Origin of the sequence: Zoogloea sp., assembly GCF_041904905.1 — a bacterium.
Classification (GTDB): Bacteria; Pseudomonadota; Gammaproteobacteria; order Burkholderiales; family Rhodocyclaceae; genus Zoogloea.
In genome coordinates this window covers 1-53595 of record NZ_JAYRMI010000024.1, presented here as the reverse complement: position 1 = coordinate 53595, position 53595 = coordinate 1, and the positions used below count along the sequence as shown (strand labels likewise).

47 protein-coding genes, 1 tRNA gene and 1 riboswitch are annotated in these 53595 nt (G+C 69.2%); of the genes, 32 read left to right on the top strand and 16 right to left on the bottom strand.

Annotated features, from left to right (window positions below; all coding sequences use genetic code 11):
• Window positions 1–168 precede the first annotated feature (168 nt).
• Complete coding sequence (locus ACE3N6_RS09080; RefSeq protein ID WP_374244958.1) at window positions 169–1077, top strand: transglycosylase SLT domain-containing protein; 909 nt, start codon at window positions 169–171, stop codon at window positions 1075–1077.
• Between the two features lie 13 nt (window positions 1078–1090).
• On the top strand, window positions 1091–1855 hold the full coding sequence (locus ACE3N6_RS09075) for a S1C family serine protease (RefSeq protein WP_374244956.1): 765 nt from the start codon (window positions 1091–1093) through the stop codon (window positions 1853–1855).
• A gap of 79 nt (window positions 1856–1934) precedes the next feature.
• Here ACE3N6_RS09075 and gcvP read toward each other — a convergent pair whose 3' ends face one another.
• The 3 genes from gcvP to gcvT all read right to left on the bottom strand — a co-directional run bounded on the left by gcvP (window position 1935) and on the right by gcvT (window position 6430).
• Entirely contained in the window at window positions 1935–4826 is a 2892-nt protein-coding gene (gcvP, locus tag ACE3N6_RS09070) for an aminomethyl-transferring glycine dehydrogenase (protein ID WP_374244954.1), read from the bottom strand.
• Between the two features lie 93 nt (window positions 4827–4919).
• Window positions 4920–5300, bottom strand: coding sequence for a glycine cleavage system protein GcvH (gene gcvH / locus ACE3N6_RS09065; protein ID WP_374244952.1), 381 nt, complete (start codon window positions 5298–5300; stop codon window positions 4920–4922).
• Between the two features lie 47 nt (window positions 5301–5347).
• Window positions 5348–6430 carry a glycine cleavage system aminomethyltransferase GcvT gene (gene gcvT / locus ACE3N6_RS09060; protein ID WP_374244950.1) on the bottom strand — a complete coding sequence of 361 codons (1083 nt, stop codon included), beginning with the start codon at window positions 6428–6430 and terminating at the stop codon, window positions 5348–5350.
• Between the two features lie 195 nt (window positions 6431–6625).
• Window positions 6626–6717, bottom strand: a riboswitch (glycine riboswitch).
• A gap of 53 nt (window positions 6718–6770) precedes the next feature.
• Between gcvT and ACE3N6_RS09055 the strand changes: the two genes are divergently transcribed.
• The 15 genes from ACE3N6_RS09055 to pnp all read left to right on the top strand — a co-directional run bounded on the left by ACE3N6_RS09055 (window position 6771) and on the right by pnp (window position 22665).
• Window positions 6771–7661, top strand: a complete 891-nt coding sequence (locus ACE3N6_RS09055; RefSeq protein WP_374244948.1) for an alpha/beta fold hydrolase — start codon at window positions 6771–6773, stop codon at window positions 7659–7661.
• Window positions 7658–8497: a 3',5'-nucleoside bisphosphate phosphatase gene (locus ACE3N6_RS09050; RefSeq protein ID WP_374244946.1), complete on the top strand. Its 840-nt coding sequence runs from the start codon at window positions 7658–7660 to the stop codon at window positions 8495–8497. Before ACE3N6_RS09055 ends, ACE3N6_RS09050 begins: the two co-directional genes overlap by 4 nt.
• A gap of 18 nt (window positions 8498–8515) precedes the next feature.
• Window positions 8516–9139 (top strand): L-threonylcarbamoyladenylate synthase, encoded by a 624-nt coding sequence (locus tag ACE3N6_RS09045; protein WP_374244944.1) that lies wholly within the window; start codon window positions 8516–8518, stop codon window positions 9137–9139.
• Between the two features lie 89 nt (window positions 9140–9228).
• The gene (locus ACE3N6_RS09040) at window positions 9229–9888 is read left to right on the top strand and encodes a site-2 protease family protein (RefSeq protein WP_374244942.1); all 660 of its coding nucleotides are present in this window, start codon (window positions 9229–9231) and stop codon (window positions 9886–9888) included.
• A 6-nt stretch (window positions 9889–9894) separates the two neighbouring features.
• Window positions 9895–11097 carry a tryptophan--tRNA ligase gene (locus tag ACE3N6_RS09035; RefSeq protein ID WP_374244940.1) on the top strand — a complete coding sequence of 401 codons (1203 nt, stop codon included), beginning with the start codon at window positions 9895–9897 and terminating at the stop codon, window positions 11095–11097.
• An 82-nt stretch (window positions 11098–11179) separates the two neighbouring features.
• Window positions 11180–12010, top strand: coding sequence for a ScpA family protein (locus ACE3N6_RS09030; RefSeq protein ID WP_374244938.1), 831 nt, complete (start codon window positions 11180–11182; stop codon window positions 12008–12010).
• A complete protein-coding gene (gene scpB, locus ACE3N6_RS09025; protein WP_374244936.1) occupies window positions 11988–12569 on the top strand; it encodes an SMC-Scp complex subunit ScpB in 582 nt (193 codons plus the stop codon). The genes ACE3N6_RS09030 and scpB overlap by 23 nt, the downstream gene beginning before the upstream one ends.
• Window positions 12526–13701 carry a 23S rRNA pseudouridine(2605) synthase RluB gene (gene rluB, locus ACE3N6_RS09020; protein ID WP_374244934.1) on the top strand — a complete coding sequence of 392 codons (1176 nt, stop codon included), beginning with the start codon at window positions 12526–12528 and terminating at the stop codon, window positions 13699–13701. The genes scpB and rluB overlap by 44 nt, the downstream gene beginning before the upstream one ends.
• 172 nt (window positions 13702–13873) lie before the next feature.
• Window positions 13874–14302, top strand: a complete 429-nt coding sequence (rimP, locus tag ACE3N6_RS09015) for a ribosome maturation factor RimP (RefSeq protein ID WP_374244932.1) — start codon at window positions 13874–13876, stop codon at window positions 14300–14302.
• Window positions 14303–14323: 21 nt separating this feature from the next.
• On the top strand, window positions 14324–15796 hold the full coding sequence (gene nusA, locus ACE3N6_RS09010; RefSeq protein ID WP_374244930.1) for a transcription termination factor NusA: 1473 nt from the start codon (window positions 14324–14326) through the stop codon (window positions 15794–15796).
• A 16-nt stretch (window positions 15797–15812) separates the two neighbouring features.
• Window positions 15813–18635, top strand: a complete 2823-nt coding sequence (infB, locus tag ACE3N6_RS09005) for a translation initiation factor IF-2 (protein ID WP_374244928.1) — start codon at window positions 15813–15815, stop codon at window positions 18633–18635.
• A 3-nt stretch (window positions 18636–18638) separates the two neighbouring features.
• The gene (gene rbfA, locus ACE3N6_RS09000) at window positions 18639–19064 is read left to right on the top strand and encodes a 30S ribosome-binding factor RbfA (RefSeq protein ID WP_374244926.1); all 426 of its coding nucleotides are present in this window, start codon (window positions 18639–18641) and stop codon (window positions 19062–19064) included.
• A 46-nt stretch (window positions 19065–19110) separates the two neighbouring features.
• Window positions 19111–20028 (top strand): tRNA pseudouridine(55) synthase TruB, encoded by a 918-nt coding sequence (gene truB, locus ACE3N6_RS08995; protein WP_374244924.1) that lies wholly within the window; start codon window positions 19111–19113, stop codon window positions 20026–20028.
• A 74-nt stretch (window positions 20029–20102) separates the two neighbouring features.
• Window positions 20103–20372, top strand: coding sequence for a 30S ribosomal protein S15 (rpsO, locus tag ACE3N6_RS08990; protein ID WP_374244922.1), 270 nt, complete (start codon window positions 20103–20105; stop codon window positions 20370–20372).
• 196 nt (window positions 20373–20568) lie between these two features.
• Window positions 20569–22665, top strand: a complete 2097-nt coding sequence (gene pnp / locus ACE3N6_RS08985; protein WP_374244919.1) for a polyribonucleotide nucleotidyltransferase — start codon at window positions 20569–20571, stop codon at window positions 22663–22665.
• Between the two features lie 72 nt (window positions 22666–22737).
• Here pnp and ACE3N6_RS08980 read toward each other — a convergent pair whose 3' ends face one another.
• From ACE3N6_RS08980 to ACE3N6_RS08970, 3 genes are all read right to left on the bottom strand, one after another.
• A complete protein-coding gene (locus tag ACE3N6_RS08980; RefSeq protein WP_374244917.1) occupies window positions 22738–23304 on the bottom strand; it encodes a hypothetical protein in 567 nt (188 codons plus the stop codon).
• Between the two features lie 74 nt (window positions 23305–23378).
• Window positions 23379–23453 (bottom strand) — tRNA-Val (locus ACE3N6_RS08975).
• A 140-nt stretch (window positions 23454–23593) separates the two neighbouring features.
• Window positions 23594–25105, bottom strand: a complete 1512-nt coding sequence (locus ACE3N6_RS08970; protein ID WP_374244915.1) for an NAD(P)H-hydrate dehydratase — start codon at window positions 25103–25105, stop codon at window positions 23594–23596.
• 153 nt (window positions 25106–25258) lie between these two features.
• Between ACE3N6_RS08970 and urtA the strand changes: the two genes are divergently transcribed.
• The 13 genes from urtA (at window position 25259) to ACE3N6_RS08905 (ending at window position 37240) form a co-directional block, all read left to right on the top strand.
• The gene (gene urtA / locus ACE3N6_RS08965) at window positions 25259–26518 is read left to right on the top strand and encodes an urea ABC transporter substrate-binding protein (RefSeq protein WP_374244913.1); all 1260 of its coding nucleotides are present in this window, start codon (window positions 25259–25261) and stop codon (window positions 26516–26518) included.
• Window positions 26519–26674: 156 nt separating this feature from the next.
• Window positions 26675–28282, top strand: a complete 1608-nt coding sequence (gene urtB, locus ACE3N6_RS08960; protein WP_374244911.1) for an urea ABC transporter permease subunit UrtB — start codon at window positions 26675–26677, stop codon at window positions 28280–28282.
• A gap of 10 nt (window positions 28283–28292) precedes the next feature.
• On the top strand, window positions 28293–29504 hold the full coding sequence (urtC, locus tag ACE3N6_RS08955) for an urea ABC transporter permease subunit UrtC (RefSeq protein ID WP_374244909.1): 1212 nt from the start codon (window positions 28293–28295) through the stop codon (window positions 29502–29504).
• On the top strand, window positions 29501–30352 hold the full coding sequence (urtD, locus tag ACE3N6_RS08950) for an urea ABC transporter ATP-binding protein UrtD (protein WP_374244907.1): 852 nt from the start codon (window positions 29501–29503) through the stop codon (window positions 30350–30352). Before urtC ends, urtD begins: the two co-directional genes overlap by 4 nt.
• 137 nt (window positions 30353–30489) lie before the next feature.
• Window positions 30490–31182 carry an urea ABC transporter ATP-binding subunit UrtE gene (urtE, locus tag ACE3N6_RS08945; RefSeq protein ID WP_374244905.1) on the top strand — a complete coding sequence of 231 codons (693 nt, stop codon included), beginning with the start codon at window positions 30490–30492 and terminating at the stop codon, window positions 31180–31182.
• A 327-nt stretch (window positions 31183–31509) separates the two neighbouring features.
• Entirely contained in the window at window positions 31510–32394 is an 885-nt protein-coding gene (locus tag ACE3N6_RS08940; RefSeq protein WP_374244903.1) for an urease accessory protein UreD, read from the top strand.
• Window positions 32395–32514: 120 nt separating this feature from the next.
• Window positions 32515–32817, top strand: a complete 303-nt coding sequence (ureA, locus tag ACE3N6_RS08935) for an urease subunit gamma (RefSeq protein WP_374244901.1) — start codon at window positions 32515–32517, stop codon at window positions 32815–32817.
• 9 nt (window positions 32818–32826) lie between these two features.
• Entirely contained in the window at window positions 32827–33132 is a 306-nt protein-coding gene (locus ACE3N6_RS08930) for an urease subunit beta (protein WP_374244899.1), read from the top strand.
• A complete protein-coding gene (gene ureC, locus ACE3N6_RS08925) occupies window positions 33132–34844 on the top strand; it encodes an urease subunit alpha (protein ID WP_374244897.1) in 1713 nt (570 codons plus the stop codon). The genes ACE3N6_RS08930 and ureC overlap by 1 nt, the downstream gene beginning before the upstream one ends.
• Before the next feature lie 2 nt (window positions 34845–34846).
• A complete protein-coding gene (ureE, locus tag ACE3N6_RS08920) occupies window positions 34847–35323 on the top strand; it encodes an urease accessory protein UreE (protein WP_374244895.1) in 477 nt (158 codons plus the stop codon).
• Between the two features lie 10 nt (window positions 35324–35333).
• The gene (locus ACE3N6_RS08915) at window positions 35334–36017 is read left to right on the top strand and encodes an urease accessory protein UreF (protein WP_374244893.1); all 684 of its coding nucleotides are present in this window, start codon (window positions 35334–35336) and stop codon (window positions 36015–36017) included.
• Window positions 36018–36057: 40 nt separating this feature from the next.
• Window positions 36058–36672 (top strand): urease accessory protein UreG, encoded by a 615-nt coding sequence (ureG, locus tag ACE3N6_RS08910; RefSeq protein ID WP_374244891.1) that lies wholly within the window; start codon window positions 36058–36060, stop codon window positions 36670–36672.
• Between the two features lie 121 nt (window positions 36673–36793).
• Window positions 36794–37240 carry a MaoC family dehydratase gene (locus tag ACE3N6_RS08905; RefSeq protein ID WP_374244889.1) on the top strand — a complete coding sequence of 149 codons (447 nt, stop codon included), beginning with the start codon at window positions 36794–36796 and terminating at the stop codon, window positions 37238–37240.
• A 3-nt stretch (window positions 37241–37243) separates the two neighbouring features.
• Here ACE3N6_RS08905 and ACE3N6_RS08900 read toward each other — a convergent pair whose 3' ends face one another.
• The 8 genes from ACE3N6_RS08900 to ACE3N6_RS08865 all read right to left on the bottom strand — a co-directional run bounded on the left by ACE3N6_RS08900 (window position 37244) and on the right by ACE3N6_RS08865 (window position 45506).
• A complete protein-coding gene (locus ACE3N6_RS08900) occupies window positions 37244–38194 on the bottom strand; it encodes an alpha/beta hydrolase (protein ID WP_374244887.1) in 951 nt (316 codons plus the stop codon).
• 81 nt (window positions 38195–38275) lie between these two features.
• Window positions 38276–40372: a 4Fe-4S binding protein gene (locus ACE3N6_RS08895; protein ID WP_374244885.1), complete on the bottom strand. Its 2097-nt coding sequence runs from the start codon at window positions 40370–40372 to the stop codon at window positions 38276–38278.
• Between the two features lie 15 nt (window positions 40373–40387).
• Window positions 40388–40885, bottom strand: a complete 498-nt coding sequence (locus ACE3N6_RS08890; protein WP_374244883.1) for an SRPBCC family protein — start codon at window positions 40883–40885, stop codon at window positions 40388–40390.
• A gap of 29 nt (window positions 40886–40914) precedes the next feature.
• On the bottom strand, window positions 40915–41550 hold the full coding sequence (locus ACE3N6_RS08885) for a response regulator (RefSeq protein ID WP_374244881.1): 636 nt from the start codon (window positions 41548–41550) through the stop codon (window positions 40915–40917).
• Window positions 41547–42989: an ATP-binding protein gene (locus ACE3N6_RS08880; RefSeq protein ID WP_374244879.1), complete on the bottom strand. Its 1443-nt coding sequence runs from the start codon at window positions 42987–42989 to the stop codon at window positions 41547–41549. The genes ACE3N6_RS08885 and ACE3N6_RS08880 overlap by 4 nt, the downstream gene beginning before the upstream one ends.
• Window positions 42986–43810, bottom strand: a complete 825-nt coding sequence (locus ACE3N6_RS08875; RefSeq protein ID WP_374244877.1) for an energy transducer TonB — start codon at window positions 43808–43810, stop codon at window positions 42986–42988. The genes ACE3N6_RS08880 and ACE3N6_RS08875 overlap by 4 nt, the downstream gene beginning before the upstream one ends.
• Window positions 43807–44757, bottom strand: coding sequence for a quinoprotein relay system zinc metallohydrolase 1 (locus tag ACE3N6_RS08870; protein ID WP_374244875.1), 951 nt, complete (start codon window positions 44755–44757; stop codon window positions 43807–43809). Before ACE3N6_RS08870 ends, ACE3N6_RS08875 begins: the two co-directional genes overlap by 4 nt.
• Window positions 44754–45506, bottom strand: coding sequence for a quinoprotein dehydrogenase-associated SoxYZ-like carrier (locus ACE3N6_RS08865; protein ID WP_374244960.1), 753 nt, complete (start codon window positions 45504–45506; stop codon window positions 44754–44756). The genes ACE3N6_RS08870 and ACE3N6_RS08865 overlap by 4 nt, the downstream gene beginning before the upstream one ends.
• 508 nt (window positions 45507–46014) lie before the next feature.
• On the opposite strand from ACE3N6_RS08865, the gene ACE3N6_RS08860 reads away from it, so the two are divergent.
• Window positions 46015–47781, top strand: a complete 1767-nt coding sequence (locus tag ACE3N6_RS08860) for a PQQ-dependent methanol/ethanol family dehydrogenase (RefSeq protein WP_374244873.1) — start codon at window positions 46015–46017, stop codon at window positions 47779–47781.
• A 94-nt stretch (window positions 47782–47875) separates the two neighbouring features.
• Here the strand turns inward: ACE3N6_RS08860 and putA are convergent, their stop codons facing one another.
• On the bottom strand, window positions 47876–51502 hold the full coding sequence (gene putA / locus ACE3N6_RS08855; RefSeq protein ID WP_374244871.1) for a bifunctional proline dehydrogenase/L-glutamate gamma-semialdehyde dehydrogenase PutA: 3627 nt from the start codon (window positions 51500–51502) through the stop codon (window positions 47876–47878).
• A gap of 133 nt (window positions 51503–51635) precedes the next feature.
• Here putA and ACE3N6_RS08850 point away from each other — a divergent pair, with 133 nt between their 5' ends.
• A complete protein-coding gene (locus ACE3N6_RS08850; protein WP_374244869.1) occupies window positions 51636–52448 on the top strand; it encodes an SDR family oxidoreductase in 813 nt (270 codons plus the stop codon).
• A gap of 522 nt (window positions 52449–52970) precedes the next feature.
• On the opposite strand, the gene ACE3N6_RS08845 is transcribed toward ACE3N6_RS08850, so the two are convergent.
• On the bottom strand, window positions 52971–53595 hold a 625-nt coding region (locus ACE3N6_RS08845; RefSeq protein ID WP_374244867.1), incomplete at its 5' end, for a WD40 repeat domain-containing protein.

The following is a 53595-nucleotide window of genomic DNA, read 5'->3' as shown; positions in this document are numbered from 1 at the left end:
GGCGGTCGCCCACAAGGAATACGCCGACATGGGCGCCGCCCAGCTGTGCGAGAAGCTGCTCCCGGGCGGTGTGTTCACCGACGTGAAGAGCTTCTACGACCCCGCCGTGCTGGAAGCCGCAGGCGCCAAGGTTTGGCGGCTGTAAGCGGGGCTGGCGGCGTGGCGCGCGTGACGCGGTGGTTTTCCGTTCTTCTGCTGGGCGCGGGCCTGGCAGGGGGCGCGTGCCTGGCGCAGGCCGCCGAGCAGAAGTTCGAGGCGGCGGCGGTGGATGCCCGGCAGGTCGTCGAGCAGGCGCTCGCCTTCGAGCACGGCGAGGGCGTGCCCCGCGATCCGGAGCGGGCGGCCGAGCTGTACTGCGAGGCGGCCCGTTCGGGCAGCGCCGAGGCGATGTACAGCCTGGGCTGGATGTACGCCAACGGTCGTGGCGTGCCCCGGGACGACGGCATCGCCGCCACCCTCTTCGAGATGGCGCTCTTCAAGGGGCACGAGGGCGCGGGCAAGGCCCGACGGGTGGCCGGCGAATACACCGGCGCGGTGCCCGAGTGCCTGAAGCTGCACAGCGTCGAGTGGGCCTTCTCGATCCGCGACAACTGGGATACCCGCAAGTACCTGGCCTCCTTGCCCGAGCGCAAGAAGAAGGTGGTCGAACTCATCACCACCCTGGCGCCGCGTTTCTCCATCGAGCCCCGGCTGGCGCTGGCGATCGCGACGACCGAATCCAACTTCGATTCCAACGCCCTGTCGCCCAAGAACGCGATGGGCGTGATGCAGCTGATCCCCGAGACGGCGAGCCGCTTCAACGTGAAGGACAGCTTCGACCCGGTGGAGAACATCAAGGGCGGGCTGGCCTATCTGCGCTGGCTGCTGGCCTACTACCGCGGCAATGTGGCGCTGGCGGTGGCGGGCTACAACGCCGGCGAAGGGGCGGTGGACCGTTATCGGGGCGTGCCCCCCTACAAGGAAACCCAGGCCTACGTGCGGCGCATCCTGGAGTTCTTCCCGCGCACCGAACATCCCTTCGACGCGCGGCTGGTCAACGCTTCGCCTGCGCTCTCGCCGGTCAAGGCGGTCAATTAAGAGGGGTCGGCCGATGGCTTTCCGGATATCCCCGGCTGCAACCGCCGGGGCCTTGGCGCTGGCTTGCGTCGCCGCTCCGTCGGCTCGCGCCGACTTCCCCGACGCGGTGGCCTCGATCAAGCGTTCGGTGGTGGCCATCGGCACCGTGTCGCCCACGCGCAACCCGCGCTTCCGCTTTCTGGGCACCGGCTTCGTGGCAGGCAACGGCAATCAGGTGGTGACCAACGCCCACGTGATCGGGATGACCGATCTCGCCGAGGACGAGCGGCTGGTGATGGCGCTGCCCGGGGTGGGGCGGGTGACGGCCAGACCGGTCGTCAAGGAGGCCGTCGATCTCGATCACGACCTGGCGGTGCTGCGCTTCGAGGGGCCGCCGATGCCGGCGCTGCGGCTGGGCGATTCCAGCACGGTGCGGGATGGGCAGGATGTGGCGGTGACCGGCTTTCCGCTGGGCAGCAGCGTCGGGCTGACGCCGGTGACCCACAAGGGCATCGTGTCGGCCATCGCCCCGGTCGGTCAGCCGGTGGCGTCGGCCCGGCAGCTCGATGGCGCGATCCTGCGGCGGCTGGCCACCGGCGGCTATTCGGTGCTCCAGCTGGACATCGTCACCTATCCGGGTAACAGCGGCAGTCCGCTGTTCGACGCTGCCTCCGGCGAGGTGGTGGGGGTGCCCAACCTGGGCTTCGACACGGGGGGGAGGGAGTCGGCGGTGAGTGCCCCGTCGGGCATCTCGTACGCCATCCCCGCGGCTTTCGTGAAGGCGCTCATCGCGCCTTAGCGCATCCTGACGCGCCGCCGCCGGCCAGACGCAAAAAGCCCGGGGTCGCGAGACCCCGGGCTTTTTCGTGGGCGCTGGATCAGGCCAGCTCGTCCATCGGCACGCAGGAGCAGAACAGGTTGCGGTCGCCGTACACGTCGTCGATGCGGTTCACGCTGGGCCAGAACTTGTTGTCGGCCACCCACGCCAGCGGGAAGGCGGCTTCGCTGCGGGAGTAGGGGCGGTCCCAGTCGCCCAGGAAGTCGGCCTGGGTGTGGGGCGCGTGCTTGAGCGGGTTGTTGTCGGCGGGCAGGCGGCCTTCCTCGATGGCGCGGATCTCGCCGCGGATCGAGATCATCGCGGCGATGAAGCGGTCCAGCTCGCCCTTGTCCTCGGATTCGGTGGGCTCGACCATGATCGTGCCGGCGACCGGGAAGGACATGGTGGGGGCGTGGAAGCCGTAGTCCATCAGGCGCTTGGCGATGTCCACCTCGGAGATGCCGGTGGTGGCCTTGATCGGGCGGATGTCGAGGATGCACTCGTGGGCGACGCGGCCCTGGCTGCCGGTGTAGAGCACCGGGTAGTGGGCCGCGAGCTGGCTGGCCACGTAGTTGGCGTTGAGGATGGCCACTTCGGTGGCGCGCTTGAGGCCGCGGCCGCCCATCATGGTGATGTACATCCACGAGATCGGGAGGATGCTGGCCGAGCCGAACTGGGCGGCCGACACCGCGCCCTGGCCGGCGTTGGGGCGATCCTCGCTGCCGGTGGCGGCGACCACGTGATCCGCCATGAACGGGGCGAGGTGGGCCTTCAGGCCGATCGGGCCCATGCCCGGGCCGCCGCCGCCGTGGGGGATGCAGAAGGTCTTGTGGAGGTTCATGTGGCTCACGTCGGCGCCGATGGTGGCGGGGGAGGTGAGGCCGACCTGGGCGTTCATGTTGGCGCCGTCCATGTAAACCTGGCCGCCGTACTGGTGCACGGTGGCGCAGATCTCGCGGATGGCTTCCTCGAACACGCCGTGGGTGGACGGGTAGGTAATCATCAGTGCGGCGAGCGCGCCTGCGTGCTGTTCGGCCTTGGCCTTGAGGTCGGCGAGATCGACGTTGCCGTTGTCGTCGCAGGCCACCACGACCACGTCCATGCCGCACATCTGGGCGGTGGCGGGGTTGGTGCCGTGGGCCGACTTGGGGATCAGGCACACGGTGCGGTGGTGGTCGCCGCGGGCGGCGTGGTAGCGGCGGATCGCCACGAGGCCGGCGTATTCGCCCTGGGCGCCGGAGTTGGGCTGCATGCAGATGGCGTCGAAGCCGGTGATCTCGCGCAGCTGGGCGGCGAGGCCTTCGATCATCTCGAGGTAGCCGGCGGTCTGGTCGGCCGGGGCAAACGGATGGATGTCGGCGAACTCGGGCCAGGTGACGGGGATCATCTCGCTGGTGGCGTTGAGCTTCATGGTGCACGAGCCCAGGGAGATCATCGAGTGGTCCAGCGCCAGATCGCGGTTCTGCAGGCGCTTGAGGTAGCGCAGCATCTCGTGCTCGGTGTGGTGGGTGTTGAACACCGGGTGGGCGAGGATGGCGTCGTCGCGCAGCAGCTCGGCCGGCAGGTTGCCGCCGCGGGCGGCGACGGTGGCGTCGAGGGTGGCCACGTCGGCCTTGGCGCCGAAGGCGGCGAGCAGGGCAGCGATGTCGTCGCGGGTGGTCTTCTCGTCGACGGCGATGCCGAGGGCGCGGCCGTCGATGTGGCGCAGGTTGTAGCCGGCAGCCTGGGCGGCGGCGTAGAGGGCGGCGGAGCGCTCGCCGGTTTCCACCTGCAGGGTGTCGAAGAAGCTGTCGGACGCGAGCGCAAAGCCGGCCTGACGCAGGCCTTCGGCCAGGGTGGCGGCGAGGCGATGGACGCGCGCGGCGATGGTGCGCAGGCCTTCTGGGCCGTGATACACGGCGTACATGCCGGCCATGTTGGCCAGCAGCACTTGCGACGTGCAGATGTTGGAGTTGGCCTTCTCGCGGCGGATGTGCTGCTCGCGGGTCTGCAGGGTCATGCGCAGGGCGGTCTTGCCGCGGGCGTCCTTCGAGACGCCGATGATGCGGCCCGGCATCGAGCGGACGTGGCTCTCGCGGGTGGCGAAGAAGGCCGCGTGGGGGCCGCCGAAGCCCAGGGGCACGCCAAAGCGCTGGGCCGAGCCCAGGGCGATGTCGGCACCCAGGGCGCCGGGCGACTTGAGGAGCACCAGGGCGAGCAGGTCGGAGGCGACGGCCACCACGGCGCCCTTGGCCTTGAGGCCGGCGATGGGGGCGGCGAGGTCGGCGACGACGCCGCGCTCGTCCGGGTATTGCAGCAGGGCGCCGAAGACGTCGTGGTGGGCGGCATCAAAAGCGGGGCCGACGATCAGCTCGAAGCCGAAGTACTCGGCGCGGGTGCGCACCACGTCGAGGGTCTGCGGGAAGACGCCTTCATCCACGAAGAAGGCCTGGCTCTTGACCTTGGAGATGCGGCGGGCCATGGCCATGGCTTCGGCGGCGGCGGTGGCTTCGTCGAGCAGCGAGGCGTTGGCGAGTTCGAGCCCGGTGAGGTCGATGACCATCTGCTGGAAGTTCAGCAGGGCTTCGAGGCGGCCCTGGGCGATCTCGGCCTGGTAGGGCGTGTAGGCGGTGTACCAGCCCGGGTTTTCCATCACGTTGCGCAGGATGACCTTGGGCGTGATGGTGTCGTAGTAGCCCATGCCGATGAGCGATTTCTTCAGCACGTTCTTGCCGGCGATGGCCTTCAGGCGGGCCAGGGCCACATGCTCGGGCGTCGGTTCGCCGATGGCCAGCGGTGCGGGCAGACGGATGCCGGCGGGCACGGTCTGGTCGATCAGGGTGTCGAGGGAATCGACACCGACGGCGGCGAGCAGCGCCGGCAGCTCGGCGGCGCAGGGGCCCAGGTGGCGGCGGATGAAGTCGTCGCCCTGTTCGAGCGTGGCGAGCGGGGCGGAGAGGAGCGTCTTCGACATGGGAAAAACTCGGGTTGGGTTACGGCAAGGGCGAGCGGCGGGGGCTCACTGGGGGCGCGCCGCGGTGGCACGCCCCGGTCGGGCGACGGCAGATCAGCCGATGGCGGCTTCGTAGCCGGCGGCGTCGAGGAGCGCGTCCACGTCGGCGGCGTTGGCCGGCTTGATCTTGAACAGCCAGGCGGCGTAGGCGTCGGCGTTGACGGACTCGGGCGCGTCGGCGGCGTCCTGGTTGTTGGCGACGATCTCGCCGGCCACCGGGGCGTAGATGTCGGAGGCGGCCTTGACCGATTCGATCACCGCGATGCTCTCACCGGCTTCCACGACGCGGCCGGCGTCGGGCAGCTCGAGGAAGACCACGTCGCCGAGGGCTTCCTGGGCGTGGTCGGTGATGCCGACGGTGAGGGTGCCGTCCGCTTCGGTGCGGACCCATTCGTGGGAGGCGGTGTAGCGCAGATCGGTCGGGAGCGTGCTCATGGGATGTCCTTTTGGGGAGGTTTCGAGAAGATGGGATGCGGCGGAAATCAGATTAGGGGTTTGCCGTTACGGACGAAAGAGGCTTTGACCACCCGGGCCTTGAGGCGCTTGCCGCGGATGTCCACCTCGACGGCGTCGCCCGGCGCCACGCCCAGGGGCAGGCGGGCCATGGCGATGGCCTTTTCGAGGGTCGGCGAGAAGGTGCCGCTGGTGGTCTCGCCTTCGCCCTGGGCGGTGAATACGGTCTGGTGGGCGCGCAGCACGCCCTTGTCTTCGAGCACGAGGCCCAGCACCTGCTGGCTGGCCGGGTTGGCCTGGAGGGCTGCCTTGCCGATGAAGTCGCGGCTGGCGTCCTTGAAATCGACCGTCCAGGCGAGGCCGGCGTTGAGCGGCGAGACGGTTTCGTCCATGTCGTTGCCGTAGAGGGCCATGCCGGCTTCGAGGCGCAGGGTGTCGCGGGCGCCGAGACCGCAGGGCTTGACGCCGGCAGCGACGAGGGCGTCCCAGGTGGCGGCGGCGCGGTCGGCCGGCAGGGTGAGTTCGAAGCCGTCTTCGCCGGTGTAGCCGGTGCGGGCGATGAAGAGGTCGCCGAAGGCGGCGGCCTGGAAGATCTTGAGGCTGGCCGAGGCGGCTTCGGCGCCGGGGATGGCGGCCCACGTTTTTGCGCGGGCGTCGGGGCCCTGGACGGCGATCATCGCCAGATCGCGGCGCGGGGTGAGGGTGGCGGCAAGGCCGGTGGCGGCGAGCTGCTGCTGCATCCAGGCCATGTCCTTGTCGGCTGTGCCGGCATTGACGACCACCCGGTAGTCGGTGTCGGAGAGGAAATAGACGATCAGGTCGTCGATCACGCCGCCTTCGGGGTTGAGCATGCAGCTGTAGAGCGCCTTGCCCGGCTCGGTGAGCTTGGCCACGTCGTTGGCGATCAGGCCGCGGAGGAAGGCCTTGGCGCCGCTGCCGGCGAGATCCAGCGCGAGCATGTGGGAGACGTCGAACATGCCGGCGTCGCGGCGGACGGCGTGGTGCTCCTCGATCTGGGAGCCGTAGTTCACCGGCATGTCCCAGCCGGCGAAATCCACCATGCGGGCGCCGGCGGCGACGTGGGTGGCGTGAAGAGGGGTGCGCTGGGTCATCGTGATCTCCGGCGGGCAATCGTAACAGTGTAGAAAAGCAATGGGGCCGACGCGATTCGTAAATCGCGTCGGCCCCATCTGTCCTTTGTACCTGAGAGATTGCAGCGGTGCTTCGAGACGGCTGCGTGCCCCTTCGGTGGATACGGCCGGCCGTGGCTGGCACGGGCACAGGCGGCATCGCTCTCCAGATTGTTGATTCGTCGGCGGTCCTTTTGCCTGAGCGGTTCCGGGGGTTGCGCCTTCGGCGGTTCGCAGCGGCTGCGCGAACACTCTCCCGCACGACGGCGCGCACCTTACCACCGGGCATGGCCTAGGGCAAGGGTCTGCTAAACTTCGAGGGATGACCCTGATCCGACGCCCTTCCCGCAGCCGCCACCTCGACGTTCGCGGCCTGCGCTATCACCTCCGCGAGTGGGGGGAGGAGGGCGCGCCGAAGGTGTTCCTGCTGCATGGCTGGATGGACGTCTCGGCGTCGTTCCAGTTCGTGGTGGATGCCCTCGAGGCCGACTGGCACGTGATCGCCCCCGACTGGCGCGGCTTCGGGCGTAGCCAGTGGAACGGCGGCGACGCCTACTGGTTTCCCGATTACGTGGCCGATCTCGACGCGATCCTGCGGGCCTGCTCGCCGGCCGATCCGGTGCGGCTGGTCGGGCACAGCATGGGCGGCAATGTGGCCTGCCTGTACGCCGGCGTGCGGCCGGCGCGGGTTGCCCGGCTGGTGGCGCTGGACGCCTTCGGGCTGGCCGACAACCCGCCCGAGAATGCCCCCGGCCGGCTCGAGAAGTGGCTCAACGATCTCGAACGCCCGGCGGCATTCCGGCGCTATCCCGACCGCGCCGCGCTGGCTGCCCGCCTGCAGGCCGACAACCCGCGTCTTTCGGCCGACAGGGCTGAGTTCCTCGCCGAGCAACTGGGCGAGCCGGACGGGGAGGGCGGCATCCGCCTCGCCGGCGATCCGGCCCACCGCCGCGTGAATGCCGTGCTCTACCGGCGCGCCGAGGCCCTGGCCGCGTGGCGTCGGGTGACGGCCCCCACCTTGTGGGTGGAGCCTGCCGAGCGCGACCTGCGCCGCCGGCTGGGCGTGAGCGACGAGGCCCATGCCGAGGCGCGGGCGGCGTTCCGGAACTTTCGCGAGGTGGAGGTGGCCGACAGCGGCCACAACCTGCACCACGACCAGCCGGGCGCCACCGCCCGGATCATCGAGGATTTTCTGCTGTCCAAGGAACCATGAACGCCGTCAACGCCGATCTCCACAGCCACTCCACCGCCTCTGACGGCACCCTGGCGCCCGACGCCCTGGTGCGCCGGGCCCACGCCAACGGGGTGGATCTGCTCGCCCTCACCGATCACGACGAACTCCTCGGGCTGCCCGAAGCCGCCGCCACCGCGGCCGAGCTGGGGCTGCGATTCGTGCCGGGGGTGGAGGTGTCGGTGTCGTGGCTCGACCAGACGGTGCATATCGTCGGCCTGGGCATCGACCCCACCGACGCGGCGCTCATCGCCGGGCTCGATCGGGTGCGCAGCGGTCGCGACGGTCGGGCGGCAAAAATTGCCGCCGAGCTTGACCGCATCGGCATCCACGGCGCCCTCGAAGGCGCGCTGCGCTACGTGGGCAACCCGGCGCTCATCAGCCGGGCGCACTTTGCGCGCTTTCTGGTGGAGGCGGGGATCGCGAAGAACGTCCACGACGTGTTCCTGCACTACCTCGCCCGCGGCAAGCCGGGCTACGTGGAGCACGTGTGGGCCACCCTGGAGGACGCGGTTGGCTGGATCAAGGGTGCCGGCGGGCTGGCGGTGATCGCCCACCCGGGCCGCTACCGGCTCTCTCACGTGGAGATGGACATCCTCTTCGACAAGTTTCGCGAGCTGGGCGGCGATGCCGTCGAGGTTGCCTGCGGCGCCCACGACGGCGGGCAGGTGCTCGCTTTTGCGCGGATGGCGCGGCGGTTTGGCCTGATGGCCTCCCGTGCCTCCGATTTCCATGGTCCGGAAGACAGCCCGATCGACATCGGCCGTGCTCCGCCCCTGCCCCCCGACCTCACCCCGGTGTGGTCGCGTCTGCTCTGAAAGCCCCGTTTCTTCATCATGGCCCAGTTTTTTACGCTTCACCCCGAGCAACCCCAGGCCCGCCTCATCAAGCAGGCGGCCGAGATCATGCGCAGCGGCGGTCTCGTCGCCTTTCCCACCGATTCGGCCTACGCCCTGGGTGGCCACACCGGTGACAACCCGCTCCTGGCCCGCATCCGCCGCATCCGTGGCGTGGATGAGCGGCACCACTTCACGTTGATCTGCCGCGACCTGTCGGAGATTGCCACCTACGCCCGGGTGGACAACAGCCAGTACCGCCTGCTCAAGGCCGCCACCCCGGGCCCCTACACCTTCATCCTCGAAGGCACCAAGGAGCTTCCGCGGCGGCTGCTTCACCCCAAGCGCAAGACCATCGGCCTGCGGGTGCCCGATCACCCCGTGGTGTCGGCGCTGCTGGCCGAGCTGGGCGAGCCGCTGCTCAGTTCAACCCTGCTCCTGCCCGGCGAGGAACACCCGCTCACCGATCCCGAGGACATCCGCGACCGCCTCGAGAAGGAGGTGGACCTCATCATCGAGGCCGGCCCCTGTCGCGGCGAGGCCACCACGGTCATCGACCTCACCGGCGGCAGCCCGGCGCTGGTGCGCGAAGGGCGGGGCAGCCTTGCCCCGTTCGGGCTGTAAGTGTCTGCCGGCTTTGGGGAAACAAGCGCTTCCGGCGGGGCAGTCGGGCCGGCTCTGGTAGAATCCACGCCCCCGCTCGGACCGACTCCATGCAAGAACTCATCGTCACGCTGACCATCTGGGCGCTGCCCGTGCTGTTCGCCATCACCCTGCACGAGGCGGCCCACGGCTACGCCGCCCGGCACTTCGGCGACCGCACCGCCGAACTCGCCGGCCGGATCAGCCTCAATCCCGCGCGCCACATCGACCCGGTGGGCACGATCCTGGTGCCCGGCCTGATCCTCATCGCCAGCAGCCTGGTGGGCGCCGGGGCGATGCTGTTCGGCTGGGCCAAGCCGGTGCCGGTCAATTTTGGCCGTCTCCGCAACCCCAAGGCCGACATGCTGTGGGTGGCCGCCGCCGGCCCCTTCGCCAATCTGGCGATGGCGGTGGGCTGGGCGCTGCTGTTCCGCCTCGCGATGGGTATGCCCGACAACGCCTACGCGCTGCCGATGGCCAAGATGGCCGACGCCGGCATGCAGATCAACGCCGTGCTGATGTTCCTCAACCTTGTGCCGCTGCCGCCCCTGGATGGCGGGCGCATCGCGGTGAGCCTGCTCCCGCCGGGCCCGGCCTACAAGTTTGCCCAGATCGAGCCCTACGGCTTTCCGATCCTGCTGTTCCTGCTGCTAACCGGTATCCTTGGCGACATCCTCGGGCCGCTGGTGGCCATTTTCCGTTTTGCTCTCGCAACCGTTATTGGACTTTGACATCCCATGTTCGCTGAACGCGTCCTCTCCGGCATGCGCCCCACCGGGCGTCTCCACCTCGGCCACTACCACGGCGTCCTGAAAAACTGGGTCCGGCTCCAGTCCGAGTACCCCTGCCTGTTCTTCGCCGCCGACTGGCACGCCCTGACGACCGACTACGACAATCCGAAGGGCATCGAGGGCAGCGTGTGGGAGATGATCGTCGACTGGCTGGCCGCCGGCGTCGACCCGTCCCAGGCCACCATCTTCATCCAGTCCCGCGTGCCCGAGCATGCCGAGCTGCACCTGCTCATGTCGATGATGACGCCCCAGGGCTGGCTCGAGCGCGTGCCCACCTACAAGGACCAGCAGGAGAAGCTCTCCCACAAGGATTTGACCACCTACGGCTTCCTGGGCTATCCGCTGCTGATGAGCGCCGACATCCTGATTTACCGGGCCGACAAGGTGCCAGTGGGCGAGGACCAGCTGCCCCACGTCGAATTCACCCGCGAACTCGCCCGCCGCTTCAACCACATGTACGGCCGCGAGCCCGGCTTCGAAGACAAGGCCAAGGAAGCCATCAAGAAGCTCGGCAGCAAGCGCGCCAAGCTCTACGAAGAGTTCCGCACCCGCTTCCAGCAGAACGGCGACGAAGACGGGCTGGCCCTCGGCAAGGCGCTGCTCGAAGAAGCCCAGAGCCTGTCGCTGGGCGACCGGGAACGCCTGTACGGCTACCTTGAAGGCAGCGGCAAGATGATCCTCGTCGAGCCGGGCGCGCTCCTCACCGAAGCCTCCCGCATGCCGGGTCTTGACGGCCAGAAAATGTCCAAGTCCTACGGCAACACCATCTTCCTGCGCGAAGAGGCCGAGACCCTGAACAAGAAGATCCGCACCATGCAGACCGACCCGGCCCGCGTGCGGCGCACCGATCCGGGCAATCCGGACAAGTGCCCGGTGTGGCAGTTCCACGTCATCTACTCCGACGACAAGACCCGCGACTGGGTGAAGCAGGGCTGCACCAGCGCCGGCATCGGCTGCATCGAGTGCAAGCAGCCGGTCATCGACGCGGTGCAGAAGGAGCAGGATCTGATGCGCGAGCGCGCCCAGCCCTACCTCGACGACCCGAGCCTGGTGCGCAGCATCGTGGCCGACGGCTGCGACAAGGCCCGCAAGCTCGCCCAGGAAACCATGCGCGAAGTCCGCGACGCGATGGGCCTGAGCTACACCTGATGGTGCGGGCCGTCACCGGACGCGGATTTATGCCTTGGAGCCCGGCGCGCGGCGTGTTAACCTGCGCGGCGGTTGACCGGCCGTGACGGCGCCGCTCGATCTGGCGCCGCCCGCCGAATCCGTCGATGCCGTGCTGGGCCGGATGTACGGCCAGCCGATCTTCGATCTGCCGAAGGATCTGTACATCCCGCCCGACGCGCTGGAGGTCTTCCTCGACGCTTTCGAAGGTCCGCTCGACCTGCTGCTCTACCTGATCCGCAAGGCCAACATCAACGTCCTCGACATTCCGATGGCGCCGCTGACGGCGCAGTACCTGGAATACGTGGAGGCGATGCGCCAGCACAATCTCGAGCTGGCCGCCGACTATCTGCTGATGGCTGCGACGCTGCTCGAGATCAAGTCGCGCATGCTGCTGCCCCGGCCGCCGCGGGCCGAAGAGGCCGAGGAACTCGACCCCCGTGCCGAGCTGGTGCGCCGCCTGCTCGAATACGAACAGGTCAAGCTCGCCGCCGCGCGCCTCGACGAGTTGCCCCGCGTGGAGCGGGATTTCGAGTGGGTCGGGGTGTTCGTGGCCGAGAAGGTCGTCGAGCGGCTGCCGGCCGTGAGCCTGCACGACCTGCAGCTGGCGTGGCTGAAGATCGCCCGCCAGAGCCGCCTCAAGCGGCACCATACGATCCAGCGGGAAGAGCTGTCGGTGCGCGAGCACATGACGCTCATCCTGCGAAAACTGCGGGACGACACCTTCGTGGTGTTCGAATCCCTGTTCGACCCCGATCTGGGCGTGCCCAGCCTGGTGGTGAGCTTTCTCGCCACCCTCGAGCTGGTCAAGGAGCGCCTGGTGGTCGTCACCCAGAACGAGGCCTTTGCGCCGATTTACGTGAAACGTGCCGATGGAGCAGCCGGAGTCGACTGAAGCCTTCAAGCGGGTGCTGGAGACAGCCCTGCTCGCGGCACCTGCGCCCCTGTCGGTGAGCGAGCTGCGCCGGCTCTTTGACGAAGAGCCCGGCCCCGACTTGATCCGGCGCCTGCTGGGCGAGCTGGCCGAAGACTGGCAGGGCAGGGGCGTCGAGCTGGTGCAGACAGCCGGCGGCTGGCGTTTCCAGACGCGGCCCGAATATCAGGTTTATCTCGATCGCCTGAAGGAAGAGCGCCCGCCGAAGTATTCCCGCGCGGTGCTCGAGACCCTGGCGATCATCGCCTACCGCCAGCCGGTGACCCGCGGAGACATCGAGGACATCCGCGGCGTGGTGGTCTCGACCAACGTCTTGAAGACCCTCGAGTCGCGAGGGTGGGTGGATGTGGTCGGTCATCGGGACACCCCCGGTCGGCCGGGCCTGTATGCCACAACCCGAAAATTCCTGGAGGATCTCGGCCTGCGAAGCCTGACCGAGTTGCCTCCGTTGACTGAAATCGAAAGGATCATGGATCTTGTCGACCTCCCAAAAACCGAAGAACAAGCCGTTCAGGGCTAAGGCCGGCAAGCCCGGCGGCCCGGGTCGCTCCGGCGGCAGCGGCCCGCGTCCCCAGGGCGCAGCTGCAGGTCAGCCCCAGGGTGGGCGCCGCGGCCGCGGGCGGCCCGAGGGCGACGGCAACCGCGCCCCCCGCGCCGAACGCGACGATGGCTTCCGGCAGCCAAAGAGCAACGCTTCGGCGATCGGCCTGTCAGATCTGGGTGGCGGTCGTGGCAACTGGCGCGCCAAGCGTCAGGGCAACGTGGGCTTCGGCGGTGGCGACGACAGCTATCCGCTGGTCAGCAACGAACTGCCGCCGTCCGCCGAAGGCGAGCGCCGTAAGAAGCCTCAGGACACGACCTACACCGAGCCCCAGCGCCTGCACAAGGTGCTCGCCGCCGCCGGCATCGGGTCGCGCCGGGAGATCGAGGAGTGGATCGTCGCCGGTCGCATCTCGGTCAATGGCGAACCCGCCGACGTGGGCCAGAAGGTCGGCCCGGGCGACCGGGTGCGGGTCAATGGCAAGCTGATGCCGCTGCGCTTCGCGCCGCGCATCCCGCGGGTGGTGCTGTACCACAAGCCGGAAGGGGAGATCGTCTCCCGGGATGACCCCGAAGGCCGGCCGACGGTGTTCGACCGCCTGCCTAATCTGCGCAAGGGGCGCTGGATCGCGGTGGGGCGGCTCGACTTCAACACCTCGGGCCTGCTGCTGTTCGTCAACGATGGCGACCTCGCCAACAAGCTGATGCACCCCCGCTACGAGCTTGACCGGGAGTACGCCGTGCGCCTGCTGGGCGAACTCGACGATGTCCAGAAGCAGGCGCTGCTGGCCGGCATCGAACTGGAAGACGGCCCCGCCAGGTTCAACACCCTGCTCGACGCGGGCGGCGAGGGCGTCAATCACTGGTATCGCGTCACCCTGTCGGAAGGGCGCAACCGGGAGGTGCGGCGGATGTTCGAGGCGCTCGGGCTCACCGTCAGCCGCCTGATGCGCGTGCGCTACGGGCCGGTGGTGCTGCCTTCGCGCCTCAAGCGCGGGATGTGGGAGGACATGCCGGTGGAGGATGTGTGTGCCCTCGCGGGCTTGCCCAAGCCCGTCGGGCAGCCCGGGCGAGGTCGCAAGCCGGCTCGGCCAGCGCGTCGTCCCGGCTAGAGTCCGACGTGTTTTGAGGGTTGAAATTGCGCCCGCTTCGGCGGGCTGTTATACTTAGCATGTTTTATCGGTTCGAAAGAACCGAATCGGCTCGAAAGGGCCGACATCCGGTCGAATTAACAGGGATGGGCGTTTCGCCCATTTTTTATTTGTGGTTTAGGAATGTGTGGGCATGGAGCTGCTGAAACTGATCGAGCAGACCGCTGAAGGTCTTGGCTATGAGCTGGTCGACTTCGAGACCTCGCCGCGTGGCCGACTGATGCGGGTGTTCATCGACTCGCCGAACGGCATCACCGTGGACGACTGCGCCGCCGTGAGCAATCAGCTGACCCGGATCTTCGAAGTCGAAAACGTCGATTACGACCGCCTTGAGGTGTCGTCGCCCGGTCTTGACCGGGCCCTCAAGAAGCCGGCTGATTTTGAACGCTTTGCCGGTCAGGATGTGCAGGTCCGGCTGGTCATGCCCATTTCCAATCAGCGTAATTTTGCCGGGGTGCTGCAGGGCCTGAAAGATGGCGTGGTCACCCTGGAAACGGAAAAGGGGTCGATGGCGATCCCGTTTGAAGACATTGAAAAGGCCCGCCTGGTGCCCAGGTTTTAAGGAATTTGGAGGTTTGCAGGTATGAGCCGCGAAATTTTGTTGTTGGTCGATGCACTTGCCCGTGAGAAGAACGTCTCCAAGGAGATCGTCTTCTCGGCGCTCGAGTCCGCGCTTGCCCAGGCAACCAAGAAACGCATCAACGACGACGCCGACGTGCGCGTCTCCATCGACCGGGAAACCGGCGACTACGAATCCTTCCGCCGCTGGCAGGTGCTGCCCGACGAAGACGTCGAGAACGACGAAGCCCAGATGGGGCTGATCGACGCCCGCGAGGAATACCCCGAGATCCAGGTCGGCGATTATGTCGAGGAGGGCCTCGAGCCCATCGACTTCGGCCGGATCGGCGCCCAGGCGGCCAAGCAGGTCATCCTCCAGAAGGTCCGCGACGCCGAGCGCGAGCAGATCCTCAACGATTTCCTGGATCGCAAGGAATACATCATCTCCGGCAGCATCAAGCGCATGGAGCGTGGCAACGCGATCATCGAAGTGGGCCGCCTCGAAGCCGTGCTGCCCCGCGACCAGATGATCCCGAAGGAAAATCTGCGCGTGGGCGACCGCGTCAAGGCCTACCTGCTGCGCATCGACCGTGGCGCCCGTGGCCCGCAGCTGATCCTCTCGCGCACCGCGCCGGAGTTCGTCATCAAGCTGTTCGAGCTGGAGGTGCCCGAGATCGACGACGGCCTCCTCGAGATCAAGGCCTGCGCCCGGGATCCCGGTCTGCGCGCCAAGATCGGCGTGAAGTCCAACGACCCGCGCATCGACCCGATCGGTACCTGCGTCGGCCTGCGTGGCTCCCGCGTTACTGCGGTGCGCAACGAGATCGGTGGCGAGAACATCGACATCGTGCTGTGGTCGCCGGAGCCCGCCCAGTTCGTCATCGGCGCCCTGCAGCCGGCGGAGGTGTCTTCCATCGTCGTGGACGAGGAGGCCCACGCCATGGATGTGGTGGTGGACGAGAACAATCTGGCCATCGCGATCGGCCGTAACGGCCAGAACGTGAAGCTTGCCTCCGAACTCACCGGCTGGACCATCAACCTGATGACCGAAGCCGAATCGGAGCGCAAGTCGCAGGCCGAACACAACACGGTGCGTCAACTGTTCATCTCCAAGCTGGATGTGGACGAGGAAGTGGCAGATATCCTGATCGACGAGGGTTTCTCGTCCCTCGAGGAGATCGCCTACGTGCCGCTGGCAGAAATGCTGGAAATCGAATCCTTCGACGAAGAAACGGTGAACGAGCTGCGCAATCGCGCCCGCAACGTGCTCCTCACCGAAGCCATCGTCACCGAAGAACAGCTGGAAACCGTCTCCGAGGACCTCCTGGCCCTCGAGGGCATGGACAAGCCCCTGGCCGCCAAGCTGGCTCAGGGTGGCGTTCATTCCCGCGACGAGCTGGCCGATCTGGCGGTGGATGAACTGATGGAAATGTCGGGGCTGGACGAAGAGCGGGCCAAGAATCTGATCACCAAGGCGCGCGCGCACTGGTTCGAGTAATACCCGGAGGTTCAAGATGGGACAGACAACCGTTACACAATTTGCCGGCGAACTCAAAATGCCGGCCTCCGTGTTGCTCGAGCAGTTGCAGAAGGCCGGCGTCGACAAGGTGCGTGAATCCGACCTGCTCTCCGAGCAGGACAAGACGCGCCTCCTTGATTTTCTGCGCCGTGCCCACGGCGATACGGCAGCCAAGTCGAAGATCACGCTGACGCGCAAGCAGACCAGCGAGATCCGCGCCACCGACTCTACCGGGCGTGCCCGCACGGTGCAGGTCGAGGTCCGCAAGAAGCGCACCTTCATCAAGCGCGACGACGCGCCGCTGACCGAAACGCCGGCTGGCGCACCTGCCGCCGAAGTCCTCGAGCCGGTAGTCGAACCCGTCGTCGAGCAGGTGGTTGAGCCGGCACCCCAGCCGGAACCGGTGGTGGTGGCTCCGCCGCCGGCGCCCGAGCCGGAACCCGTGGTCGAGGTTGCGCCGGAGCCCGAACCGGAGCCCGCTCCGGTGGTGGAGCCCACGCCGCCCGCGCCCGCTCCCGAGCCCGTGGTCGCCGAAGTCAAGCCGGCGCCCGCCGCGCCGGTCGAAGCCGCCAAGCCGAAGGACGAGACCCGTCCGGCAACCCCCGTCCGCCGCGTGGTGGCCGGGTCGATCCTGAGCGCCGAGGAAAAGGCTGCCCGCGAGCGCGAAGCCCAGCGACACGCCGAATTGCTCGCCCGCCAGGCGGCCGATCTGAAGGAAAAGCAGGAACGCGAGGCCCGCGCCCGCGCCGCCATGCTCCAGCGCGCCGAAGACGAGAAGGCCCGTCTGGCGGCGGCCGAGAAGGCCAAGGCCGAGGGTGAAGCCGCTCCCAAGACCGGAACGCTCCACAAGCCTGCCAAGACCGAAGAGAAGGGCGCCCGCAAGGACGCCAAGAAGGTGGTCAGCAAGGAAGTGCCCGCGGACGCCAAGCGTCGCGGCGGCATCAAGACCCGCGGCGACACCACCGGCGGCGCCGGTGGCTGGCGTGGCGGCGGCCGCAGTGGCGGTCGCGGCGCCGGTCGCCATCAGGAGACCACCGCGTTCGTCGCGCCGACCGAGCCGATCGTCCGTGAAGTCCATGTGCCCGAGACCATCTCGGTGGCCGATCTGGCTCACAAGATGTCGGTGAAGGCCATCGAAGTCATCAAGACCCTGATGAAGATGGGCTCGATGGTCACCATCAACCAGGTGCTCGACCAGGATACCGCGATGATCGTCGTCGAGGAGATGGGCCACAAGGCGGTTGCCGCCAAGCTGGACGACCCGGATGCCTTCCTCGAGGATAACGTCGAACACAAGGATGTGCCGCTGGAGCCTCGCGCCCCGGTGGTCACCGTGATGGGCCACGTCGACCACGGCAAGACCTCGCTGCTCGACTACATCCGTCGTGCCAAGGTTGCCGCCGGTGAGGCCGGCGGCATCACTCAGCACATCGGCGCCTACCACGTGGAAACCGAGCGTGGCATGGTCACCTTCCTCGATACGCCGGGTCACGAGGCGTTCACCGCCATGCGTGCCCGTGGTGCCAAGGCCACCGACCTTGTCGTGCTGGTGGTTGCAGCCGACGACGGCGTGATGCCCCAGACCAAGGAAGCCATCCACCACGCCAAGGCGGCCGAAGTGCCCCTGATCGTGGCGGTCAACAAGATCGACAAGCCGGGTGCCAACCCCGAGCGCGTGCGCCAGGAACTGATCGCCGAAGGCGTGGTGCCGGAAGCCTACGGCGGCGAAACCATGTTCGTGGAAGTGTCCGCCAAGACCGGTACCGGCGTCGACGACCTGCTCGAAGCCATCCTGCTGCAGGCCGAAGTGCTCGAACTCACTGCCCCGCGCGAAAGCATGGCCAAGGGCCTCATCATCGAAGCCCGTCTCGACAAGGGCCGCGGCCCGGTGGCCACCCTGCTGGTCCAGTCCGGCACGCTCAAGCGTGGCGACGTGGTGCTGGCCGGTGCAACCTTCGGCCGTGTCCGCGCCATGCTCGACGAGAACGGCAAGCCCATCGATGAGGCGGGCCCGTCGATCCCGGTCGAGATCCTCGGTCTTTCCGAAGTGCCGGGTGCCGGTGACGAAGTCGTGGCCCTGGCCGACGAGCGCAAGGCGCGTGAAATCGCCCTGTTCCGTCAAGGCAAGTTCCGCGACGTCAAGCTGGCCAAGCAGCAGGCCGCCAAGCTCGAAAGCATGTTCGAACAGATGGGCGAAGGCGAGGTCAAGACGCTGCCGCTCATCATCAAGGCCGACGTGCAGGGCTCCCAGGAGGCGCTGGCCCAGTCGCTGGTCAAGCTGTCCAACGAGGAAGTGCGGGTGCAGGTCATCCACGGTGGTGTCGGCGCGATCAGCGAGTCCGACGTCAACCTGGCGCAGGCTTCCGGTGCGGTCATCATCGGCTTCAACATCCGTGCCGATGCCAATGCCCGCAAGCTGGCCGAGACCTTCGGTGTCGATATCCGCTACTACAACATCATCTACGACGCCGTGGATGAGGTGAAGAGCGCACTGTCCGGCATGCTGGCGCCCGAAAAACGGGAACAGGTGCTGGGCCTGGTGGAAGTCCGTCAGGTCTTCACGATCTCCAAGGTGGGCACCATCGCCGGCTGTTATGTGCTGGAAGGTCTGGTCAAGCGCAACGCCCAGGTTCGCGTGCTGCGTAACCACGTGGTCATTCACACCGGCGAACTCGAATCGCTCAAGCGTTTCAAGGACGACGTCAAGGAAGTCAAGTTTGGCTACGAGTGCGGTCTGCAGGTTCGCAACTTCAACGATCTGGTGGAAGGTGACCAACTCGAGGTCTTCGAAATCCAGGAAGTCGCCCGGACGCTCTAAGCCATGCCCAAGGAGTTCTCCCGTGGCCAGCGCGTGGCGGAGCAAGTCCGCCGCGAACTGGCCGAACTGATCCGCCTCGAAGTGAAGGACCCCCGCGTCGGCTTCATCACCCTGACCGACGTGGAACTCACGCCGGACTACGCCCACGCGAAGGTGTTCTTCACCTCGATGACCGGCCAGGAGGGCCTCGACGAGATCCTGCGCGGTCTGCGTCGGGCCAGCAGCTTCCTGCGTCGGGAGCTTGGCCGCCGCGTGCGCATCCACACGCTGCCCGAGCTGCATTTCGTCTACGACCCGTCGGTGGAAACCGGCAACCGGATCTCTGCCTTGATCGACAAGGCTGTCGAGTCCGATCGTCATTACGCCGATGACGCGGGTGAAGGGGAGGGCGCCAGGCCCGACACCGACACTCCGGATTCGTCCCGTTGAGTGTCCAGGTGCCGCTCCCTGCGGTGCCTTTTCAGGAATTCCCCGCTTGGCCCAGTCTCCCCAGCGCCGCACGCCGCGTCGTCCCGTGCATGGCGTGCTGTTTCTCGACAAGCCGACCGGCATCAGCTCCAACAACGCGCTGCAGAAGGCCCGCTGGCTGCTCAGTGCTGCCAAGGGTGGCCACACCGGTACGCTCGACCCGATGGCGACCGGCCTGCTGCCGCTCACCTTCGGCGAGGCGACCAAGTTCTCCCAGACCCTCCTCGACGCCGACAAGGCCTACGAGGCGACGGTGTTGCTGGGGGTGACCACCGCCACCGCCGATGCCGAAGGCGAGGTGCTGGCACGCAGTCCGGTCGATGTCTCCGACGCCGCGCTGGAGGCAGCGATGGCGCGGCTGCGGGGCGACATCGAGCAGGTGCCGCCCATGTATTCGGCGCTCAAGCATCACGGCAAGGCGCTGTACGAGTACGCCCGCGAGGGGGTGGAGATTCCCCGTGAGCCACGGCAGGTTTCCATTCGTCGCTTCGAGTGCCTGTCCCGCGACGGTGACAGTCTGGTGGTGCGTGTCGAGTGCAGCAAGGGTACCTATGTGCGCACGCTGGCCTCCGATCTTGGCGCCTTTCTGGGCTGCGGGGCGCATCTCACCGCGCTGCGCCGGACGCGGATCGGGCCGTTCGATCTGAACGGCAGCGTCACACTGGCCGCCTTCGAGGCGCTCCCGGCCGAGGCGCGTGAGTCGTGGCTGGCGCCGGTCGATGCGCTGCTGGCCCACCTGCCGCAGGTTGCCCTCGACGAAAGCCAGACCCGCAGCTTCACCCACGGCCAGTCGGCGGCGGGGATCGACGGGGTGGTCGGCGCGATGTTCCGCGCCTACGACGGCACGCGTTTCCTGGGCGTGGGGACCCTCGCCGAAGGCGGGCTGCTGGAGCCCACGCGTCTGATGGCCACCGGAAATCAATGAAATGTCTTGAGTAATCGCGCGCGTGCTTGGTATAATCGCGCGCTTCGCAAGGCTACAACTAACCGAGTTAAACAATGGCAATCTCCACTGAACAAAAAGCGCAAATCGTTGGCGACTACCAGCGCGCCAAGGGCGATACCGGTTCTCCGGAAGTGCAAGTCGCTCTGCTTACCGCCCGCATCAACGATCTGACCGGCCACTTCAAGGTTAACGTCAAGGACCACCACTCCCGTCGCGGCCTGCTGATGATGGTGAGCCAGCGTCGCAAGCTCCTCGACTACCTGAAGCGCAAGAACGTCGACAGCTATCGCGAGCTGATCTCCCGTCTCGGCCTGCGCAAGTAAGCGGATAGAAGTAGCTTCGTTACCGAACATGACAATCCTGCCAATCGCGCAGGGCTGGTCATGGGCACAGCCGGTGTAAGTCCGTGTGGCTTCGCCGGCTTTGTCATATCTGTGCGCCAGAGAAAAACGGCGCTTTTACCTCGGCTACGCGTGCGGTTGTGGTTTGCCGCCAGCCGATTGAATGAAAGGACATCCCTTGCCTACCGCAATCAAGAAGAGTTTTACCTACGGCTCCCACACCGTCACCCTGGAAACCGGCGAGATCGCTCGTCAGGCCCACGGTGCCGTGCTCGTCAATGTTGACGACACCGTGGTGCTGGCGACCGTGGTGGCCGCCAAGAATGCCAAGCCGGGCCAGGATTTCTTCCCGCTCACCGTCGACTACGTCGAAAAGTTCTATGCCGCCGGCCGCATCCCCGGTGGGTTCTTCAAGCGCGAAGGCCGTCCGACCGAGAAGGAGACGCTGACCTCCCGCCTGATCGACCGCCCGATCCGCCCGCTCTTCCCGGATGGCTTCTACAACGAAGTCCAGGTCATCGTCCAGGTCGTGTCCCTGAACCCGGAAGTCGATGCCGACATCCCGGCGATGATCGGTGCCTCCGCTGCCCTGGCGATCGCCGGGATCCCGTTTGCCGGCCCGATCGGCGCCTGTCGTGTGGGCTACGCTAACGGTGAGTACATCCTCAACCCGACCGCCACTCAGCTGCAGACCAGCCAGATGAACCTGGTGGTCGCCGGCACCGAAACCGCCGTGCTGATGGTGGAATCCGAAGCCCTCGAACTGCCCGAAGACGTGATGCTGGGCGGTGTGGTGTTCGGCCACACCCAGATGCAGGCTGCCATCAACGCCATCAACGAACTCGTCGAAGTTGCCGGCAAGCCCGAGTGGGACTGGCAGCCGCCGGCCAAGGACGAGGCCCTGATCGCCCGCGTCACCGAGATCGCCGGTGCCAAGATCGAGGCTGCCTTCCGCATCACCGCCAAGCAGGAGCGCTCGCAGCAGCTCAAGGCCATCGGCGACGAAGTGCATGCCGCGCTGACCGCCGAAGGTCGCGAGTACGACAACAACACCGTCAACAACATCATCTTCGATCTGGAATCGCAGGTGGTGCGTGGCCGCATCCTGTCCGGCGAGCCGCGTATCGACGGCCGCGATACCCGCACCGTGCGCCCGATCGACATCCGGGTCGGCGTGCTGCCGCGCACCCATGGTTCCGCCCTGTTCACCCGTGGCGAAACCCAGGCGCTGGTGGTCACCACCCTCGGCACCGGCCGCGACGAGCAGATCATCGACGCGGTCGCCGGCGAGTACCGTGAGCGCTTCATGCTGCACTACAACTTTCCCCCGTTCTCCACTGGCGAGTGCGGCCGCTTCGGCTCGCCCAAGCGTCGCGAGATCGGCCACGGTCGTCTGGCCAAGCGCGCCCTGGCTGGCGTGCTGCCGGGCAAGGAAGCGTTCTCCTACACCGTTCGCGTGGTCTCCGAGATCACCGAATCCAACGGCTCCAGCTCGATGGCGTCCGTCTGCGGCGGCTCGCTGGCGATGATGGACGCGGGTGTGCCGCTGTCGGCGCCGGTGGCCGGTATCGCCATGGGCCTCATCAAGGACGGTGGCCGTTTTGCCGTGCTGACCGACATCCTGGGCGATGAAGATCACCTGGGCGACATGGACTTCAAGGTGGCCGGCACCGACAAGGGCGTCACCGCCCTGCAGATGGACATTAAGATCCTCGGCATCACCAAGGAGATCATGCAGGTTGCCCTGGCTCAGGCCAAGGAAGGCCGCATGCACATTCTGGGCCTGATGAAGTCGGCGCTCGGCGAAGCCCGTGGCGAAGTGTCCACCTTCGCGCCGCGCATGATTACCCTGAAGATCAACCCGGAGAAGATCCGCGACGTGATCGGCAAGGGTGGCGCGGTGATCCGTGGTCTGCAGGAAGAGACCGGCACCGTCATCGAGATCACCGACGACGGCAACGTGACGATCTCCTCCGTGAGCGCCGAAGGTGCCCAGGAGGCCAAGCGTCGCATCGAAGAGATCACCGCCGAGGTGGAAGTGGGCAAGGTCTACGAAGGCCCGGTCGTCCGCATCCTCGACTTCGGCGCGATCATCAACATCATGCCGGGTCGCGATGGCCTGCTGCACGTCTCCCAGATCGCCAACGAGCGCGTGAACGCCGTGTCCGACTACCTCAAGGAAGGTCAGGTCGTGCGCGTGAAGGTGCTCGAGACCGACGAGAAGGGTCGCGTGCGCCTGTCCATGAAGGCGCTGCTGAACGAGAAGGCCGAGTAAGTCTTTCGGCTCAACCGTTTGAAGATCGGGCGCTGCGGCGCCCGATTTTTTTGCGCGTCGGTTGGTGGTGGTTCAGTCGGTCGATGTGCTGGCGGTGTCGGCCCGGGCGACGTGGCGCCCGAGCCATTCCTCGATCTGGAACAGGCGCATCACCGGGCACTTGATGTCGGCGGTGGCTTTCCGGGCGTAGCGCCGCATCTCGTCGATGCAGGCGAGGAAGCGCTCGTTGATGACGAAATCGACGTCGACGCCGTGGCGCGCCCGGATGCGCTCGCCGATTTCGGCCACGTGCTGCAGTTGGTGGTATTCGGGCGCACGGTTGCCGCCCTTGACGACGGGGCTCCAGAGCATGAAGTGGCGGTCGTAGTCGCCGAAGTAGCGGTTGGCGTACTCGATGTCCCGGGAGAACTTGTCGGTCAGCTTCTGGACATTGTTGGGCCGCCGGTCCTTGACGTACTGCAGTCCGGTGGTCAGGTGGATCGCCACCTCGGCCACGTAGACCTTTCGCTCCTCCAGGTTGATGCCGATCACGTCGATCTCGCCGTGGGACTCGACGGTGTAGAGGTTGGTCTGGATGAAATTGCACCCCCGGATGTACTGCAGATAGGATGCGACGAGCTGCTCGCCAACGTTGATCATCGCTTTGTCTCCCGAGTGAAGGGGGCGTGCAAAGCAAGAAGGCCACGCGATTGCGTGGCCTTCTTGCTGGAATCTGGTGGGCGGTACTGGGATCGAACCAGTGGCTTCCACCGTGTGAAGGTGGCACTCTACCGCTGAGTTAACCGCCCGGTGAGTGAGAGCGCGCATTATAGGAACGCAGAGGGAGGTAGTCAAGGCCTTTTTCGCATTTTGTTCGGTGCGGAGTTGGGTTGAATCGTCTTTGTTGTGGTTGAAACAATCAGTGTTGCGAGTAAACCGTTTTCGGCGTTCAGGCCGTCTCGCCAGAACCCGCGCGGACCCATGCGTTGAAACAGGCGCGGGCGGACGGGGCGATGTCGTCGGCGAGCAGGCCGCTGTCGATGGATTGGGCGGCACAGAGGCGGTCGGCGGCGCGGCCGTGGAGGTGCACGGCGGCCAGCATGGCGTCGCCAGCGGGCCAGCCGCGGGCGAGGAGGGCGGTGAGAAGGCCGGTGAGCACGTCGCCCATACCGGCGGTGGCCATGGCCGGGGAGCCGCTGGTGTTGATCCACCAGGCGCCGTCGGGGTTGGCGACGACGCTGCCGCAGCCCTTGAGCACGAGCCAGGCGCCCGTACGCCGGGCGATGGCGGTTGCGGCGGCCACGCGGTCGCGCTGGATGTCCGGCGTGCTGCAGCCGAGCAGGCGGGCGGCTTCGGCCGGATGGGGGGTGAGCAGCGTCGGGCAGCGGCGGGCGGCGAGGGCGCCCTGCAGGGCCGGGTCGGTGGCGACGAGGTTGAGGGCGTCGGCGTCGAGCACCAGGGGTTTGTCGAGGCCGATGGCGGTGGCAACGAGGGCCCGGGCGGCGTCGGATTGGCCGAGGCCGGGGCCGACGGCGACGGCGCTCATGGCTGGGTCGGCCAGGAGTTGGGCGGGGGGGCGGAACATCAGCTCTGGGCGCAGGATGTCCACGGTGAGGGCGGCGGGGTCGAGCAGGCCCAGCAGCACCCGGCCGGCGCCCAGGTGGATGGCGGCGCGGCCGGCCAGCACCGCGGCGCCCACCATGCCCGGTGCGCCGCCCACCAGCGCGGCGTCGCCGTAGCTGCCTTTGTGGCTGTTGGCGCGTCGGGGGGTGAGCCGGTCGGCGAAGAGGGCGGGGGTGATCTCGCGCCCAGGGGCGGGCACCAGGGTTTCGGCGTCGAGGTCGATGGGCGCCAGGTGGATCTCGCCGCACTGGTCGGGGCCGTCGAGGGTGAGCAGGCCGGGCTTGAGGGCGATGAAGGTGATCGTGTGGGTGGCCTCGAAGCAGTGGCCGAGGCGGCGACCGGTGTCGGCGTCGAGGCCGCTGGGGATGTCGATGGCGAGGCGCGGGCAGGGCTGGGCGTTGAGGGTGTCGATCCAGCCGGCGTAGCGGCCTTCCAGCGGGCGCTGCAGGCCGATGCCGAAGAGGGCGTCTGCCACCAGCGCCCAGCCTTCGGGCGGCGGGGCGGGCAGGTCGGGCTGGGTGGTGCCGCCGCCGGCGAGCCATGCGGCGTGGGCGGCGCGGGCGTCGTCGGGCAGGTGGGCGGGATCGCCGGCGAAGGCGACACTCACCGCCAGCCCGGCGCAGTGCAGGTGACGCGCCAGCACGAAGCCGTCGCCGCCGTTGTTGCCGGGCCCGCAGGCCACCAGCACCCGGGCCGGGCCTTGCACGAGGAGCAGTGCGAGGCGGGCGGCGGCCTCGCCGGCGCGCTCCATCAGGGGCGGAACGGCGCCGGGCAGGGCGAGGGTTTCGATGGCGCGGATGCCGGCGACGGGATAGATCGGGCGGGGAGCGGGAAACATGGCTGCAGGCAATTCGGAAAAGGGAGGCTGATCGATTCTAGCCCAGCGGGTGACCTACGCAATCCTGCGTATTCCGGCGGGCGGGCGGGCTCCGTAACCTGCACTCCATTGCTGCACCGCATGAAATCCAGCCAACCACGCAAGGAGCCCAAGATGCAAAACCGCCGCACCTTCCTCAAGGCCGCCGTTCTCTCCGCCTCCATCGCCGCCATCGGCGCCCTGTCTTCCACCGCCTACGCCGCCGACACCATCAAGGTGGGGATTCTCCACTCCCTGTCGGGCACGATGGCCATCTCCGAGACCGCGCTGAAGGAAACCGCGTTGATGACCATCGAGGAGATCAACGCCAAGGGCGGCGTGCTGGGCAAGAAGCTCGAGCCGGTGGTGGTGGACCCGGCCTCCGACTGGCCGAAGTTCGCCGAGAAGGCCCGCCAGCTGCTGTCCCAGGACAAGGTGGCGGTGACCTTCGGCTGCTGGACTTCGGTGTCCCGCAAGTCGGTGCTGCCGGTGTACAAGGAACTCAACGGCCTGCTGTTCTACCCGGTGCAGTACGAGGGCGAGGAACTCGAGAAGAACGTCTTCTACACCGGCGCCGCGCCCAACCAGCAGGCCATCCCGGCGGTGGAATACCTGATGAGCAAGGAAGGCGGCTCCGCCAAGCGCTTCGTGCTGCTGGGCACCGATTATGTGTACCCGCGCACCACCAACAAGATCCTGCGCGCCTTCCTGAAGAGCAAGGGCGTGGCCGAGGCCGACATCATGGAGGAGTACACCCCCTTCGGCCATTCGGATTACCAGACCATCATCGCCAAGATCAAGAAGTTCGCGGCCGAGGGCAAGAAGACGGCGGTGATCTCGACGATCAACGGCGACTCCAACGTGCCCTTCTACAAGGAGCTGGGCAACGCCGGGCTGAAGGCCAAGGACGTGCCGGTGGTGGCCTTCTCGGTGGGCGAAGAGGAACTGCGCGGCGTCGATGCCAAGCCGCTGGTGGGCCACCTGGCCGCCTGGAACTACTTCATGTCGGTGAAGAACCCCGAGAACGACAAGTTCATCAAGATGTACCGCGACTGGGCCAAGAAGGCCAAGCTGCCCAAGGCCGACACCGTGGTCACCAACGACCCGATGGAAGCCACCTACGTGGGCATCCACATGTGGGCGCAGGCGGTCGAGAAGGCCAAGAGCACCGACACCGACAAGGTGATCGCCGCGATGGCCGGCCAGACCTTCAACGCCCCGTCGGGCTTCACCCTCAAGATGGACGAGACCAACCATCACCTGCACAAGCCGGTCTTCATCGGCGAGATCAAGGCCGACGGCCAGTTCAACGTGGTGTGGAAGACCAAGGGCCCGATCCGCGCCCAGCCGTGGAGCCCGTTCATCCCGGGTAACGAAGGCAAGCAGAAGCTGTAAGCGTACGCCTCAAGGGCCGGCTCCGTGCCCGGAGCCGGCCCTTTTTGCAGTTGCATCTGCGGTCGGACCCTGCAGGTCGGGCACACGCCCGACGCCCTTGCGCAGATCCATGTCCATCGTTGTCGGGCCCCGGCCCGACCTGCAAGGAAAGTTCTCATGAGACGTTTCCTCCTCTCCCTGGGCCTGGTGCTCGGCCTGTGCGCCACCGGCGCCCGCGCCGACCTCGACCCGGCGCTGCTGACAGGCCTCGCGTCGGATGACTTCGACGCGAAGCAGGCCGCCATCGCCCAGCTCGCCGCCGCCGGCGACGGCGACGCCGCGCGGGTGCTCAAGGCCCTCTCCGACGACGCCCTGGCGGTGTCCGGCGCGCGGGTGGTGATCGTGGCCGACGGGCAGGTGCTGGATGCTGCCAGCGGCGCGGCGATCAAGCCGGCCCCGGCCAAGCCCGAATCCATCGGCCTCAACAACGCCCTGCGTCAGCAGGTGGATGGCGCCCTCGCGGCGCTGCGTCTGTTCTCGGCCGACCGCGCCGAACGCCTCGCCGCCGCCAAGCTGCTGCTCGCCGACATGGGCGACGGCGCTGCGCTGCTGCCCATCCTCGACAAGGCCGTGAAGGCGGAAGCCGACGGCGAGATCAAGACCATCCTCGCCCAGCTCCACGCCCAGGCCAGCCTCGCCAGCCCCGACGCCGCGGCGCGGCTGGCCGCGGTGCAGACCCTGGGCGAATCGTCAAGCCCGGCGGTGAAGGCGCTGCTCCTGCCGCTCATCGAGAAGCAGGGCGACGCCTACGCAGAGCCCGACGACAAGGTGCGCTACGCCGCCCAGACCGCGATCAAGTCCATCGAAGGCCGGCTTGCCTGGAGCGAGACCGCCGGCCAGCTCTTCACCGGCGTGTCGCTGGGCTCGATCCTGCTGCTGGCGGCGCTGGGCCTGGCGATCACCTACGGGGTGATGGGCGTCATCAACATGGCTCACGGCGAGCTGCTGATGATCGGCGCCTACTCGGCCTACGCCATGCAGACCCTGTTCCGCGCGCAGTTTCCGGGCTTGGTCGATTACTACCTGGTGGCCGCGGTGCCGGTGGCCTTCTTCGTGGCGGCCCTGGTGGGCATGGCCATGGAGCGCACGGTGATCCGCCACCTCTATGGCCGCCCGCTGGAAACCCTGCTCGCCACCTGGGGCCTGTCGCTGGTGCTGATCCAGGCCGCGCGCCTGCTGTTTGGCGCCCAGAACGTGGAAGTCGCCAACCCGGTGTGGATGTCGGGCGGCGTGCAGATCGCCGAAAACCTGGCGCTGCCCTGGAACCGGCTGGTCATCGTGGCCTTCTCGGGTTTCGTGCTGCTCTTGGTGTGGCTGATGATGAACAAGACCCGCCTGGGGATGTTCGTCCGCGCCGTCACCCAGAACCGCCCGATGGCCGGCTGCGTGGGTGTGCCCACCGCGCGCATCGACACCCTGGCCTTCGGCATCGGCTCCGGCATCGCCGGGCTGGGCGGGGTGGCCCTGTCGCAGATTGCCAACGTGGGCCCCGACATGGGCACCGGCTACATCGTCGATTCCTTCATGGTCGTCGTGCTCGGCGGCGTGGGCCAGCTGGCCGGCGCGGTGTGGGCGGCGCTGGGGCTGGGCGTGGTGAGCAAGTTCCTCGAAGGCTGGGCCGGTGCGGTGATCGCCAAGATCCTGGTGCTGGTCTTCATTATCGTCTTCATCCAGAAGCGTCCGCAGGGGCTGTTTGCCCTCAAGGGCCGCTTCGTCGAGAACTAAGGAGGGCGCCATGCGTACGCCTGTAACCGTCAAACTCATCGCCGGCCTGGGGCCGAAGGGCTGGCTGGCGGTGGCGATTGCCGCGCTGGTGGCCTGGGTGCTGGTGCCCTTGGCCCACCTGATGCTGCCCGAAAGCCATCCGCTGCATGTGTCCACCTTCGCCATCACCCTGATCGGCAAGATCCTGTGCTACGCCGTGGTGGCGGTGGCGATGGACCTGATCTGGGGCTACGGCGGCATCCTCAGCCTTGGCCACGGGCTGTTCTTCGCGCTTGGCGGCTACAGCTTCGGGATGTACCTGATGCGCCAGATCGGCCGCGAGGGCAGCTACCAGAGCGACCTGCCGGACTTCATGGTGTTCCTCGACTGGAAGGCACTGCCCTGGTACTGGACGGGCTCGGATCACTTCCTGTGGGCGCTCTTCCTGGCGGTGGCGGTGCCCGGCGCGATCGCCTGGGTCTTCGGCTACTTCGCCTTCCGCTCGCGGATCAAGGGCGTGTATTTCTCGATCATCACCCAGGCCCTCACCTACGCCGCGATGCTGTTCTTCTTCCGCAACGAGACGGGCTTTGGCGGCAACAACGGCTTCACCGACTTCAAGCGCATCCTGGGCTACTCGATCACCGCGCCCGAGACGCGGCTGGTGCTGTTCGGCCTGTCGGTGGCGCTCTTGCTGGGCACGCTGATCCTCGGCCGGGTGCTCATCGCGTCCAAGTTCGGCAAGGTGCTCACCGCCATCCGCGACGCCGAGAGCCGGGTGATGTTCATCGGCTACAACCCGCTGCACTACAAGCTCTTCATCTGGACGCTGTCGGCGATGCTGTGCGGCCTGGCCGGCGCGCTCTACGTGCCGCAGGTGGGCATCATCAACCCGTCGGAGATGTCCGTCGCCAACTCCATCGAGATCGCCATCTGGGTGGCGGTGGGTGGGCGCGGCACGCTGATCGGGCCGGTGTTCGGCGCGGCCATCGTCAATCTGTCGAAGAGCTGGTTCACCACCACCTTCCCGGAATACTGGCTGTTCTTCCTGGGCCTGCTGTTCATCCTCGTCACCCTCTACCTGCCCCAGGGCGTGGTGGGCCTGTGGGCCAAGCTGACCCGCCGCGAGGCGAAGGCCGTTGCCCCCGCCAAGCCCGAAACCCCCGCCGCGCCGGCTGCCCGCAGCAGCGAATCCACCGCCGCCGAATTGCCCGCCGGTGCCGCCAAAGGAGCTTCCGCATGAGAGTCGAATCGTCAATCTCCCGCAACGCCCCCGCCGACGGCCAGCAGGAGCACTGGGACGGCGAGGCCAGCACCGGCCACGTCCTCAAGCCGGGCGAGCTGGATCTGTCGCACAACGTCATCCTGTACCTGGACGACATCACCGTGAGCTTCGACGGCTTCCGCGCCCTCAACGCGCTGTCGCTGCAGATCGACGCCGGCGAGCTGCGCTGCATCATCGGCCCCAACGGCGCCGGCAAGACCACGATGATGGACGTCATCACCGGCAAGACCCGGCCGGACGCAGGCAAGGCCTTCTTCGGCCAGACCATCGACCTGACCCGGATGACCGAGCCGCAGATCGCCCACGCCGGCATCGGCCGCAAGTTCCAGAAGCCGACGATCTTCGAGCAGCACACGGTGTTCGAGAACCTGGAGCTGGCCCTCAAGACCGACAAGCGGGTGCGAAAGAGCCTCTTCGCCCGGCTGTTCGGCGACGACCTGGACAAGATCGCCGACACGCTCCGGCAGATCCGCCTGGCCGACCAGGCCGACCGGCCCGCCGGGCTGCTCTCCCACGGCCAGAAGCAGTGGCTGGAGATCGGCATGCTGCTGGTGCAGGACCCGAAGCTGCTGCTCCTGGACGAACCCGTGGCCGGCATGACCGATGACGAGACCGAGCGCACCGCCGAGCTGTTCGTCAGCCTCAAGGGCAAGCACTCGCTGATGGTCGTCGAGCACGACATGGCCTTCGTCGAGGCCCTGGGCGGCAAGGTCACGGTGCTGTGCGAGGGCTCGGTGCTCGCCGAAGGCGACCTCGCCACCGTGCAGGCCGACCCGCGGGTGATCGACGTGTATCTCGGGCGGTAATGGGGAATAGGTAATGGGTAAGGGGAAATGGGGCGTGCAGCGCCCGCCCCAGCCTGATTGCCCCACCCAGCGCCCAGCAGACACCGCCCACTCCCCACTTTCTACTTCCCGCTTCCGGCCTTCCCCTGGAGACCCCCATGCTCACCGTCACCCACCTCAACCAGTACTACGGCGGCTCCCACATCCTGCGCGACCTCAGCTTCGAGGTGCCGATGGGCAAGGTGACCACGCTGCTGGGCCGTAACGGCGTCGGCAAGACCACCCTGCTCAAGACGCTCATGGGCCTGGTGCCCGCCGCCACCGGCAACATCCAGCTCGGCGGGCAGGACATCACCCGCGCCGCCAGCTACAACCGCGTGCGCGCCGGCATCGGCTACGTGCCCCAGGGCCGCGAGATCTTCCCGCGCCTCACGGTGGAGGAGAACCTCCAGATGGGCCTCGCCACCCGCCCGGCCAGCGCCCAGGTGCCCGCGCGCATCTTCGAGATGTTCCCGGTGCTCAAACAGATGATGAAGCGCCGCGGCGGCGACCTGTCGGGCGGCCAGCAGCAACAGCTCGCCATCGGCCGCGCGCTCGCCCCCGGGCCCACGCTGCTGATCCTCGACGAGCCCACCGAAGGCATCCAGCCGTCCATCATCAAGGACATCGAGCGCGCCATCCGGGCGCTTGCCGAAACCGGCGAGATGGCGATCCTGCTGGTGGAGCAGTACTACGACTTCGCCCGGTCCCTCGCCGACCACTACCTGCTGATGGAGCGGGGCGAAATCATCAGCCGCGGCACCGGCGCCGACATGGACACCAACAATGTGCGGGAGATGCTGTCGGTGTGATGGACAGGGTGGCGCAAGTGTCGGACGGTTGCGCGCAAGCGGTGCGGGCTCGCGTGCAAGCAAAATCCGCTCGCACGCAAGGGACGGCGATTCGCGCGCAAGCGGTGCTTGCTTGGCCGCACGTGTCCGCTCCTCGCGCGCAAGCAAAAATCACTTGCGCGCGAGCAATCGGACGTTGCGCGCAAGGAGAAATCCCATGCGCGCAACGAACCCGCGCTTGCCCGCAAGCAGGATTCACGTGTGCGCAAGTCTCCGGCGCCTGTCCGCAAGCCCTTGCCACTCGCCGCCACCGCCCGACCACGCCTGAACTCCCGTAAACTCCCGTCCATGCTGGCTCCCTGTCCCGTCTCCGCCCATCCGCCCGCCGTGCCCGCCGGTTCGACGAACAGCTGGCACGCCCGGCTCGAACTCGGCTTTGCTGCCGACGGCGCCCGTACCGCGCTGGTGCATCGCCTCCACCAAGGCCCGCTGCGCGTGCAGAAGGCGCTCTACCCGGAAGGCCCCGAGGTGTGCCACGCGCTGGTGCTGCACCCGCCGGCCGGCATTGCCGGCGGGGATGAGCTGACGATTCAGGTGAAGGTGGAGGAGGGCGCGAAGGCGCTCATCACCACCCCCGGCGCCGGCAAGTGGTATCGCAGCCGCCAGCCCGACGGCGCCCAGCTCGCCCGCCAGACGCTGGATTTCAGCGTCGGCGCGGGCGGCGTGCTCGAATGGCTGCCCCAGGAGGCCATCGTCTTCGACCGGGTGCGTGGCCGCGCCGACGCCACCGTGCGCCTCGCCGGCGACGGGGTGTTCGTGGGCCTCGACATCCTGTGCCTGGGGCGCACCGCCTCGGGCGAACGCTTTACCGCCGGCAGCCTCGCCATCGCCTCGCGCATCGAGCGCGACGGCCGGCTGCTGTGGCACGAACAAGGCCGCATCGAAGGCGGCTCGCGCCTGCTGGATTCGCCGGTGGGCCTGCGCGGCCAGCCGGTCACCGGCACCCTGCTGGTGGCGGCCGAAGGCATCGATACCGCGCTGCTGGAAGCCTGCCGCGCCGTGCAGCCGGCGGTGGGCGAGGGCGGCGTGACGCGCCTGCCCGGCCTGCTGGTGGCCCGCTACCTGGGCCCCGCTGCCGAACCCGCCCGCGCCTGGTTCGTCGCCCTGTGGGCCGTGCTCCGCCCGGCGCTGGCAGGCCGCGAAGCGGCGGTACCGCGAATATGGCTGACTTAGGGAGTGGGGAGCGGGTAATGGGAAGTGGGGCGTGCAGTGCCTGCTCCAGCCTGGTTGCCCCGCCCATGATCCAGTAGCCTCGAGTCCCCATTACCCATTTCCTACTACCCACGACCCATCATGGAACTGACCCCCCGCGAGAAAGACAAGCTCCTGATCTTTACCGCCGGCCTGCTGGCCGAGCGGCGCAAGGCCCGGGGGCTCAAGCTCAACTACCCGGAGGCGGTGGCCTACATCAGCGCCGCCATCCTCGAGGGCGCCCGCGACGGCCGCACCGTGGCCGAGCTGATGAACGACGGCACCACGCTGCTCACCCGCGCCGACGTGATGGACGGTGTGGCCGAGATGATCCCCGAGATCCAGGTGGAAGCCACCTTCCCGGACGGCACCAAGCTGGTCACCGTCCATCAACCGATCGTCTGAGGAGCGACCATGATCCCCGGTGAAATCGACACCCTCGACGGTGAGTTGGAACTCAACGTCGGCCGCGCCACCCTCACCCTCGTCGTCGCCAACACCGGCGACCGCCCGATCCAGGTGGGCTCCCACTACCACTTTGCCGAGACCAACGCCGCGCTCGCCTTCGACCGCGCCGCGGCCCGGGGCCATCGCCTCAACATCGCCGCCGGCACCGCCGTGCGCTTCGAGCCCGGCCAGACCCGCACCGTCGAGCTGGTCGCCCTGGCCGGCGACCGCAAGGTGTTCGGCTTCAATGGCCAAGTGATGGGAGCCCTCTGATGGCAAAGATTTCGCGCCGCGCCTACGCGGAAATGTTCGGCCCCACCGTGGGCGACCGGGTGCGCCTCGCCGACACCGAGCTGTGGATCGAGGTGGAGCAGGACTTCACGATCTACGGCGAGGAGGTCAAGTTCGGCGGCGGCAAGGTGATCCGCGACGGCATGGGCCAGGGCCAGCGTCTTGCCGCCGAGGTGGCGGACACCGTCATCACCAACGCGCTCATCCTCGACCACTGGGGCATCGTCAAGGCCGACATCGGCATCAAGCACGGGCGCATCTGCGCCATCGGCAAGGCCGGCAACCCGGACATCCAGCCGGGCCTCGATGGCAAAAATAGCATCGCCATCGGCGCCGCCACCGAGGTGATCGCCGGCGAGGGGATGATCGTCACCGCCGGCGGCATCGACACCCACATCCACTTCATCTGCCCCCAGCAGATCGAAGAGGCGCTGATGAGCGGCGTCACCACCATGATCGGCGGCGGCACCGGCCCGGCCACCGGCACCTACGCCACCACCTGCACGCCGGGGCCGTGGCACATCGCCCGCATGCTCCAGGCGGCCGATGCCTTCCCGATGAACCTGGGCTTCCTGGGCAAGGGCAACGCCAGCCTGCCGGGGCCGCTCGCCGAACAGGTCGAGGCCGGCGTGATCGGCCTCAAGCTCCACGAGGACTGGGGCACCACGCCCGCCGCCATCGACGCCTGCCTGAGCGTGGCCGAGGAGATGGACGTGCAGGTGGCGATCCACTCCGACACCCTCAACGAATCGGGTTTCGTCGAAACCACCGCCGCCGCCTTCAAGGGCCGCACCATCCACACCTTCCACACCGAAGGCGCGGGCGGCGGCCACGCGCCGGACATCGTCAAGCTGGCCGGCCTGCCCAACGTGCTGCCCAGCTCCACCAACCCGACCCGGCCCTACACCATCAACACCATCGACGAGCACCTGGACATGCTGATGGTGTGCCACCACCTCGACCCGGCCATCGCCGAGGACGTGGCCTTCGCCGAATCCCGCATCCGCCGCGAGACCATCGCCGCCGAAGACATCCTCCACGACATCGGCGCGCTGTCGATGTTCTCGTCCGATTCTCAGGCCATGGGCCGGGTGGGCGAGGTGGTCATCCGCACCTGGCAGACGGCCCACAAGATGAAGGTGCAGCGCGGCGCGCTGGGCAACGACACCGCCCGCAGCGACAACTTCCGCGCCAAGCGCTACATCGCCAAATACACCATCAACCCGGCCATCGCCCACGGCATCGGCCATGTGGTCGGTTCGGTCGAGGTGGGCAAGCTCGCCGATCTGGTGATCTGGAAGCCGGCCTTCTTCGGCGTCAAACCCAGCCTGATCCTCAAGGGCGGGATGATCGCCGCCGCCGCGATGGGCGACGCCAACGCCTCCATCCCCACGCCCCAGCCGGTGCATTACAAGCCCATGTTCGGCGCCTTCGCCGGCGGGCTGAAGACCTCGCTCACCTTCGTCTCCCAGGCGTCGCTGGCCAGCGGCGCGCTGGACGGCCTGGGCCTCGTCAAGCCGCTGGAGGCAGTGCGAAACATCCGCAGCGTCACCAAGGCCTCGATGATCCACAACGACTGGCAGGGCGAGATCAGCGTCGACCCCGAAACCTACGAGGTCCGCGCCGACGGCCAGCTCCTCACCTGCGAACCCGCCAGCGTGCTGCCGATGGCCCAACGTTACTTCCTCTTCTGACCATGCTGCTGATCGAAACCCGCTACACCGGCGACGCCGCTCCGACCGCGCGCCTCACCCTCAACTTCGACGCCCGCACCAAGAGCCGACTGCGCACCCAACTGGCGGATGGGGAAGAGGTCGGCCTGTTCCTGCCCCGCGGCACCATCCTGCGCGGGGGCGACCGGCTGCAGGCCGCCGACGGGCGGATCGTCGAGGTGGTCGCGGCGCCGGAAGAGCTGATCGAAGCCCGCTGCGCCGACGCCTTTGCCCTGGCCCGCGCCGCCTACCACCTGGGCAACCGCCACGTGGCGGTGCAGGTGGGCGCCGGCTGGCTGCGCATCCAGGCCGACCACGTGCTGGAGACCATGCTCACCGGCCTGGGTGCCGAGGTCGCCAGCCTCACCGCCCCCTTCGAGCCCGAAGCCGGCGCCTACGCCCACGGCCACCACCACGCGGAGCGCGGGGCGACCGAAGCCAGAATCCACCAGTACACATGATGGGCGCGCGATGAGCCTCGCCCTGCTTCGCCTGCTCCAGCTCACCAGCCCCACGCTGCCGGTGGGCGCCTACACCTATTCGCAAGGGCTGGAGTTCGCCATCGACTCGGGCCTCGTCAAGACCGAAGCCCAGGTTGGCGAGTGGATCGCCGACGCCCTCGCCGGCGCGGTGGGCGGCTTCGAGCTGCCCCTGCTGGCGCGCTTGATGGACGCCTGGGCGGCCGGCGACGACGGCCGGGTGGCCGAACTCAACGCCCTGTGCCTCGCCAGCCGCGAAACCTCCGAGCTGCGCGCCGAGACGGTGCAGATGGGCTACTCGCTGGTCCGCCTGCTGGTGGATCTGCCGGCCTTTGCCGGCTTGCCCGGGTGGGCGGCGCGGCTGCGGGCGGTGCACGATCCGGCCTTCCCCACGGCCTGGGCCGCGGCGGCGGTGGCCTGGCAGGTCGAGCCCGACCCGGCGCTCGCCGGCTACGCCTGGGCGTGGATCGAGAACATGGTGATGGCCGCGGTGAAGGCCGTGCCCCTGGGGCAGGCCGCCGGCCAGCGCCTGTTGTCCGATCTGGCGGCGCGGGTGCCGGGGCAGGCGGCGGCTGCGCTGGCTGCGGCGCCGGAGGCTTGGTCCAACTTCCAGCCCGGGCTGGCCATCGCCAGCGCCCGCCACGAAACCCAGTATTCGCGCCTGTTCCGCTCGTGACCGGCGCCCCCGACAACACCTCGAACCCGAAAGGAAGCCCATGAAAGGCCAACCCCTGCGCGTCGGCATCGGCGGCCCCGTCGGCTCCGGCAAGACCGCGCTGACCCTCGCCCTGTGCCGCGCCCTGCGCGAAAAATACGACCTCGCCGTGGTCACCAACGACATCTACACCGCCGAGGACGCCCAGTTCCTGGTGCGCAACGAGGCGCTGGCCCCCGAGCGCATCATCGGCGTGGAGACCGGCGGCTGCCCCCACACCGCGATCCGCGAGGACGCGTCGATCAACCTGGAGGCCGTGGACCGCCTGATCCGCCTGTTCCCCGACGTGGAGCTGATCTTCGTCGAATCCGGCGGCGACAACCTGGCGGCCACCTTCTCGCCGGAGCTGTCCGATCTCACCCTCTACGTGATCGATGTGTCGGCCGGCGACAAGATCCCCCGCAAGGGCGGGCCGGGCATCACCAAGAGCGACCTCTTGGTCATCAACAAGATCGACCTCGCGCCGATGGTCGGCGCCTCGCTGGAGGTGATGGACCGCGACGCGAAGAAGATGCGCGGCGAGCGGCCCTTCATCTTCAGCAACCTCAAGACCGGCCAGGGGCTGGCCGAGATCATCGCCTTCATCGAGCGGCAGGGGCTGCTGGCGCCAGCCTGAACGCGCCGCCCCCAAAACGTCACGCTTTTTGCGGTATGCTGCCAAGGCGTTTCATGCCGGCAGCGTTCCGGCCCCGGAGCGCGATGCGTCTCAGACCACCAACATGCAAAAGGGAACAGCAATGAGCGAGCAGAACAACAACTTCGAAGAGTTCTACGGCTACAAGTTCGAGGAGCTGTCCGTCGGCCAGAGCGCCGCGTACGCCCGCACCGTGACCGAAGCCGACATCCTGATGTTTGCCGGCGTCTCCGGCGACGACAACCCGATGCACGTGAACGAAGAGCTGGCCTCCGCCACCATGTTCGGCGGTCGCATCGCCCACGGCATGCTGTCGGCCGCCTTCATCTCCACCGTCTTCGGCACCCGTCTGCCGGGGCCGGGCACGATCTACCTGTCCCAGAACCTCAAGTTCAAGGCGCCGGTGAAGGTGGGCGACACCGTGGTGGCCCGCTGCACCGTCAAGGAACTCACCCCCGAGAAGCGCAAGGCCAAGTTCGACACCGTCTGCACCGTGCGCGGCAAGGTGGTCGTCGAAGGCGAAGCCGAGGTGATGGTGCCGGCCCGCTGAGCCCTACCGCGGCGCAGGGCGCATCGGCGCCCCGCGCGAGCACGCAGCACCCAACGCCCCGCCGGTTCGCGGGGCGTTTTCTTTGGGGTCGCCGCCGGGGCCAAGGCTGCTGTCGAGGAAGCGGGCCAGATCGGCCAGTACCCGGTCGAGATCCTGGCAGTCGTCGTGACCGCCCGTCAGGATGCGCAGCTCGACCCTGTCGTGGGCGCGGTTGGCGTGAATCTCCCGCGCTTCGGCCACCGGCACCGTGGCGTCGTCGCTGCCGTGGGCGATCAGCACCGGGCAGCGCACCTGCCGGATGGTGTGGCAGGGCGCAATGTCGTCGAAGCGATGGCCGATGGTGCGCTGCACGTACCACAGGATCAGCTGCCCGAGGGGCCAGCGGGGGATGCCCTTGCCGTCGAGCCAGCGTTCCATCATCCGCGCCGGGTGGGCAAAGGCCGCCAGGCTGACGACGGCGCCAAGGCCGGGCCGGCGCGCCGCGACGAGCAGGGCCGCCGCCGCGCCGACCGAGTGGCCGACGACGCCCAGGCGCCGGGCGTCCACCTGCGGCTGCCGGGCAAGCCAGTCGAGGGCGTGCTCCAGGTCTTCGGCAAAGCGCGGCAGGGAGGCGAAGTCGTCGTCGTCGCTGTTGCCGTGGCAGCGCGCGTCGAAGAAGAGCAGCCCGTGGCCAGCCAGATGGAGCGGGCGGGCCAGCGGCAGCAGGGTCTCCGCGTTGCCGCCCCAGCCGTGCAGCACGGCCACCGCGGGGGCGGGCGTGGCCCCGCGCGGGGGGATGAACCAGGCGTGGAGCGTCTTGCCGCGGGCGGTGGGGATGCGCACGGTGCGCCACGGGATACCCGCCGGCCGACCCGTTTCGGGGATGCGGGGCGCGGCGAGCCCCCGCCGCACGAGGCGGGGAAACAGGAAGGCGACGAACGCGCCCGCGGCAAGCAGGCTCAGGGCGAGGGACATCGGGGCGTTCGGGGGGCGAAAATCAGAGTCGGCTAATGTAGCCCGTTTTCGGGCCGGCGCCCAGCGCGGCGCGGGGGCCGGTCAGCGCTGCCGGGCCGCGCGCTTGCGGTACAGCACGATCGGCGCGCAGCGGTGCTCGTCGTGGTAGATGCCCACGCAGTCGAGGCACTGGAAGCAACGGTCGTAGCGGATGGCGCCGGATTTTTCGATGGCGTCGTAGGCGCAGCGGTGGCGGCAGGTCTGGCAGGGCTGGCCGCATTCGGCGCGGCGGGGCAGCCAGTCGAGGAGGCGCAGCGTGCCGCCGAGGGTCATCGCCGCGCCCAGCGGGCACAGGTAGCGGCAGAAGAACTTGTAGTAGATGCCGCCCATAATGAGCAGCAGCACCGCCCAGGCCACGAAGGGCGCGCTCCGGTCGAAGCCCACGGTGATGGCGGTCTTGAAGGGTTCGATCTCGACGCCCTTTTCGGCCAGCTGGGGGGCGAAGGCGGCGGCGGCCACCAGGGCGGCGAGCACGGCGTAGCGGCTTTTCTCGAGCAGGTCGCCCAGCCGGGCGGGCAGCCGGCGCTCGGGCAGGCGCAGCAGGCGGGCGAGGTGGGCGGCGAACTCCTGCAGCGCGCCAAAGGGGCACAGCCAGCCGCAGAAGGTGCCCCGGCCCCACACCGCGAAGCTCACCAGCGTGAAGGCGATGAGGAGCAGGCTCACCGGGTCGTACAGAAAACTCTTGAGCCCGGCGCCGGCCGCCAGCGACTTGACCGCGCCGGTGATCTGCACGATGGAAAGCTGCCCCTGGGCGTACCAGCCCAGATAGCCGAGGGTGAAGGCCAGGAAGCCCAGCCGGAAGGCCCGCAGCCGGCTGGCTGACACCGACATCCAGCGCGGCCGGGCGAGCACGACGGAGAGGACGAGCAGCGCCGCGCCGATCGCCGCGAGTTCGCTGGCGCGATCCTTCCAGGCGATCAGCCAGTCGGGCAGGGGCGCGGGCGGGCGGTGGAAGAGGTTGGCCGGCGGCTGGTAGTCGAGCACCGCGCTGCGTTGGGTGACGACCGGCAGCATCGAGCCCTTGGCGCGGGTCAGCGTCAGCTCGAAGCGCACCGGGCTGGCCGGGTCGATGCCCGACATGGGCGGCACCCGCAGCACCAGCGCGGCGTTGAGGGGCGGGGCGCCGGCGGGCGGGGCGGGGGCGAGGTCCAGGTCGCGCAGCTCCACCGGCCCGCCGTCCTGGCTGAAGGCGAGGCGCGGCGGCACGGTGCCGCGGGTGAAGGCGTCGTCGACAAAGGCGTCGCGACCGCTGCTGGCCACCCACCAGGCGTGCTGGCCGGGCTCCAGCCGGCGCATCAGGTCGGCGTGGCCGGCGTCGCCGAGGATCGCCCGGCCGATGGTGGGGGCGTTGAGGTAGGCCACGTAGAGGTCGACGAAGGTGGCGTCGGGCCGGGCCAGCGCTTCGGGGTCGACCCCGGCGCCTTCGCTGCCGGCAAAGCGCCGCTCCACGTCGGCGTGGCTGAGGTGCAGCCGCCCGATGGCGCCGCTCTCCACCAGTTGGGCGAAGCTGCGGGGCGCGAACGCGTCGGGCCGCACTTCGGCCGGCGGGGCCTTGTCGGCCGGCGCCGCAAAGCCCAGCCGGGCGCGGGCCACGGCCAGGGCGGCGGTGAGCACGCTCTGGTTGACGATGCGCACCGAGGCGGTGGCCTTGCTCACCCCGTCCAGCACCACCCGGTTGCTGTCGGCGCCGGCGCGGGCGTTGCCGTAGAGGCTGGAGACGGTGATCGCTTGCTTCAGGCTCCGGCCTTCGTACTGGCGCAGGAAATCCTTCAGGGGCTCCTCGCCCAGGCCCGAGAGGAAGACCGGCTCGTGCTGGCGGATCAGCTCGACGCCCAGGAAGTTGCCGCGCCGGTCGATGGTGACGAGCAGGTTGATCGGCGTGCCCTCGAAGCCCGGAATGGGCGCGAGGTCGATGGATTCGAAGGCGTAGGCGACGGGGCCGGCGTCGGGCTCCAGTTCGCTGGAGATCGGCCAGGCGGGGATGTCGTGGAGCTTGTCGCCCACGTGCAGCGGCGGCTGGATGCGCCGGGCGAGCTGGTCGTGGGTCAGCTCGCCGGCCGCCGCCGGCAGGGCGAGGGCGGCCAGCCCCAGCAGCGCGCCGGTGGCGGCCCGGTGCAGCAGGCTGCGGAGGGTGGCCATCGGCGCGGGCGGGGCTTACTGGGCTTCGAGCTGCTGCTTGAGGGCGCCCAGGCCGCTGGTGTAGATGCCGCGCACGGCGTTCTTGGCGGTGGCGGCGTCGGCGCCCTTGGCCTTGAAGCTGGACGACCATTCGACCCGGCTGCCGCCCTTGGCCGACCTGACCTGGAGGGTGGAGACGTAGCCGCTCACCGGCAGGGGCGAGTCGACGATGCGGTACTTCAGCATGCGCTCGGAGTCGCGGTGGTTCATCAGCGCTTCGACCAGCTTGGCGCCGTCTTTGGTGACGATGGTGCGCACGGCGCCGCGCTTGTCCTTTTCGCCCTTGTCGAGGGTGGTGGTGGCGACGGCCGGGTGCCAGCCCAGGTTGCCGAAGTCGCGCACGGCCGCCCACACCTTGGCGGGCGGGGCGGCGATGTCGATGCGCTCCTCGACCTTGAGCGTGTTGCCCGCGGCGGCCGGCAGGGCGGCGCTGAGGGCGAGGATGGCGACGAAGAGGGATGCCTTTTTATTCATGTTGTCTCCGGGGGTGGGGGGCTGCGTGGTCAGACTTCGATCAGGCCGGCGCGCACGGCGGCCATCGCCAGCTCGGCCATGTTCTGGATGCCGAGCTTCTGCTTGATGCGGTACAGGTGGGTGCCCACGGTGTTGGGGCTGAGGTGGAAGGTGTCGGCCACTTCGGCCACCGAGCGGCCCTGGGCGAGCTGCAGGAAGACGTGGAATTCCTTGTCGGTGAGGGCTTCGGCCGGGTGTTCGGGGCGGTCGGCGCGGCGCAGCACGGCGGCAATCTCGGGGTCGATGTAGGCCTGGCCGGCGGCCACCAGGCCTACCGCGCGGAGCAGTTCGTCGGGCGGGCTGCGCTTGCACAGGTAGCCGGCGGCGCCGGCCTTGAGGGCGCGTTCGGCGGTGAGGGCGTCGGCGTGGGCGGAGGCGATCAGCACCCGGGCGCCGGGGGCGCGGGCGAGGATGCGCTCCAGGGCCGACAGGCCGCCGCAGCCGGGCATCGAGAGATCCATCACCAGCACGTCGGGGGCGTGCTCGGCGAACAGGCGCTGGGCGGCCTCGCCGCTGTCGGCTTCGGCCAGCACCCGGGCGCCGACCCCTTCGAGGAGCAGCCGGAAGCCCATCCGCACGATGGCGTGGTCGTCGGCGAGGATGACGGTGAGGGTGTCGAGCTTCATGGCTGGGCGGGCTCCGGGTGGGGGGCGGCGGCGAGGGCGACGGGCGGCAGGGGCAGGCGGGCGCGGATGCGGGTGCCGCCGCCGTGGGGGCTGGAGATGTCGAGCTGGCCGGCGACGGCGGCGACCCGCTCGCGCATGCCGGTGAGCCCGAAGCCGGCCTGACCGGGGGCGGGTTCGATGCCGCGGCCGTCGTCGGAGACTTCCACCAGCAGGCCGTCGGCCTCGCGCAGCAGGCGCACCCGGGCGTGCCGGGCCTGGGCGTGGCGGACGATGTTGGTGCACGATTCCTGCACCACCCGGAGGGCGGTGAGGGTGATGTCGTCGGGCAGGGGGTAGGGGCCGGCGAAGAGTTCGGACGACAGTTCGATGTCGGGGTGGCGGCTCTGCCAGGCGGCGAGGTAGCTGCGCACGGCGTCGGCGAGGGTTTCCTCGTCGTGGCCGGGGGCGGGTGGGCGCAGGCGGGTGAGCAGGGCGCGCACGTCGTCGTGCATCCGCGAGGCGACGTCGCGGATCACCTCGGCGCTCTGGCTGACGGCGGGGTTGTCGGCGCAGCGCTGGACGATGGCGCCGGCCAGGGCGGCCACGGCGGTGATGCTCTGGCCCAGCTCGTCGTGCAGCTCGCGGGCGATGGCACGGCGGTCGGCCTCCAGGCGGTCGGTGACGGTGCGGGCCACGGCCTGCTGCTGGGTGAGGCGGACGTTTTCGGCCACCGCCTGGTCGAGCCGGCCGGCCATGCCGTTGAAGGCCTGTGCCAGACGCACCAGTTCGGCCGGCCCGGCTTCGGGCAGGCGGGTGTCGAAGCGGCCCTGGCCGGCGCGGTCGAGGGCGGCCATCACGCTGCCCAGGGGGCGCAGGGCCCGGTCGAGGGCCAGCCAGCAGCCGGCGAACAGCCCGGCCAGGGCCAGCAGGGCGCGGCCGGCGGCGGCGGCGAGGTCGTCCCACAGGTCCACCAGGGCGCGGGAGGGGTCGGGCTGGAGGGACAGGGTGAGGCGCCCGGCGGCGAGCTGGAGGGTGGGCAGCTCGGGCCCGAGCCACTGGGCGAACCACGCCGGCGCGTCGCGGCCGGCCTTGTAGGCGGAGGGGGGCGAGCGGTACACGGCGCTGCCGGCGGGGTCGCGGGCTTCGAGGTGGTGGGCGCGGATGCGGCCGACGGCGGCGAGGTGGGCGATCAGCCGGCTCTCGCTCCAGGCCGGGTCGCCTTCGCTGGCGCCCAGGGCGGCGGCGCCGAGCCACTGGGCGGCCACCCGGTTGGCGGCGGTGACCTCTTCGGCGATGGCGATGCGCGCGTCGCGCACCCACAGGGCGGCGCCGGCCAGCACCAGGGCGGCGGCCAGCGCGGTGAGCACGAGGCTCAGGCGCAGGCGCAGGGACATGGGGCGCGGGCCGCGGCGGGCCTGCCAGCCGGCGTTGGGGGTGAGGGCGGTGGAGAGGTCGCTCACGAGGATTTCTCCAGCTTGTAGTGCACCGGCACGATCACCTGGAACTCGCGATTCTGGAGGTTCTCGGGCGGGCGCGGCAGCGGGCTGGCGGCGGTGACCAGCTGCACGGCGTTCTGGTCGAGCACCTCGAAGCCGCTGGAGCGGACGACCTGGGTGGCGACGATGGTGCCCTTGCGGGCGATGGTGATGCGCACCTGCACCTCGCCCTCCCAGCCGCGCAGGGCGGCCAGACGCGGGTAGTTCTGCTGGCGGGCGAACAGGCTGGAGAGGTTGCGGCCGTAGCGTTCGAGGAGGGCGGGGTCGACGGGCTCGTCGGCGGCGGGGGCAACGTGGACGGCTGCCGCCGGGGGGGGCTCGGCATGGGCGACGACCGGGGCGGCCGCGCGGGGTGGGGCGGCTTCGGCAGCCACCGGCGCGGGGGCGCTGACTGCCGGCGTGACCACCGGGGCAGGCCGCGGGGCTTCGGCGCGGATCGCGGGTACCTCGGGCGAGGCGGCGCGGGCGATGACCGGCGCCGGACGCGGAGCAGGGTTGGGCTCGGCCTTGGCTGGGCGGGCGATCCGTGGGGCGGGCGCTTCGACCGGCTCGACGCGGGCCACCGGCTGGGGCACCGGCGTGGGCAGGGCGACCGGTGCCGGGGCGCGGAGCACCACGTTCAGGGTGGGCGGGGTGTCGTTCAGTCGGGGAAGGAGATCGTGTTGCCACGCGAGCGCCAGCAGGTGCACCCCGACGGAGGCGGCGATGGCGAGCTTGAACTGGGGCCCCAGGCGCGGCGCGGGCAGCTCGGGCCAGGGCGGGGCGAGGGTGGGGCCGGCGTTCATCGGGTGGCCTTTCCGCTGCCTTCGAGGGCGCGTTGTTCGTAGGCGGGGTAGAGCTGGCCGGCGGAGCGGCGGTATTCGGCTTCGGAGACGGCCAGCCGGCGGTGCTCGGGCGGCAGGGGCTGGGCCAGCACTTCGGTCATGTCGAGGCCGGCTTCGGCGGCTTGCCGCAGGGTGTCGTCCAGCCACCGCAGCCAGGCGCGGGTCTGGCGGATGGGGGCGGCGTCGCTGGCCACCGGGCCGTGGCCGGGGACGAGGCGGGTGAAGGGCAGGGCCTCGAGGCGGGCGAGGGCCGCCTGCCAGGCGTCGAGCCGGGCGTGGGGCGTGGTGGGGGCGCGGTCGTGGAAGACCAGATCGCCCGCGAACAGCACGCCGGTGCTGCGGTCGAGGATGGCGAGATCGGCGTCGGTGTGGCCGTCGAGGGCGAGCAGCTCGAAGCGGTGCTCGCCCAGCTGCAGCGGGCCGGCGGCGAGGGCGCGGGTGGGGGCGACGGGCTCGGTGCCGGCCATCCAGTCGCCCACGAGACGATACATATTTTCGTTGAGGGCGCTGCCTTCCGTATCGATTCCGTGGCGGGTGCCGGGCAGCGCGGCCAGGGTCTCGCGGGGGAAGGCCTGGTTGCCGAGGAAGTGGTCGGGGTGGTGGTGGGTGTCCACCACCAGCACCACCGGCTTGTCGGTGACCCGCGCGATGGCCCGGCGCAGCTGCTCGCCGTAGGCCCGCGAGGGGCCGCTGTCGATGACCAGCACGCCGGCCGAGGTGACGACGAAGGCGGTGTTGACGATGTTGCCGCCGTTCCGGGGGCTGAAGTCTTCGCTGCGCCCGGTGAGCACCCAGGTGTCGGGGGCGATCTGCTCGGGGGCGAGGCCGTAGTCCATGTCGGCCGCGGCCAGCAGCAGCGCCCAGCCGAGGGCGAAGAGGGCGGTGAGGGTGCGGGCGGTGCGCTTCATTTTTCGATCGCTGCCGAGATGGTGTTGCCGTTATTGTCGCGGCCGCTCACCCGGTAGCCGGCGGCGGCGCGGGCGGCGGGGATGTCAACGGTGAAGACCGGGTTTTCGGCGAGGGGTTCGAAGCCCTCGATGAGCATCAGCGGCTTGCCGGCTTCGTCGACCAGCTGCAGGGTCTGGATGAAGAAGGCCGGGATGCCGGCGGCGAGGCCGGTATCCACCGGGTGGATCACCCGCAGGCGGATGCGCTCGCCCCCTTCCTTCCTGGCCCACACCCGGCTGCTCACTTCGCCCAGACGCTTCTGCCATTCGGGTGAGGCGCTGCCGGTGGAGGGCAGGGTGCAGCCGCCGCCGGCGGTGTTCACCCAGGTGCCGCCCACGTGCCACACGCCGTCGCCGGTGCGCGCGGCGGCCCGCACCGGGGTGGATTGCTGGAGCTTGATGCGAAAGCCCAGGCCGGGGTGGGCGCCGGTGGGCTCGAAGCGGACGATCCGGACGATGGGGTTGAAGTCGGCGAAGACGATCACCTCGCGCACGTCGGGCAGCTCAGAGGCGTCCACGCTCACCGGCACGTTGAGGGCGTTCTCGGCGGTGAGCGGCGCGGTGACCTTGACCCGGCTGTCGAAGCGGACCTGGGCCCGGGCCGGGAAGAACTCCTTGCGCATGTCGCCCCAGCGGGGCGAGTCGAGGGGGTCGGCCGGGGTGGCCGCGGGGGCGGCGTGGGCCAGCGTGCAGGCCACGGCAAACGCCATGGCCGCCAGGGTGTGCGGTAGTTTCAAGCTTGTCTCCTGTTGGCGGCCTGCCCGTGGGCGGCGCGCTCTGTGATGAGGCTAAAGCTGCAAGCTTCGTGCCTGCCGCCGGGGCCCGCTTTGGCGCCCGGCAAACCGCCCGCTGCCGGCAGATGCGCCGCCGGGCCCGGTCGGGCTGCGGGCTGCGGGCGCCCCGGCCATTGCCCGGCGGCGCGACGTGTTCAGCGTCGTGCTGTTGCAGTTTGGAGCACTTGATGAGGAATGAAGCAGCTGTCTCGTCCGGTGGGGTGCCGGCATTGATCCGCATCAAAGTATTCGTTGCACCCAACAGCCCTTTTTATATCGGGAAATTTTCCCGGCCTGAAAATTTCCGGGAACCGGCGGCATCGGTGGCACGGCTTTTGCGGGTCGTGGGTGCTGCGTACCCGGGTGAGGCAGGGAGGTGGCCCACCCGACGTGTGCTAGAGCACCTTCTCGAAGGAGACATTCAATGATCCAAAGGAGCAAAAATATGAAAAAGCCGTTTGCGATGTCGATCATCGCCGCAGCGCTGATGGTTGCCGGCGCGGCCCAGGCGAAGGAAGTCACCGACGCCGACATCCTCAACGATGCAAAGACGCCCGGCGACGTCGTTCACTTCGGCCTTGGCCAGCAGGGTCAGCGTTTCAGCCCGCTGGACAAGATCAACACCAAGACCGTCAAGAACCTGGTTCCGGTCTGGTCTTTCTCCTTTGGTGGCGAGAAGCAGCGCGGCCAGGAATCCCAGCCCCTTGTGCACGACGGCAAGATGTTCGTGACCGCCTCCTATAGCCGCCTCTTCGCCCTCGACGCCAAGACCGGCAAGAAGCTGTGGAAGTACGAGCACCGTCTGCCCGAAGGCATCATGCCCTGCTGCGACGTGATTAACCGCGGCGCCGCCCTCTACGACAACCTGGTGATCTTCGCCACCCTCGACGCCCAGCTCGTGGCCCTGAACAAGGACACCGGCAAGGTCGTGTGGAAGGACAAGATCGACGACTACGCCGCCGGCTACTCTGCCTCCGCCGCGCCGCTGATCGTCAAGGGCCTGGTCATCACCGGCGTGTCCGGTGGCGAGTTCGGCGTGCAGGGCCGCATGGAAGCCCGCGACGCCAAGACCGGCAAGATGGTCTGGATGCGTCCGACCGTCGAAGGTCACATGGGCTACAAGTGGGTGAATGGCGAGAAGGTCGAGAACGGCATCTCCGGCACCCTCAACGCCACCTGGACCGGCGACCTCTGGAAGACCGGCGGCGCGGCCACCTGGAACGGCGCCACCTACGACCCCGAGACCAACCTGGTCTTCGCGGGCACCGGCAACCCGGCCCCGTGGAACAGCCACCTGCGCCCCGGCGACAACCTGTTCTCCTCCGCCACCGTGGCCATCGACCCGGACACCGGCAAGATCGTCTGGCACTACCAGACCACCCCGCACGACGGCTGGGACTTCGACGGTGTGAACGAGTTCGTGTCCTTCGACTACAAGGACCCGAAGACCGGCAAGGTCATCAAGGCCGGCGGCAAGGCCGACCGCAACGGCTTCTTCTTCGTGCTCGACCGCACCAACGGCAAGCCGCTGAACATCTTCCCCTTCGTCAAGGACATCACCTGGGCCAAGGGCTTCGACATGAACACCGGCCGTCCGCTGTACGTGGATGAGAACCGTCCGGGCGACCCGTCTGCCAGCACCGATGGCAAGAAGGGCAAGAACGTCTTCGCGGCACCGTCCTTCCTGGGCGGCAAGAACCAGCAGCAGATCGCCTACAACCCGCAGACCGGCCTGTTCTACGTGCCGGCCAACGAGTGGGGCATGGACATCTGGAACGAGCCGGTCTCGTACAAGCGCGGCGCGGCCTACCTGGGCGCCGGCTTCACCATCAAGGCCCTGCACGACGACTACATCGGCTCGCTGCGCGCGATCGACCCGACCAGCGGCAAGATCGTCTGGGAGAACAAGAACTTCGCGCCCCTGTGGGGCGGCGTGCTGACCACCGCCGGCAACCTGACCTTCTACGGTACCCCCGAGGGCTACCTGAAGGCACTGGACGCCAAGACCGGCAAGGAAGTCTGGTCCTTCCAGACCGGCTCCGGCGTGGTGGCACCCCCGGTCACCTGGATGGAGAACGGCGAGCAGTACGTGGCCGTGGTGTCCGGCTGGGGCGGCGCGGTTCCCCTGTGGGGCGGCGACGTGGCCCGTCGCGTGAACTTCCTGGAGCAGGGCGGTTCCGTGTGGGTGTTCAAGCTGCACAACGCCAAGTAATCCCGGTTGGGAGTAGGTGGCCCGGAGCATCGGGCCGCCTGGTTGCGGAAACGGCACGGATGCGATTGCGTCCGTGCCGTTTTTTTGCGCGGTTTCAGCCGGCCAGCGTCATCAGGCCGGTGTTGCCGCCGGCTGCGGCGGTGTTGATCGACACCGTCCGTTCCACCGTCAGCCGCCAAAGGGGGTAGCGCCCGTCGGGGCCGGCTTCGACCAGCGGCAGGATGCGGGTGGGGTGGTCGGCCAGCTGGCGGAGGAGTTCGGCGCGGCGTGCGGGGGGGCCGGCGTGGAGGACGCCGTCCACGCTGCCGCAGGCGTCCGCGTCGAGCAGCCGCAGCGCCGCCCTCGCTTCGGGCGGGAGGCGGTCGATGGCGGCGGCGCCGGCTTCGTTGCGCATCGCCGCCGCGGTGTTGCCGGTGGCCAGCGCGGCGGCGAACTGGGCGCGCAGGCTTGCCGGGTCGTCGGCCACGCACAGGATGCATCCCCGCGGGGCGAAGCCCAGGCTGTTGCGCTCGCCGGTGGGGCCGGGCAGGGTGGCGCCCCAGGCCAGCGGCGAGCTGGCGGCGCAGTCGTTGCAGGCTTCGGCCAGGCCGCGCAGGCCCTCCCGGTGGGCCCAGGCGCGCAGGGCGTCGAAGGGGGCGAGGCGGGGATCGTCGGCGGTGTGGCGGGTCAGGCCCAGGGCGGCCGGCGGCGGCGACAGATCGCCCAGCAGCCGGGGCAGGTAGAGCGGCCCGCCGGCTTTCGGCCCGGTGCCGGATCTGCCTTCGCCGCCAAAGGGCTGCACGCCCACCACGGCGCCGATCAGGTTGCGGTTGATGTAGAGGTTGCCGGCGTGGATGCGGCGGCAGGCGGCGTCGATGCGCTCGTCGATGCGGCTGTGCACGCCGAAGGTGAGGCCGTAGCCGGTGGCGTCGATGCTGTCGATGAGCGCGTCCAGCCCGTCGGCGGGGTAGCGCAGCACGTGCAGCACCGGCCCGAAGACCTCCCGCTCCAGCTCGGCGATGCGCTCGATCTCGATGAGGGTGGGGGGCACGAAGCTGCCGGCGGCGCAGGCCGCGGGCAGCGGGTTCTGGGTCACCCGGCGGCCGGCGGCGCGCATCCGGTCGATGTGGGCAAGGAGCGTCGCCCGGGCGGTGTCGTCGATCACCGGGCCCACGTCGGTGGCCAGCTCGGCCGGGTTGCCCACGCACAGCTCGGCCATCGCCCCGGCGAGCAGGTCGAGGATGCGGTCGGCGATCTCGTGCTGCAGGCACAGCACCCGCAGGGCGGAGCAGCGCTGGCCGGCGCTGTCGAAGGCGGAGGCGAGGGCGTCCTGCACCACCTGTTCGGGCAGGGCGGAGGCGTCGGCGATCAGCGCGTTCTGGCCGCCGGTCTCGGCGATCAGGCGGGCGGGCGGGGCGTCGGCGGGGCGCCGGGCGAGCTGGCGCTGGATGTGTCGGGCCACCTCGGTGGAGCCGGTGAACAGCACGCTCCGGATGCGCGGATCGGCCACCAGCGCGGCGCCCACCGTGTCGCCCGGGCCGGGCAGCAGCTGCAGCGCGGCCGGGGGGATGCCGGCGCCGTGGAGCAGCTGCACGGCCAGCGCGGCGCTGAGGGGCGTCTGCTCGGCAGGCTTGGCGAGCACCGGGCTGCCGGCGGCCAGCGCGGCCACCGCCTGACCGACGAAGATGGCCAGCGGGAAGTTCCACGGGGCGATGCACACCGCCGGGCCGGGCGGCTCGGCGGCAGGGGGCAGGCGCTCGATCCAGGCGGCGTAGTAGCGGCAGAAATCCACCGCCTCGCGCACCTCGGCGATGGCGGCGGCGCGGGTCTTGCCGGCTTCGCGGATGCCCAGGGCGACGAACTCGCTCCGGTGGGCGGCCAGGGCGTCGGCGGCGGCGCGCAGCAGGGCGGCGCGGCGGGCGGCGGGCACGGCGTGCCAGGGGGCGGCAAAGGCGACGGCGGCGTCCAGGGCGTGGGCCACGTCGGCGGGGCTGGCGTCGGTCACCGTGCCCACCCGGTCGCGGCGGTCGGCCGGGTTGTGCACCGGCAGCGCGGGGCCGCCGCCGGGCGGGTGGCCGGCCAGCAGCGGGGCGGCCTGCCAGATGCGGGGGGCGAGGTGGGCCAGCTCGGCGTCGAGCCGGGCCAGCTCGGCATCGCCGGTCAGGTCGAGCCCGGCGGAGTTGAGCCGCGCCGGGCCGAACAGGTCGGCCGGCAGGGGGATCGCCGGGTGGGGCTGGCCGCCCTCCCGTTGCACCTGGTCGAGGGGGTCGGCGAGCAGGGCGTCCACCGGCACGGCGTCGTCCGCGATGCGACTGACGAAGGAGGTGTTGGCGCCGTTCTCCAGCAGGCGCCGCACCAGATAGGGCAGCAGGCTGGCGTGGTTGCCCACCGGGGCGTAGATGCGGCAGCGGCCGCCGGGCTGGCCGGGGGCCACCGCGTTGTCGTAGAGCGGCTCGCCCATGCCGTGCAGGCACTGGAACTCGTACTCGGTCACGCCCCGGTCGGCGGCCATCCGGGCCACGCTGGCCAGGGTGTGGGCGTTGTGGGTGGCGAACTGGGGGTAGATCCGGTCGGCCGCCGCCAGCAGCCGGGCGGCGCAGGCGAGGTAGGAGAGGTCGGTGTGCACCTTGCGGGTGAACACCGGGTAGCCGGGCAGGCCATCCACCTGGGCGCGCTTGATCTCGGCATCCCAGTAGGCGCCCTTCACCAGCCGGATCATGATGCGCCGGCCGGTCTCGGCGGCCAGGGCCGCCAGGTGGTCGATGACGAAGGGGGCGCGCTTCTGGTAAGCCTGCACCACCACCCCCAGCCCGTCCCAGCCGGCCAGCGTGGGCTCGGCCAGCAGGCGCTCCACCAGATCGAGGGAGAGTTCGAGCCGGTCGGCCTCCTCGGCGTCGATGTTGGCCCCCAGCCCGTAGCCGCGGGCGAGCCGCATCAGGCCGACCAGCCGGGGGTAAAGCTCGTCCATCGCCCGCCGGCGCTGGGCGCGGCAGTAGCGCGGGTGCAGCGCCGACAGCTTGATGGAGATGCCCGGCCCGTGGATCGGGCCCTTGCCGGCGGCGGCCTTGCCGATGGCGTGGATGGCGCCCGTGTAGGCGCGGCAGTAGCGCTCGGCGTCGGCGTGGGTGGCGGCGGCCTCGCCCAGCATGTCGAAGGAGTGGGTGTAGCCCCGGCGGGCGGGCGCCTCGCTGCGCTGCAGGGCCTCCTCGATGGTCTCGCCCATCACGAACTGCTGCCCCAGCAGGCCCATGGCGTACTCCATGCCCCGGCGCACCAGCGGCTCGCCGCCCCGGGCGATGAGCGCGGCGAGGCTGCCGCCCAGGCTGTCCTCGCTGTGGGTGGCCACCAGCCGGCCGGTGAGCAGCAGCCCCCAGGTAGCCGCATTGACGAACAGCGAGTGGCGGTGGCCCAGGTGGGCGCCCCAGTCGCCCCGGCCGATCTTGTCGCGGATCAGGCGGTTGCGGGTGGCGGCGTCGGGGATGCGGAGCAGGGCCTCGGCGAGGCACATCAGGGCGATGCCCTCCTGGCTCGACAGGGAGAACGCGTGCATCAGCGCATCCACCCCGCCCGCGCCCTCGCGCTGCCGGCGCACCGCCACCACCAGACGCCGGGCGTGCTCGGCCACGGCCGGCCGATCCAGGTCGAGGGCCGCAAGCTCGGCCGCCAGCGCGGCCACGCAGGCGGCCTCGTCGCTGCGGCAATGGGCGGAGATGGCGGCGCGGCGGTCGGACGGGGCATTCATGGCGGCGGCTCCTCGAACGGCGGTGGGCGACAAGGGTTCGAGCGCCGCGATGGGCGGGAGTTTCGCGGCGGGCGGATAATGGCGGGCGGAGCTTGCATCGTCCGCCCTTTCACCATCTGCCTGGAGAGTACGCATGAACCGTCTGGACAACAAAGTGGCGCTGGTGACCGGCGCTGCCCGGGGTATCGGGGAGGCTGTCGCCCGTGCCTTTGCCGCCGAGGGCGCGCGTTGCTACGTGAGCGACATCGACGACGCGCGGGGGCAGGCGGTGGCCGATTCGATCGGCGGCTTGGCTGTGTATCTGCGCCTGGACGTGCGCGAGGAGGCCGACTGGCAGGCGGCGATGGCGCGCATCGTGGCGGAGGCCGGGCAGCTCGACGTGCTGGTGAACAACGCCGGCATCACCGGCTTCGAGGATGCGGCCGGCGCCCAGAACCCGGAGCACGCCAGCCTGGACGACTGGCGCCGGGTGCATCGCACCAACCTGGATGGCACCTTCCTGGGCTGCCGTTTCGCGATCCAGACCATGCGCGCCGGGGGCAACGTGGGGTCGATCGTCAACATGTCGTCCCGCTCGGGCGTGGTGGGGGTGCCGGGGGCGGCGGCGTATGCCTCGTCGAAGGCCGGCATCCGCAACCACAGCAAGACGGTGGCCCTGTACTGCGCCGAGCAGGGGCTGCCGATCCGCTGCAACTCGGTGCATCCGGCGGCGATCCTCACGCCCATGTGGGAACCGATGCTGGGCGCCGGCCCGGGCCGCGAGGCGCGGATGCAGGCCTTCGTGCGGGCCAACCCGGCCCGCCGCTTCGGCCGGCCGGACGAGGTGGCGGCGGTGTGCGTGCTGCTGGCGTCGGACGAGGCGCCCTACATCAACGGCGCGGAGCTGACCATCGACGGCGGCATTCTGGCCGGTTCGGCGGTGTCGCCGGGGGCGAGCGAGGATTGAGGGCCGCGGTGTTTTCCTGAGCCCCAGCACTTGGGGCTTTTTGCTCCCGACCGGGAGCAAAAAGGTCCGAACCGGGAACTCAATCGCCCCGACCGGGAGCAAAAAGGTCCGAACCGGGAACTCAATCGTCCCGACCGGGAGCAAAAAGGTCCGAGCCGGGAACTCAATCGCCCCGACCGGGAGCAAAAAGGTCCGAGCCGGGAACTCAATCGTCCCGACCGGGAGCAAAAAGGTCCGAACCGGGAGCCCAATCGTCCCGACCGGGACAAAAAAGGTCCAAACCGGGAACTCAATCGTCCCGACCGGGAGCAAAAAGGTCCGAGCCGGGAACTCAATCGCCCCAACCGGGAGCAAAAAGGTCCGAACCGGGAACTCATTCGCCCCGACCGGGAGCAGGATGGTCCGAGCCGGGAGCCTGTCCGGAGCCTGTCCGAATTCTTGTGTTTGAGCGCGCGGCTGCGCCTTGGCCCCTGGGTGCTTCCCTGTCGGTCGGCCTGAAGGCCGGTCTTCGGGTTGGTGGGCTTACCTGGCCGGTGCCGGCAGATCCGGGCACTGGGGCAGGTAGTCGATGTCTTTCGATACCCAGCGTTTCCATTGTTCGGGGCTCATGTTGCGGGTGAGCTTGCTGCACAGCATGTCGGGCCAGCGGGTGGGGGCGGCCCACAGGTGGAGGGCGCCGTTGCGGCTGGCGGAGTGGATGAGCTGGCCGTTGCGGCGGAAGGCGACGGTCTGGATGCGGTCTTCGTGGCCTTCGAGGGGGCGGCCGATGGGGACGCCGGTTTCGGCGTGCCACAGGCGCAGGGTGCGGTCCCAGCTGGCGGAGACGAGGTGGCGGCCGTCGGGGCTGGCGGCGAGGTCGGTCACCCAGTGGCGGTGGCCTTCGAGGGGGTCGCCGATGGGGTCGCCGGTGGCAGCATCCCAGGTGCGCAGGGTTTCGTCGGCGCTGCCGGAGTGGATGCGCCGGCCGTCGGGGCCGAAGGCGACGGCGAGCACCCAGTTGTCGTGGCCGCCCAGGGGGTGGCCGATGGGCTGGCCGAACTGCGGGCCGGGTGCGGCGTGCCAGTGGCGCAGGCTGCGGTCGGCGCTGGCGGAGACGAGGCTGCGGCCGTCGGGGTGCCAGGCGAGGGCGGCGATCCAGTGGTCGTGG

Excerpts from the sequence above, each read along its gene's own strand:
- ACE3N6_RS09075 (WP_374244956.1), top strand. The coding sequence starts at position 1,091 with ATGGCTTTCCGGATATCCCCGGCTGCAACCGCCGGGGCCTTGGCGCTG.
- rpsO (WP_374244922.1), top strand. The coding sequence starts at position 20,103 with ATGGCAATCTCCACTGAACAAAAAGCGCAAATCGTTGGCGACTACCAG.
- ACE3N6_RS08905 (WP_374244889.1), top strand. The coding sequence starts at position 36,794 with ATGAGCGAGCAGAACAACAACTTCGAAGAGTTCTACGGCTACAAGTTC.
- ACE3N6_RS09045 (WP_374244944.1), top strand. The coding sequence starts at position 8,516 with ATGGCCCAGTTTTTTACGCTTCACCCCGAGCAACCCCAGGCCCGCCTC.
- ACE3N6_RS08895 (WP_374244885.1), bottom strand. The coding sequence starts at position 40,372 with ATGGCCACCCTCCGCAGCCTGCTGCACCGGGCCGCCACCGGCGCGCTG.
- urtE (WP_374244905.1), top strand. The coding sequence starts at position 30,490 with ATGCTCACCGTCACCCACCTCAACCAGTACTACGGCGGCTCCCACATC.
- ureA (WP_374244901.1), top strand. The coding sequence starts at position 32,515 with ATGGAACTGACCCCCCGCGAGAAAGACAAGCTCCTGATCTTTACCGCC.
- ACE3N6_RS08875 (WP_374244877.1), bottom strand. The coding sequence starts at position 43,810 with ATGAACGCCGGCCCCACCCTCGCCCCGCCCTGGCCCGAGCTGCCCGCG.
- gcvT (WP_374244950.1), bottom strand. The coding sequence starts at position 6,430 with ATGACCCAGCGCACCCCTCTTCACGCCACCCACGTCGCCGCCGGCGCC.
- urtA (WP_374244913.1), top strand. The coding sequence starts at position 25,259 with ATGCAAAACCGCCGCACCTTCCTCAAGGCCGCCGTTCTCTCCGCCTCC.
- ACE3N6_RS08850 (WP_374244869.1), top strand. The coding sequence starts at position 51,636 with ATGAACCGTCTGGACAACAAAGTGGCGCTGGTGACCGGCGCTGCCCGG.
- ACE3N6_RS08865 (WP_374244960.1), bottom strand. The coding sequence starts at position 45,506 with ATGGCGTTTGCCGTGGCCTGCACGCTGGCCCACGCCGCCCCCGCGGCC.
- ureG (WP_374244891.1), top strand. The coding sequence starts at position 36,058 with ATGAAAGGCCAACCCCTGCGCGTCGGCATCGGCGGCCCCGTCGGCTCC.
- urtB (WP_374244911.1), top strand. The coding sequence starts at position 26,675 with ATGAGACGTTTCCTCCTCTCCCTGGGCCTGGTGCTCGGCCTGTGCGCC.
- ACE3N6_RS08890 (WP_374244883.1), bottom strand. The coding sequence starts at position 40,885 with ATGAATAAAAAGGCATCCCTCTTCGTCGCCATCCTCGCCCTCAGCGCC.
- ACE3N6_RS08915 (WP_374244893.1), top strand. The coding sequence starts at position 35,334 with ATGAGCCTCGCCCTGCTTCGCCTGCTCCAGCTCACCAGCCCCACGCTG.
- ureE (WP_374244895.1), top strand. The coding sequence starts at position 34,847 with ATGCTGCTGATCGAAACCCGCTACACCGGCGACGCCGCTCCGACCGCG.
- infB (WP_374244928.1), top strand. The coding sequence starts at position 15,813 with ATGGGACAGACAACCGTTACACAATTTGCCGGCGAACTCAAAATGCCG.
- ACE3N6_RS08900 (WP_374244887.1), bottom strand. The coding sequence starts at position 38,194 with ATGTCCCTCGCCCTGAGCCTGCTTGCCGCGGGCGCGTTCGTCGCCTTC.
- ACE3N6_RS09050 (WP_374244946.1), top strand. The coding sequence starts at position 7,658 with ATGAACGCCGTCAACGCCGATCTCCACAGCCACTCCACCGCCTCTGAC.
- ACE3N6_RS09040 (WP_374244942.1), top strand. The coding sequence starts at position 9,229 with ATGCAAGAACTCATCGTCACGCTGACCATCTGGGCGCTGCCCGTGCTG.
- ACE3N6_RS09035 (WP_374244940.1), top strand. The coding sequence starts at position 9,895 with ATGTTCGCTGAACGCGTCCTCTCCGGCATGCGCCCCACCGGGCGTCTC.
- urtC (WP_374244909.1), top strand. The coding sequence starts at position 28,293 with ATGCGTACGCCTGTAACCGTCAAACTCATCGCCGGCCTGGGGCCGAAG.
- nusA (WP_374244930.1), top strand. The coding sequence starts at position 14,324 with ATGAGCCGCGAAATTTTGTTGTTGGTCGATGCACTTGCCCGTGAGAAG.
- putA (WP_374244871.1), bottom strand. The coding sequence starts at position 51,502 with ATGAATGCCCCGTCCGACCGCCGCGCCGCCATCTCCGCCCATTGCCGC.
- rbfA (WP_374244926.1), top strand. The coding sequence starts at position 18,639 with ATGCCCAAGGAGTTCTCCCGTGGCCAGCGCGTGGCGGAGCAAGTCCGC.
- ACE3N6_RS08885 (WP_374244881.1), bottom strand. The coding sequence starts at position 41,550 with ATGAAGCTCGACACCCTCACCGTCATCCTCGCCGACGACCACGCCATC.
- gcvH (WP_374244952.1), bottom strand. The coding sequence starts at position 5,300 with ATGAGCACGCTCCCGACCGATCTGCGCTACACCGCCTCCCACGAATGG.
- ACE3N6_RS08860 (WP_374244873.1), top strand. The coding sequence starts at position 46,015 with ATGAAAAAGCCGTTTGCGATGTCGATCATCGCCGCAGCGCTGATGGTT.
- ACE3N6_RS08930 (WP_374244899.1), top strand. The coding sequence starts at position 32,827 with ATGATCCCCGGTGAAATCGACACCCTCGACGGTGAGTTGGAACTCAAC.
- rimP (WP_374244932.1), top strand. The coding sequence starts at position 13,874 with ATGGAGCTGCTGAAACTGATCGAGCAGACCGCTGAAGGTCTTGGCTAT.
- ACE3N6_RS09055 (WP_374244948.1), top strand. The coding sequence starts at position 6,771 with ATGACCCTGATCCGACGCCCTTCCCGCAGCCGCCACCTCGACGTTCGC.
- urtD (WP_374244907.1), top strand. The coding sequence starts at position 29,501 with ATGAGAGTCGAATCGTCAATCTCCCGCAACGCCCCCGCCGACGGCCAG.
- ACE3N6_RS08870 (WP_374244875.1), bottom strand. The coding sequence starts at position 44,757 with ATGAAGCGCACCGCCCGCACCCTCACCGCCCTCTTCGCCCTCGGCTGG.
- ACE3N6_RS08970 (WP_374244915.1), bottom strand. The coding sequence starts at position 25,105 with ATGTTTCCCGCTCCCCGCCCGATCTATCCCGTCGCCGGCATCCGCGCC.
- ureC (WP_374244897.1), top strand. The coding sequence starts at position 33,132 with ATGGCAAAGATTTCGCGCCGCGCCTACGCGGAAATGTTCGGCCCCACC.
- ACE3N6_RS08940 (WP_374244903.1), top strand. The coding sequence starts at position 31,510 with ATGCTGGCTCCCTGTCCCGTCTCCGCCCATCCGCCCGCCGTGCCCGCC.
- scpB (WP_374244936.1), top strand. The coding sequence starts at position 11,988 with ATGGAGCAGCCGGAGTCGACTGAAGCCTTCAAGCGGGTGCTGGAGACA.
- ACE3N6_RS08980 (WP_374244917.1), bottom strand. The coding sequence starts at position 23,304 with ATGATCAACGTTGGCGAGCAGCTCGTCGCATCCTATCTGCAGTACATC.
- gcvP (WP_374244954.1), bottom strand. The coding sequence starts at position 4,826 with ATGTCGAAGACGCTCCTCTCCGCCCCGCTCGCCACGCTCGAACAGGGC.